This window comes from Pseudomonas sp. ML96, from assembly GCF_000761545.1.
Classification (GTDB): Bacteria; Pseudomonadota; Gammaproteobacteria; order Pseudomonadales; family Pseudomonadaceae; genus Aquipseudomonas.
In genome coordinates, this window is sequence record NZ_JPMY01000003.1 from 169,833 (window position 1) to 226,285 (window position 56,453).

At 65.5% G+C, this 56,453-nt stretch carries 54 protein-coding genes (2 of these 54 cut by a window edge); 13 read left to right on the forward strand and 41 right to left on the reverse strand.

Annotated features, from left to right (window positions below; translation table 11 throughout):
* Positions 1–502: the 3' portion of a lipase secretion chaperone gene (locus tag IP89_RS02525; RefSeq protein WP_043307396.1), read on the forward strand. It extends 539 nt beyond the left edge of the window; the window shows 502 of its 1,041 coding nt (coding positions 540–1,041); its start codon lies off the left edge, out of view; its stop codon occupies positions 500–502.
* 46 nt (positions 503–548) lie between these two features.
* Here IP89_RS02525 and IP89_RS02530 read toward each other — a convergent pair whose 3' ends face one another.
* Both IP89_RS02530 and IP89_RS02535 read right to left on the reverse strand, forming a co-directional pair.
* Entirely contained in the window at positions 549–983 is a 435-nt protein-coding gene (locus tag IP89_RS02530; RefSeq protein ID WP_043307397.1) for a DoxX family protein, read from the reverse strand.
* Between the two features lie 107 nt (positions 984–1,090).
* Positions 1,091–2,506, reverse strand: a complete 1,416-nt coding sequence (locus tag IP89_RS02535) for a transglycosylase SLT domain-containing protein (RefSeq protein WP_043307399.1) — start codon at positions 2,504–2,506, stop codon at positions 1,091–1,093.
* A gap of 229 nt (positions 2,507–2,735) precedes the next feature.
* Here IP89_RS02535 and IP89_RS02540 point away from each other — a divergent pair, with 229 nt between their 5' ends.
* Complete coding sequence (locus IP89_RS02540; RefSeq protein ID WP_043307400.1) at positions 2,736–3,539, forward strand: TatD family hydrolase; 804 nt, start codon at positions 2,736–2,738, stop codon at positions 3,537–3,539.
* On the opposite strand, the gene IP89_RS02545 is transcribed toward IP89_RS02540, so the two are convergent.
* The 6 genes from IP89_RS02545 to IP89_RS02570 all read right to left on the reverse strand — a co-directional run bounded on the left by IP89_RS02545 (position 3,536) and on the right by IP89_RS02570 (position 9,318).
* Complete coding sequence (locus IP89_RS02545) at positions 3,536–4,333, reverse strand: acyl-CoA thioesterase II (protein ID WP_043307402.1); 798 nt, start codon at positions 4,331–4,333, stop codon at positions 3,536–3,538. The two genes, IP89_RS02540 and IP89_RS02545, sit on opposite strands and share 4 nt — an antisense overlap.
* Positions 4,334–4,466: 133 nt before the next feature.
* The gene (locus IP89_RS02550) at positions 4,467–6,467 is read right to left on the reverse strand and encodes a DUF3488 and transglutaminase-like domain-containing protein (RefSeq protein ID WP_043307403.1); all 2,001 of its coding nucleotides are present in this window, start codon (positions 6,465–6,467) and stop codon (positions 4,467–4,469) included.
* Complete coding sequence (locus tag IP89_RS02555) at positions 6,464–7,423, reverse strand: DUF58 domain-containing protein (protein WP_043307405.1); 960 nt, start codon at positions 7,421–7,423, stop codon at positions 6,464–6,466. The genes IP89_RS02550 and IP89_RS02555 overlap by 4 nt, the downstream gene beginning before the upstream one ends.
* The gene (locus IP89_RS02560) at positions 7,423–8,340 is read right to left on the reverse strand and encodes a MoxR family ATPase (RefSeq protein WP_043307406.1); all 918 of its coding nucleotides are present in this window, start codon (positions 8,338–8,340) and stop codon (positions 7,423–7,425) included. Before IP89_RS02560 ends, IP89_RS02555 begins: the two co-directional genes overlap by 1 nt.
* 92 nt (positions 8,341–8,432) lie before the next feature.
* Entirely contained in the window at positions 8,433–9,038 is a 606-nt protein-coding gene (locus IP89_RS02565; RefSeq protein WP_043307408.1) for a flavin reductase family protein, read from the reverse strand.
* Between the two features lies 1 nt (position 9,039).
* Positions 9,040–9,318 (reverse strand): lipoprotein, encoded by a 279-nt coding sequence (locus IP89_RS02570; protein WP_043307410.1) that lies wholly within the window; start codon positions 9,316–9,318, stop codon positions 9,040–9,042.
* A gap of 130 nt (positions 9,319–9,448) precedes the next feature.
* Between IP89_RS02570 and IP89_RS02575 the strand changes: the two genes are divergently transcribed.
* The gene (locus IP89_RS02575; RefSeq protein WP_043307411.1) at positions 9,449–10,465 is read left to right on the forward strand and encodes a patatin-like phospholipase family protein; all 1,017 of its coding nucleotides are present in this window, start codon (positions 9,449–9,451) and stop codon (positions 10,463–10,465) included.
* Between the two features lie 33 nt (positions 10,466–10,498).
* Here the strand turns inward: IP89_RS02575 and IP89_RS02580 are convergent, their stop codons facing one another.
* Genes IP89_RS02580 through kdpF form a run of 6 tightly spaced genes read right to left on the reverse strand, consistent with a single transcriptional unit; the run spans position 10,499 to position 18,310 of the window.
* Positions 10,499–11,191, reverse strand: coding sequence for a response regulator (locus tag IP89_RS02580; protein WP_043307413.1), 693 nt, complete (start codon positions 11,189–11,191; stop codon positions 10,499–10,501).
* Positions 11,192–11,193: 2 nt separating this feature from the next.
* Positions 11,194–13,845 carry a sensor histidine kinase KdpD gene (locus tag IP89_RS02585; protein WP_043307415.1) on the reverse strand — a complete coding sequence of 884 codons (2,652 nt, stop codon included), beginning with the start codon at positions 13,843–13,845 and terminating at the stop codon, positions 11,194–11,196.
* A complete protein-coding gene (gene kdpC, locus IP89_RS02590) occupies positions 13,842–14,417 on the reverse strand; it encodes a potassium-transporting ATPase subunit KdpC (RefSeq protein WP_043307417.1) in 576 nt (191 codons plus the stop codon). Before kdpC ends, IP89_RS02585 begins: the two co-directional genes overlap by 4 nt.
* Positions 14,418–14,468: 51 nt before the next feature.
* On the reverse strand, positions 14,469–16,511 hold the full coding sequence (gene kdpB / locus IP89_RS02595) for a potassium-transporting ATPase subunit KdpB (RefSeq protein ID WP_043307419.1): 2,043 nt from the start codon (positions 16,509–16,511) through the stop codon (positions 14,469–14,471).
* Positions 16,512–16,523: 12 nt separating this feature from the next.
* On the reverse strand, positions 16,524–18,212 hold the full coding sequence (gene kdpA, locus IP89_RS02600) for a potassium-transporting ATPase subunit KdpA (protein WP_043307421.1): 1,689 nt from the start codon (positions 18,210–18,212) through the stop codon (positions 16,524–16,526).
* Between the two features lie 8 nt (positions 18,213–18,220).
* The gene (gene kdpF / locus IP89_RS22875; RefSeq protein WP_081963146.1) at positions 18,221–18,310 is read right to left on the reverse strand and encodes a K(+)-transporting ATPase subunit F; all 90 of its coding nucleotides are present in this window, start codon (positions 18,308–18,310) and stop codon (positions 18,221–18,223) included.
* Positions 18,311–18,581: 271 nt separating this feature from the next.
* Between kdpF and IP89_RS02605 the strand changes: the two genes are divergently transcribed.
* The 3 genes from IP89_RS02605 (at position 18,582) to xopAW (ending at position 21,235) form a co-directional block, all read left to right on the forward strand.
* Positions 18,582–19,316 carry a response regulator gene (locus IP89_RS02605; RefSeq protein ID WP_052080923.1) on the forward strand — a complete coding sequence of 245 codons (735 nt, stop codon included), beginning with the start codon at positions 18,582–18,584 and terminating at the stop codon, positions 19,314–19,316.
* On the forward strand, positions 19,313–20,356 hold the full coding sequence (locus tag IP89_RS02610; protein WP_156114975.1) for an ATP-binding protein: 1,044 nt from the start codon (positions 19,313–19,315) through the stop codon (positions 20,354–20,356). Before IP89_RS02605 ends, IP89_RS02610 begins: the two co-directional genes overlap by 4 nt.
* Positions 20,357–20,464: 108 nt before the next feature.
* Positions 20,465–21,235, forward strand: a complete 771-nt coding sequence (gene xopAW, locus IP89_RS02615; RefSeq protein ID WP_043307426.1) for a XopAW family type III secretion system calcium-binding effector — start codon at positions 20,465–20,467, stop codon at positions 21,233–21,235.
* A 56-nt stretch (positions 21,236–21,291) separates the two neighbouring features.
* Here xopAW and IP89_RS02620 read toward each other — a convergent pair whose 3' ends face one another.
* The 16 genes from IP89_RS02620 to sdhC form a co-directional block, all read right to left on the reverse strand.
* Complete coding sequence (locus tag IP89_RS02620) at positions 21,292–22,869, reverse strand: YdgA family protein (protein ID WP_177326833.1); 1,578 nt, start codon at positions 22,867–22,869, stop codon at positions 21,292–21,294.
* A gap of 192 nt (positions 22,870–23,061) precedes the next feature.
* Positions 23,062–24,135 carry an AI-2E family transporter gene (locus tag IP89_RS02625; protein ID WP_043307428.1) on the reverse strand — a complete coding sequence of 358 codons (1,074 nt, stop codon included), beginning with the start codon at positions 24,133–24,135 and terminating at the stop codon, positions 23,062–23,064.
* Positions 24,136–24,186: 51 nt separating this feature from the next.
* On the reverse strand, positions 24,187–24,990 hold the full coding sequence (locus IP89_RS02630) for a DUF4892 domain-containing protein (RefSeq protein ID WP_043307430.1): 804 nt from the start codon (positions 24,988–24,990) through the stop codon (positions 24,187–24,189).
* Positions 24,991–24,998: 8 nt separating this feature from the next.
* A complete protein-coding gene (locus IP89_RS02635; protein WP_043307432.1) occupies positions 24,999–25,652 on the reverse strand; it encodes a glutathione S-transferase family protein in 654 nt (217 codons plus the stop codon).
* Between the two features lie 49 nt (positions 25,653–25,701).
* Positions 25,702–26,565: an alpha/beta hydrolase gene (locus IP89_RS02640; RefSeq protein ID WP_043307435.1), complete on the reverse strand. Its 864-nt coding sequence runs from the start codon at positions 26,563–26,565 to the stop codon at positions 25,702–25,704.
* The gene (locus IP89_RS02645) at positions 26,562–27,368 is read right to left on the reverse strand and encodes an alpha/beta fold hydrolase (RefSeq protein ID WP_043307438.1); all 807 of its coding nucleotides are present in this window, start codon (positions 27,366–27,368) and stop codon (positions 26,562–26,564) included. Before IP89_RS02645 ends, IP89_RS02640 begins: the two co-directional genes overlap by 4 nt.
* 158 nt (positions 27,369–27,526) lie before the next feature.
* Positions 27,527–28,840 (reverse strand): branched-chain amino acid transport system II carrier protein, encoded by a 1,314-nt coding sequence (gene brnQ, locus IP89_RS02650; protein WP_043307441.1) that lies wholly within the window; start codon positions 28,838–28,840, stop codon positions 27,527–27,529.
* A gap of 288 nt (positions 28,841–29,128) precedes the next feature.
* Positions 29,129–30,016 (reverse strand): succinate--CoA ligase subunit alpha, encoded by an 888-nt coding sequence (sucD, locus tag IP89_RS02655; RefSeq protein ID WP_021699802.1) that lies wholly within the window; start codon positions 30,014–30,016, stop codon positions 29,129–29,131.
* Positions 30,016–31,182 carry an ADP-forming succinate--CoA ligase subunit beta gene (gene sucC / locus IP89_RS02660; protein ID WP_043307443.1) on the reverse strand — a complete coding sequence of 389 codons (1,167 nt, stop codon included), beginning with the start codon at positions 31,180–31,182 and terminating at the stop codon, positions 30,016–30,018. The genes sucD and sucC overlap by 1 nt, the downstream gene beginning before the upstream one ends.
* Positions 31,183–31,364: 182 nt before the next feature.
* On the reverse strand, positions 31,365–32,801 hold the full coding sequence (gene lpdA / locus IP89_RS02665) for a dihydrolipoyl dehydrogenase (RefSeq protein ID WP_043307445.1): 1,437 nt from the start codon (positions 32,799–32,801) through the stop codon (positions 31,365–31,367).
* 69 nt (positions 32,802–32,870) lie between these two features.
* On the reverse strand, positions 32,871–34,091 hold the full coding sequence (gene odhB, locus IP89_RS02670) for a 2-oxoglutarate dehydrogenase complex dihydrolipoyllysine-residue succinyltransferase (protein ID WP_043307447.1): 1,221 nt from the start codon (positions 34,089–34,091) through the stop codon (positions 32,871–32,873).
* 73 nt (positions 34,092–34,164) lie between these two features.
* Positions 34,165–36,996: a 2-oxoglutarate dehydrogenase E1 component gene (locus tag IP89_RS02675; RefSeq protein WP_043307450.1), complete on the reverse strand. Its 2,832-nt coding sequence runs from the start codon at positions 36,994–36,996 to the stop codon at positions 34,165–34,167.
* 244 nt (positions 36,997–37,240) lie between these two features.
* Entirely contained in the window at positions 37,241–37,960 is a 720-nt protein-coding gene (locus tag IP89_RS02680) for a succinate dehydrogenase iron-sulfur subunit (protein WP_043307453.1), read from the reverse strand.
* 11 nt (positions 37,961–37,971) lie between these two features.
* The gene (sdhA, locus tag IP89_RS02685) at positions 37,972–39,747 is read right to left on the reverse strand and encodes a succinate dehydrogenase flavoprotein subunit (protein WP_043307456.1); all 1,776 of its coding nucleotides are present in this window, start codon (positions 39,745–39,747) and stop codon (positions 37,972–37,974) included.
* 3 nt (positions 39,748–39,750) lie between these two features.
* Positions 39,751–40,119, reverse strand: a complete 369-nt coding sequence (gene sdhD, locus IP89_RS02690; RefSeq protein ID WP_043307459.1) for a succinate dehydrogenase, hydrophobic membrane anchor protein — start codon at positions 40,117–40,119, stop codon at positions 39,751–39,753.
* Positions 40,113–40,499, reverse strand: coding sequence for a succinate dehydrogenase, cytochrome b556 subunit (sdhC, locus tag IP89_RS02695; RefSeq protein ID WP_177326834.1), 387 nt, complete (start codon positions 40,497–40,499; stop codon positions 40,113–40,115). The genes sdhD and sdhC overlap by 7 nt, the downstream gene beginning before the upstream one ends.
* 348 nt (positions 40,500–40,847) lie before the next feature.
* Between sdhC and gltA the strand changes: the two genes are divergently transcribed.
* Complete coding sequence (gene gltA / locus IP89_RS02700) at positions 40,848–42,137, forward strand: citrate synthase (protein WP_043307465.1); 1,290 nt, start codon at positions 40,848–40,850, stop codon at positions 42,135–42,137.
* A 90-nt stretch (positions 42,138–42,227) separates the two neighbouring features.
* Here the strand turns inward: gltA and IP89_RS02705 are convergent, their stop codons facing one another.
* From IP89_RS02705 to IP89_RS02715, 3 genes are read right to left on the reverse strand one after another with little or no spacing between them, the layout of a single operon-like run.
* A complete protein-coding gene (locus IP89_RS02705; protein ID WP_043307468.1) occupies positions 42,228–42,836 on the reverse strand; it encodes an START domain-containing protein in 609 nt (202 codons plus the stop codon).
* A gap of 58 nt (positions 42,837–42,894) precedes the next feature.
* Positions 42,895–43,146 carry a YkgJ family cysteine cluster protein gene (locus IP89_RS02710; protein WP_043307472.1) on the reverse strand — a complete coding sequence of 84 codons (252 nt, stop codon included), beginning with the start codon at positions 43,144–43,146 and terminating at the stop codon, positions 42,895–42,897.
* Between the two features lie 58 nt (positions 43,147–43,204).
* Positions 43,205–45,424 (reverse strand): alpha-glucosidase, encoded by a 2,220-nt coding sequence (locus IP89_RS02715; RefSeq protein WP_156114972.1) that lies wholly within the window; start codon positions 45,422–45,424, stop codon positions 43,205–43,207.
* Between the two features lie 95 nt (positions 45,425–45,519).
* Between IP89_RS02715 and IP89_RS02720 the strand changes: the two genes are divergently transcribed.
* Positions 45,520–45,861: a DMT family protein gene (locus tag IP89_RS02720; RefSeq protein WP_043307475.1), complete on the forward strand. Its 342-nt coding sequence runs from the start codon at positions 45,520–45,522 to the stop codon at positions 45,859–45,861.
* Positions 45,862–45,942: 81 nt separating this feature from the next.
* On the opposite strand, the gene IP89_RS02725 is transcribed toward IP89_RS02720, so the two are convergent.
* A complete protein-coding gene (locus IP89_RS02725; RefSeq protein WP_043307477.1) occupies positions 45,943–46,815 on the reverse strand; it encodes an NAD(P)-dependent oxidoreductase in 873 nt (290 codons plus the stop codon).
* 132 nt (positions 46,816–46,947) lie between these two features.
* Between IP89_RS02725 and IP89_RS02730 the strand changes: the two genes are divergently transcribed.
* The 3 genes from IP89_RS02730 (at position 46,948) to rhtA (ending at position 48,777) form a co-directional block, all read left to right on the forward strand.
* Positions 46,948–47,490, forward strand: a complete 543-nt coding sequence (locus IP89_RS02730) for an exonuclease domain-containing protein (protein WP_043307479.1) — start codon at positions 46,948–46,950, stop codon at positions 47,488–47,490.
* Between the two features lie 67 nt (positions 47,491–47,557).
* Positions 47,558–47,839 carry a pyrimidine/purine nucleoside phosphorylase gene (locus IP89_RS02735; protein ID WP_043307481.1) on the forward strand — a complete coding sequence of 94 codons (282 nt, stop codon included), beginning with the start codon at positions 47,558–47,560 and terminating at the stop codon, positions 47,837–47,839.
* An 80-nt stretch (positions 47,840–47,919) separates the two neighbouring features.
* Positions 47,920–48,777, forward strand: coding sequence for a threonine/homoserine exporter RhtA (gene rhtA / locus IP89_RS02740; protein ID WP_043307483.1), 858 nt, complete (start codon positions 47,920–47,922; stop codon positions 48,775–48,777).
* A gap of 7 nt (positions 48,778–48,784) precedes the next feature.
* Here rhtA and IP89_RS23615 read toward each other — a convergent pair whose 3' ends face one another.
* Genes IP89_RS23615 through IP89_RS02765 form a run of 6 tightly spaced genes read right to left on the reverse strand, consistent with a single transcriptional unit; the run spans position 48,785 to position 53,884 of the window.
* Complete coding sequence (locus IP89_RS23615) at positions 48,785–49,255, reverse strand: hypothetical protein (RefSeq protein ID WP_256203090.1); 471 nt, start codon at positions 49,253–49,255, stop codon at positions 48,785–48,787.
* 45 nt (positions 49,256–49,300) lie between these two features.
* Positions 49,301–49,891: a saccharopine dehydrogenase family protein gene (locus tag IP89_RS23620; RefSeq protein ID WP_256203091.1), complete on the reverse strand. Its 591-nt coding sequence runs from the start codon at positions 49,889–49,891 to the stop codon at positions 49,301–49,303.
* A gap of 9 nt (positions 49,892–49,900) precedes the next feature.
* Complete coding sequence (locus tag IP89_RS02750; RefSeq protein ID WP_043307484.1) at positions 49,901–51,679, reverse strand: ABC transporter transmembrane domain-containing protein; 1,779 nt, start codon at positions 51,677–51,679, stop codon at positions 49,901–49,903.
* Complete coding sequence (locus tag IP89_RS02755; RefSeq protein WP_043307486.1) at positions 51,676–52,116, reverse strand: thiol-disulfide oxidoreductase DCC family protein; 441 nt, start codon at positions 52,114–52,116, stop codon at positions 51,676–51,678. Before IP89_RS02755 ends, IP89_RS02750 begins: the two co-directional genes overlap by 4 nt.
* 54 nt (positions 52,117–52,170) lie before the next feature.
* A complete protein-coding gene (locus IP89_RS02760) occupies positions 52,171–52,752 on the reverse strand; it encodes a DUF1287 domain-containing protein (RefSeq protein ID WP_043307487.1) in 582 nt (193 codons plus the stop codon).
* Between the two features lie 19 nt (positions 52,753–52,771).
* Positions 52,772–53,884: an ATP-NAD kinase family protein gene (locus tag IP89_RS02765; protein ID WP_043307488.1), complete on the reverse strand. Its 1,113-nt coding sequence runs from the start codon at positions 53,882–53,884 to the stop codon at positions 52,772–52,774.
* Between the two features lie 87 nt (positions 53,885–53,971).
* Here IP89_RS02765 and IP89_RS23490 point away from each other — a divergent pair, with 87 nt between their 5' ends.
* Positions 53,972–54,175 carry a PA1571 family protein gene (locus IP89_RS23490; RefSeq protein WP_371261930.1) on the forward strand — a complete coding sequence of 68 codons (204 nt, stop codon included), beginning with the start codon at positions 53,972–53,974 and terminating at the stop codon, positions 54,173–54,175.
* Positions 54,176–54,185: 10 nt separating this feature from the next.
* Here IP89_RS23490 and pdxB read toward each other — a convergent pair whose 3' ends face one another.
* A complete protein-coding gene (gene pdxB, locus IP89_RS02770; RefSeq protein ID WP_043307489.1) occupies positions 54,186–55,316 on the reverse strand; it encodes a 4-phosphoerythronate dehydrogenase PdxB in 1,131 nt (376 codons plus the stop codon).
* A 128-nt stretch (positions 55,317–55,444) separates the two neighbouring features.
* Here pdxB and IP89_RS02775 point away from each other — a divergent pair, with 128 nt between their 5' ends.
* On the forward strand, positions 55,445–56,453 hold the 5' portion of the coding sequence (locus tag IP89_RS02775) for an MATE family efflux transporter (protein WP_043307490.1). It continues 365 nt past the right edge of the window; only the first 1,009 of its 1,374 coding nucleotides appear in the window; it begins with the start codon at positions 55,445–55,447; the stop codon falls past the right edge of the window.

Sequence of the window (56,453 nt, forward strand, 5' to 3'; positions counted from 1 at the left end):
CGCCGAGGCGCATCAGGCCTTCTTCGCTCAGGAAGAGGCCTACAACCTGTTCACCCTGCAGCGCTTGGCGATCCGCCACGATCAGACCCTGAACGACCAGCAGAAAGCCGAGGCCATGGACCATCTGCGTGCCAGCCTGCCGGAAGACATGCAGGAGATGGTGGTGCCGCAACTGCAGGCCGAGCTGCGCCAGCAGACCGCTGCCCTGCAGGCTCAGGGCGCCAGCGCCGCGCAGATCCAGCAACTACGCCTGCAGCTGGTCGGCGCCGAAGCTACGGCACGCCTGGAGGCACTGGATCAGAAGCGCCAGCAGTGGCAGACGCGCCTGGACGACTACCGCCGCGAGAAGGCGCGCATCGTCGCCAACAGCGGGCTCAGCGACGAGGACCGGCAAGCTGCCATCGCCAGCCTGGCCGAGGAGCGCTTCGACGAACGCGAGCGCCTGCGCCTGGACGCCGCGGAGCAGCTGGCACAGAGCCGGGAGAAGGAGAAAAAGCTGTAAATGCAAAAGGCCCGCTATTGCGGGCCTTTTGCTGGCGAGGTGTAGATCAGCGAGCGATGGCGCGATCCACAGACAGCTTGCCGGCGCCTTCGATGAGCAACACTGCGCTGATCAGGCCGAGGATCATGGCGTACTCGAAGCCGTTATTGGTGATGAAGAAACCGTTGGCCCAGTGCACGGTCGCCGCGGCGATCACCATGGCGAACAACAGGGAGGCTGCAGCCGGGCGAACCAGCAGGCCGACCACCAGAGCCAGGCCACCGAAGAACTCGGCGCTGCCGGCCAGCGCGGCCATCAGGTAGCCAGGCGTGATGCCGATGCTTTCCATCCACTGGCCGACGCCTTCCAGGCCGTAGCCACCGAACCAGCCGAACAGTTTCTGGGCGCCGTGGGCGGCGAAGGTCAGACCGGTAACGACGCGCAGCAGGGTGATGCCGTAGCCAGCGTTGGAGGACATCAGTTTGGTGATCAGGTTGTTCATGTGCCAGTTCCTTGTGGAGGAGTTGTTTGGGTTGGTGAGGCACATATTATTCGAATTTTACGATCTTAAAAGCGCAATTATGCGCTTATTTAAATCGATAAATTCGATTACTTGTTGGCGCTTAGTTTCTGCTTCTGCGGCTCCAGCAGGAAGCGCTCCCGGTCATAGGCAAGGTAGTACTTGTTCACCGCATTGACGTAGCTGACCACGCCCATGCCCAGCTGCTCCATGGCCACCCGCTCCACCTGGAAGAACCACTGGTTGGGGTTCAGGCCGCGGCGGCGTGCCTCGGCGCGCAAGCTCTGCACCCGTTGCGGGCCCATGTTGTAGGCGGCCAGCACGAATGCCATGCGCTCGCTCTCGGCGATCTGCCGGCTGGAGAAGAACTCACGGCGGATGCGCGCCATGTAGCGGGTCGCGGCCAGCACATTGTTATCCAGCGCCTGGATGTTGCCGACACCGACACTGCGAGCCGCGGCTGGAGTGATCTGCATCAGTCCGGTAGCGCCCGATGCGCCACGCGCTGCGGGGTTGAGGGTGGATTCCTTGTAGGCCACGGCGGCCAGTTGCAGCCAGTCCAGATCCTGCTTCTCACCATGTTTCTGCAGCACGCTGCGCACCTTCTCCAGGCGCTGGCGCTCGACCTGCGCCATGGGGTTACGCACCTTGTAAGAGCGCCGATAGATGCGCTGGAACGTGGAGTCCTGGTCGCTCGGCAGTTTGTAGCCGGCCAGGAAGCGGTCGATGCTGGCCCGCAGCATCGGAGAATCGCGGCGTACGAACCAGCTCATGTCGCCTTTCTCTCCCACAACCAAGTGGCGCTCGATGCGCAGCTTGGGCATGACCTTCTGCCAACGCTCGGCAATCGGCAGCTCCACGGCGGTCCAGGGATAGATGCCGGCCTGCACCATCTCCAGCACGTCCTCCACGGCCAAGCTGGGATCGGCCCACTCCACCACGATCGGCGGTTTCTTCTGCTGTATCAGGCGCTGATTGACCTCGCGCAGCGCATCGGCAACGGCGCTGCCCACCGGCAGGGTCAGGCTGCGTCCGGACATGTCTTCCAGGCGACGGTAATGGCGGTTGCCACGATTGCCCACCACCACCAGCGGCACGTCGCTGCGGATCGCCGCGCTGGCGCTGACGCCCAGGCCGGGATGGGCATCGAGCAACTCACCGGGCGCGACCAGATCACCCTCGCCTTTCTGCAAGGCGGCAACCAGCTGGTCCTTGGGACGAGGGATGATTTTCAGGCGCAGCTCACGGCCGTCGCGAGCATTACGATTGAGGTACTGGCCAAAGGCGCGCAGGCGCTGGTACTCGATGCCAATGGCCTGCCCCTTGATCTCACCGGAGCTGTTGCGGCTCTGGTTGACCAACACACGCAGCTCGCCACTCTTGCGGATTTCTGCCAGGTCGCGCTGACTCCCCGCATGCGGCAGGTTACCGCCCAGCGCGCTCAGGCGCGCCTGGGCCGGCATGACCGCCAGCAGGCAGAGCAGGAACAGCAGCGCTCGCGTCATCGGGCCTCCGGGCGGGACCGGGTCACGGATTGGCCCGGTCATCTGAGAGCACCCCGCCGACGGATGGTCCCACCGCGAGGGGCGCGGAGGTTGGCACAGCGGCCTTCAATCTGCCAGCCCGAGCTGGTAATAAACATTAACAAGCATACATAACCACCTGTAATTACTTGCTTTATTACGAAAAGCCAGGCTCTGTTATGCTGCCCCGCTCGGCTTGTGAGGTAGCACCATGCAACTCATCGACATCGGCGTCAATCTGACCCACCCCAGCCTCGCTCGGGAGCGTGACGCGGTACTCGCCCGCGCTCGGCAGGCCGGGGTCTGCCAGATGGTGCTGACCGGCACCAGCCTCGAAGAAAGCGAGCAGGCCCTGACTTTCTGCCGCGAGCTGGATGAGAGCGGGCAGCAGCTGTTCAGCACGGCGGGTGTGCATCCGCATTACGCCAGCCAGTGGAGCGCCGACAGTGCTCGCCAGTTGCGCGCTCTGCTTCAGGAAGCCCCCGTGCGCGCTGTCGGCGAATGCGGACTGGACTTCAACCGTGACTTTTCGCCACGCCCACAACAGGAAAAGGCACTGGAAGAACAGCTGGCGCTGGCCGTCGAGTTGCAACTGCCGGTATTTCTCCATGAGCGCGAAGCCGGCGAGCGGCTCATCGCCATCCTCCGCCAGTTCCGCGACCAGCTGCCAGCTGCCGTGGTGCATTGCTTCACCGGCGAGAAGGCCACGCTATACAGCTACCTGGATCTCGACCTGCACGTCGGTATCACCGGCTGGATCTGCGACGAGCGCCGCGGCACGCACCTGCACCCGCTGATGCACGACATTCCTAAGGGCCGCCTGATGCTGGAGAGTGATGCGCCCTACCTGCTGCCGCGCAGCCTGCGCCCGAAGCCGAAGAGCGGGCATAACGAGCCGGCCTTCCTCACTGAGGTGCTGCGTGAGGTAGCGCTGCACCGTGGCGAGAGTCAGGAAGCGCTGGCAGCCCACACCACCGCCACGGCCCGCACCTTCTTCGACCTGCCGCAGCTTTAGTCGAATACCGTAGTGGTCTGCCGGCTCAGAGCCAGCAGCTGGCCATCCGGAGTCCACAGGCGCGCGGCGATGTGGCCATAGCCATCGAGGGCGTGTTCGATCTCCGCGCGGTACAGGCACCAGTCGTGGGTGGTCAGGTCGGGGATCGGGTGGACGAACTCGATGGTCCAGGTCAGCGAACTGCCGGGCGCCGGCTTGCTCAGGTGCGCCAGTACAGCCGGCGGCCAGGCATCGACCAGGGCCAGCAGGTGGGCCTCGGTCACCTTGTCGTGACTGACATCGCTGCGCAGGCGCACCCAACCCCCCATATGCCGCGAGGGGTTGTTGGAGAACGGCATGCCTCCCTCGCCCCAGCGCATGGCCAGGAAGCGGGTGAACTCCGGCGTGACGCCAGCGACATAGGGCAGCTCCTGGCACTCCTCCACGGCTTTCATCGCCGGGGCGGGTTCGGCGGCGACGCGGATCGACGACTCGCGGGAGGCACCGAAGCTGCCCTGAACCATGGCCACCACCGCGCCGTTCTGCACCGCACGACCGACCACCTGCACCACCGACTTGCCTTCGCGCAGCACCTCAACCTCGAACGCCACCGCCTCGCCCATCAGCATGGGGCCGACAAAGGTGATGGACAGCGAGCGTACCGGGCGCCCCGCCGGAACCTTGAGACGCATGGCCTCGTAGATCATGGCCGCCACCAGGCCGCCAAAGGTGGCCCGCCCCTGGCCCCATAGGCCGGGAACGACAACATGCTGCGGATGGGTGTGCACCGCGTGGATCAGTTCAGCGAAGGTCATGCGCAATCTCCTTTCATGCAGACTGAAGCTTAGAGAAAAGCATGCGCGGGCGGGAGAGACTGAGCTGCCAATTCAGCGGCGATATTGCCGATCATTCGGCTCTACGACGGGCCTGTCGCAGAGCCTATGATTCTTAGCGACGCGTGCTGCGCCACGGTAGCTCACGTCGCAGCTGGCGCAGCAACTGGCGCAAATGCTGCGGTGAGCTGGCCTGCCCGGCATAGCGCTGGGCCTCGAAGGCCTGGGCAAAGGCCGCAATCGCCTGCGCCTGCAACGGCATCAGCGCCGCCGCACGCTCGGCGAAGGCACGCACGCCCTCGCCTCTGTCTCGGCGCAAACCGTGGCGCAGCAACAGTGACTCGTAGCGACGCAACAGCCGCTGCTGCGGGTCACGCTCACGCTGCCAGGGCTTGAACAACCATAGCGCCAGCAGGCCCAGCAGCAGACCACCGCCACCAACTATCGCCAGGGCCAGGCGAGTCCAGTCGAGGGTGCCGAACCAGCGCTGCAGCAAGCCCAATTGCTGCTCACTGCGATAACCCAATACCCAGCGCTGCCAGTTGTAGTTGATGTTATCCCAGGCCAGACGGAGCTCGTTGATCCAACCTACATTGCGATAGCGCAGCGGTGAGAAAGGTGAGTCCTCGAGAAAACTCTCGTCGGCGGCAAACGCATCCTGAGCCCCCATATCGATACGCTCGGGCGCGACCTGGAAGGTTGGATCGACACTGATCCAGCCCTTGCCCTCTTGCCAGTACTCAACCCAAGCGTGTGCGTCCAGCTGCCGAACCGACAGGTAATTTCCCGCGGCATTCAGCTCTCCGCCCTGGTAGCCGGCGACGACCCGTGAGGGAATCCCGGCGGCACGCAGCACGAAGACCATCGCCCCAGCGTAGTGGGCACAGAAGCCCTGGCGGGTCTGGAAGAGGAAATCGTCGATGCTGTCGGCCCCTAGCTGTGGCGGCTTCAAGGTGTAGCCATAGGGCTCGCGGTTGAAGTGCTGCAGCAGCGCACCAACCAGCTCGGCGGGATTGGCGTGCTCGCGCTTGAGCTGCTGCGCCCATTCCCTGCTGCGCGGGTCACCCAACTCCGGCAGTTGCAACGTGCGCTGGCGAATCGCTTCGGGCAGCTCCGGCTCTCGCATCGCCTGGGGCCACGATTGCGCGCGATACATCAGGCTCTGCGTTACCGGTCGACGCGACTCCTGGCGAAAATCATTGCGTTGCACGATGTTGGGTTCGTTGATCAGCCCCACATCCAAGGTAAACAGCCACGGCCTGCCACTGGGCTGCATGACAATGCTGTAGCTCAGCGACTCGCCACGGCCCGACCATACTGGCTTGCCCCACTGCTGAGCACCTCGGGACTGTGACCAGCGCCGGCCATCGAAGTACTCCAGCGTCAGGGCCCGCCAGTACAGCTCGCTGCGTTCGGGCACTTCGCCATCGAAACTGGCGCGGAAGGCCAGCGCAGGAGAACGGCTCAGTTCCGCGATATCTGCAGGCGCCATGCTGTCGGAAATGCCAGTCGTACCCTGTTGTGGATTGGGCAGGCTCCAGAGCGGCCCCAGGCGCGGGAAGAACAGGAACATCAGGAGCATCAACGGCACTGCCTGCAGCATCATCGAAGCCGCCAGCTTCACCGTCGCAGCCGGGCGTTCACCCATGCTGCTCTGCTGCATACCGATCAGCGCGGCAAGCAGCGCGGTAACCGGGAGCAGACTATACAACGCCGACAACAGGCCATCGTCGAAGAGATAACCGGTTACCACCACGAAGAAGCCCAGGAAGATCAACAGCAATGCATCACGCCGGCTACGCAATTCCACCAGTTTGAGGATGAAGGTCGCCACCAGTAGCAGAACCCCACCATCCAGACCGATCAGGCTACCAATCGAGAGAAATGCCGCAGCCCCGGTGACGACCAACAACCCGATACGCTCAAGCCTTGTCGGGAATCGTGCGCGCATACGGAACACCTGCACCCGCCACCCTGCGCAGAGCAGCCACAGGCCTGCGATCCAGAACGGCAGGTGCAGCAGATGCGGCAGGATCACCAGCACCTGAGCCACCAGCAGCCAGGTCAAAGCGATGCGCGGGATAGGCTGGCCTACGGCCGGCTGCGCTGCGCTCATGGCCGCTCCCCGTACAGCGCTAGGGCGCGCAGGCAGGCCTCGCGGTGTCCCTGGCCGAAGTCCGGAGCCAACTCCACCCCCGGCAAGCGCAAGCCGTAGGGCTGCTGGCGGTCATCCAGTTGCAGCACCCAGTAGCACAGGCGCGACAGGCGCTCCTCGACATTGCCGCCGAGCACCTGGAAGTCCAGCCACAGATCGCGGCCGGCCAGCGCGGCGAAATCCTTGACCAGCAGCCCCTGGCCCCGCGAGAACGCCTTCCAGTGCAGACGCCGCTTGGAGTCGCCGGGCTGGTAGCTACGCAGCCCCTGATAATCATCAGCCCCCTGCCCCGTAGCGCGGCGGCCTTCGTCTTCCTCGTCGGCGGCACCATCGGCCGCCAAGGGCAGATCACCCTGCAGTGGTCGCGGATAGACCAGCACCGACTGGTCCAGATCGACCCAGCTCCAGGCCACCAGAATACCTAGCGGGAAGTGGCTCTCCACGCGCATGCGCTCAGGGCGCAGCCAGCCACGCCGCGTGGCAGACAGGCTCAGCTCGCACTCACGCAGGCCATCCGCCGGCACATCCGCAACCTGCAATGCCTGGGGCGGCCAGCCGAGGCCGATGGCCATGTGCTCGCGCCCCGCACTTTCCAGGCGCACGCGAAAACGGGCCTGCTCGCCGACGAATACCGCACCACTGGCCCCGGCCTTGAGAATGAGTCCGGCGAAATTACGGTAGGTATGCAGGATCGCGACTACGAATACCGCCGCCAGCAGGAAGGTCAGGCCGTAGGCCAGGCTGTTCTCGTAGTTGATGCCGGCCAGCAGCATCAGCACCAACACCACCGTGAAGGCCGCGCCAACCCAGTCGGGCATGATGAAGATGCGCTTCTGGTCGAGCTGTACCTGGGCGGCAGCGGGAATGCGCCGCACCACCCAGCGCCGCCAGCGCGCCTTGAGCGAAGTGGGCAACATCACACCGCCGCGACTTCGCGCAGCAACCACTGCACCAGTGAGCCGCCACCGTGGCCGGTCGGATCGGCGCGCTCGCGCAGACGATGGCCGACCACCGATGGCAGCACCGCCTGCACGTCCTCGGGGATCACGTAGTCGCGATTGGCCAGGAAGGCCCAGGCGCGAGCCGCCGCCAGCAGAGCCAGGCTGGCGCGTGGCGACAGGCCCCAGGCGAACTGTGGCTCGCTACGGGTCGCCTCGACCAGGCGCAGCACATAGTCGACCAGCGCATCGCTGGTGCGCACCTGCGGAATCAGCGCCTGGATAGCCGCCAGCTCGGCATGGTCGAGAATCGGCTCCAGACGCGGCAGGATTTCCCGGCGCGCCTCGCCCAGCAGCAGCGCGCGCTCGGCAGCACGTGCTGGATAACCAAGGGATAGCCGCATAAGGAAGCGGTCCAGCTGCGATTCCGGCAAGGCGAAGGTGCCGCCAGAGCTGACCGGATTCTGCGTGGCGATGACGAAGAACGGCTCGGGCAGCGGCCGGGTCGCGCCTTCGATGGTCACCTGGCCCTCCTCCATGGCCTCCAGCAGAGCGCTCTGGCTCTTCGGCGTAGCGCGGTTGATCTCATCCGCCAGTACCAGCTCGGCGAAGATCGGCCCTGGATGGAAAACGAACTGCCCGCTGTCCTTGTCGAACACCGAAGTGCCGAGGATGTCACCAGGCAGCAGGTCGGAGGTGAACTGGATACGCTGGAAGCTCAACCCCAGCACCCGCGCCAAGGCGTGACTGAGGGTGGTCTTGCCCATGCCGGGCAGATCCTCGATCAGCAAGTGCCCGCGCGCCAGCAAGCAGGTCAGCGCCAGGCGTACCTGTGGCTCCTTGCCCAGCAGTACCTGATTGACCTCGTGCAGTACCGCATCCAGTTTCGTCCGCATCGCTCGCTCCTGTTCCAATTCAGCGATGCTACTGGCCGCCGCCGCGCGGGCAAAGCATCAAGAAACAGTTGCTCACGAAACTGTGCGGCGAGTCAGGGGCGCTGCATGCGGAACACATCGCGGGTACGGGTATAGGCCGAGCCACCGAGGCGGCCAATCAGGTCCAGTTGCAGCGGATCGATGCGACCGTCGGCATCGAGCACCGCATCGTCGATATGTGCCAGCAGCACCTCGGCGAAGATCAGGTGGCAATTCGGCGCCTGTCGCGGGTACGGCTGAATCTCCGCGACCCTGCACTCAAAGGCGATCGGCGCCCCCGCCACCCGCAGCGGCGCGACACGCTGCGAGGGTTGGCTGGCGATGCTGCAGTGGGCGAACTCACTCTGGCCATAGGCCAGGTTGGCGGCCGAGGCGTTCATCGCTTCCGCCTGGGCCATGCCAACCAGCTGGATCACCAGCTCGCCCGTGTCCCCGGCATTGCGCAGGGTGTCCTTGAGACTGCCGTCGCCACGGGTGCCGACGTTGACCATCAGGGTCGGCGGCTCGTCGCTGATCACCTGGAAGAAGCTGAATGGCGCCAGATTGTCGATGCCGTCGCGCGAGCGGGTCGAGACCCAGGCGATGGGCCTGGGCGTAACGCTGGAGGCCAGCCAGCGATAGGCCTCCAGGGGTGCCAGCGTGGTGAAGTCCAATTGCATATCAGCGACCGGCTCGCGACTCGCGAATGTAGAAGCGCGCCTTCTCGGCATTCTTGGTGCAGCTCTCGTAGCCCTCGAACTGCTGCGAGGTCTTGGCTCCGGTCAGCAGGGTCACCGCCTTCGAATAGCTGACAGTACCGGCGAAGCCTTCGGCCTTGGCCAGGTCCAGCTCGTGCCAGGCGCTGTCCAGTTGGTTGGCACAGCTGTCACGGTAGGCTGTCTTGGCGGCGCAACCGGTCAGGACCAGCAATGCAGAGGCAAAAAGGACGACTTTTTTCATGATTATTCTCCAGGGTACTGAGTTCGCTTGGACGCCAACGCAGCGGCAAAGTGCCGGTGGATTCTAGCAAAGCCCGCTTGGCTCGGCCGCTCTGGGCGGGTATGTTCGGGGCATTCTCGGGGAGATCGGTATGAGCAAGAAAGTGGCCCTGGTATTGGGCTCGGGTGGTGCGCGCGGCTATGCGCACATCGGTGTGATCGAAGAGCTGGAGGCGCGAGGTTACGAGATCGGCTGCATCGCCGGTTGTTCGATGGGCGCGGTGATCGGTGGCATCTACGCCGCCGGCAAGTTGCGCGAGTACCGCGAGTGGACGGAGAGCCTGGACTACCTGGACGTGCTGCGCCTGCTCGACGTCAGCTTCCGCCTCGGCGCCATCCGCGGCGAGAAGGTGTTCGGCAAGATCCACGAGATCGTCGGCGAGATCGACATCGAGCAACTGGCGATCCCCTACACCGCCGTCGCCACTGACCTCACCAACCAGCAGGAAATCTGGTTCCAGGAAGGCTGCCTGCACAAGGCCATGCGCGCCTCGGCGGCCATCCCCAGTCTATTCACCCCGGTCATGCAGGGCTCGCGCATGCTGGTCGATGGCGGCCTGCTCAATCCGCTGCCGATCGTGCCGGTGGTATCCAGCCATTGCGACTTAGTGGTGGCGGTCAACCTCAACTCGCTGAACCAGAAGCACTACCAGCTGCCGGTGATCGAGCGGCCTGCGGCGATCAAGGGCAAGATCGACCAGTTGATGGGCTCGCTAAGCACCAAACTGTCGTTCCTGCGCCGCGAAACGGACGAAGAGGAAGAAGGCGAGCTGCTGGTGGAAAGCGAAGCGCCCAACCCCTGGCTGGACAACAGCCGCGTGGCCAAGGCCGAGGTCGACACCGAGGCCTCGCCCAAGTCGGCCAGCAATTCCCATGTGATCGGCAACGTCGGCCCGGCCTCGCTGCTGGAGTTGGTCAACCAGAGCTTCGAGACCATGCAGACCTCGCTGGCCCAGTACAAGATCGCCGGCTACCCGCCGGACATCCTGATCAACGTGCCCAAGCGCGTGTGCCGCTTCTTCGAGTTCCACAAAGCGCCGGAGCTGATCCAGCTCGGCCGGCAGATCGCCGCCGATACCCTGGACAAGTACGAGGAGGAGCACGCGTAGCCCAGGCTATGCGTTCAGAACCTGTATAGGCTCTCAGAGCTCCAGCAGGCGGTAACCGACACCGGCTTCGGTGACGATGAAACGCGGCGCCGCCGGGTCGTCACCGAGCTTCTGCCGCAGATGGCCGACCACTACGCGCAGGTAGTGGCTGTCCTCGACATGGGTCGGGCCCCAGATGTCCTTGAGCAGCTGTTGCTGGGTCACCACCCGCCCCAGATGCCGCGCGAGCATGGCCAGCACCGCGTACTCCTTGCGCGTCAACGCCACCTCGGCGCCCGCCAGCGTCACCCGTCGATAGGCGAAGTCCACCTGTAGCGAGCCGCTCTGCGCAGCTGCCTCCTGCGGCTCGCCCGCAGCACCCTGGCGCAGCAGCGCACGTACCCGGGCGAGGAACTCCTGAATGCCGAAGGGCTTGGTCACATAGTCGTTGGCACCGCTGTCCAGCGCCTTGACCTTCTCGCCCTCGCTGGCGCGCACCGAGAGCACCAGTACCGGCACCTGCGACCATTCACGCAGCTCGCTGAGCACCTGCTGGCCGTCCTTGTCCGGCAGGCCGAGATCGAGCACCACCAGGTCCGGCCGCTCCAGCGCAGCCTGGGCCAGGCCGTCGCTGCCGCTGCCCGCCTCCAGCACGCGGTAGCCCTGGGCGTTGAGGCTGATGCGCAGGAACTTGCGAATCTGCGCCTCGTCGTCGATCACCAGGATGGTCGTGGCATTGCTGGCCATACCTACTCTTCCTCGAGCTGGGGTTGCGGATGCAGCGGCAAGTGCAGGACCAAGCTTGCACCGCGGCCATCCAGGCCCTCGCCCACCGTGACCCGGCCGCCGTGGGCGCCGAGCATGCCCTGGCAGATCGCCAGGCCCAGGCCGGTGCCCTGGCCGCCGCGATCGCCCCTGGCTGCGGTATAGAACATATCGAAGATCCTCTCCCGCTCCGCCTCCGGAATGCCGGGGCCCTGGTCGCTGACCGAGAAGCGCAGTTCCTCCGCATCACAGTCCACCGCCACCCGCAGGCGCCCATGCGCTGGCGAGAAGCGCGCGGCGTTCTCCAGCACATTGACCAGCGCCTGCTCGATCAACGCCGCATGTACGTAGAGCAGCGGCAACTGCGCCGGTACCTGCAACTCGACCTGCAGCGGCGCCAGTACCGGACGCAGGCGCTGTGCGGCGCTGGAGACGATATCCGCCGGCGCCACCCAGTCGCGCGCCAGCTTGAGGCCGCCGTGGCCGAGGCGAGTCATATCGAGCAGGTTCTGGATGTAACGGTCCAGCCGTTCGGCCTCGTCGCGGGTGCCTTCGAGCAACTCGCGGCGGTCGGCCAGGGGAATCTGCTCGCCCAGGGCCAGCAGGCTGTCGATGGAGCCGCGCATGGCCGTCAGTGGCGTACGCAGGTCGTGGGACACCGAGGCCAGCAGCGCGCTGCGCAGCTCCTCGGTCTGCCCATGCAGGCGCGCTGCCTCCAGGTCCGCCGCCAGCTGGGCGCGCTCCAGGGCCTGGGCCAGCGGCTGGCCGAGGGCGGCAATCAGCCGGCGCTGCTCCGGGGTCAGCGGTCGCTCGTCCTTCGGCGCTATGCCAAGCAGGGCCAGCGGCCCCTCCTCGCCGGCCAGAGGCCACCACCACCAGCGCCCGCCCGGCAGGGTACCGGTGCCGAGCCCGGCGGGCTGGGCGTGCTGCCAAGACCAATCGGCGGCGGCGCGTTCCTGCTCGGTGAGCAGGCGCTGCACGCCAGCCTCGTTCTTCCACACGCCATCGCGGCCGCGCGACTGCAGGCTGATCTCGATCTCCTGCCATTGGCCGAACTGCTGGGTGGCAGCGGAGAACACCGCCTGGCGATCGGTGGCCACGGTCAGCTTGCGCGACAGGTCGAGCAGCGCCGTGGTCTCCGCCTGGGTCTGACGCAGCGCTTGCAACTGACGGCGCTGGCGGCTGGCCAGATTGCCGGTCAAACCGGCCATCAGCAGGAAAAACAGCAGAGTCAGCACGTCCTGCTGGCGGTCGATCTTCAGCGACAACAGCGGCTCGATGAACAGCAGGTTGTAGGCCAGGAACGACAGTCCGGCGCAGAGCAGCGCCGGGCCCAGGGAACTGCGTACCGCCACCACCAGCACGGCGGCGAGGAAGATCAGCGAGATGTTCGGCAACTGCACCAGCTGCGCCAGGCCCAGAGCAGCGCTGCTGGCCACGGCGGTCGCCAGGGGCGCCAGCAAATAGTCACGCCAGGCCAGCGGTGCGCGCGCCCGGGGTCGCGCCGGCGCCAGCTCAGCCTCGGTGTCCAGCACACTGATCTCCAGGCCCTTGCCGGCGGCCAGCAGGCGCTCAGCCAGACCGCGACCGAAGCGCCAGCGCCGACGCAGACGCTGACGGCTGCGGCCGACCAGAATCAGGCTGGCGCGGCGCTCGTGGGCATGCGCGATCAGGGTGCTGGCCACTTCGCCGGCGCGCAGGTTGACCACCTCGCCGCCCAGGCGCTCGGCCAGCTGCTGGGCCGCCTGCAGGTTGCCCAGGCGCTCCTCGTCGCGCGGGCCACCGGTGTCCACGTGCACCACCGACCAGGGCAGATGGCGGCGTTCGGCAACCCGGCTGGCGTGGCGCACCAGGCGCTCGGCCTGGCCGTCACCGTCGATGCCAACCAGCAGGCGGCCGCGCACGCTCGGCGCCTCCTGGCCCTGCTGGCGATAGCGGCGGTTGAGGTCGGCATCCACCCGCGCGGCGGCGGTGTGCATCGCCAGCTCGCGCAATGCGGTGAGGTTGGTCTGCGAGAAGAACGCGTCGATGGCCGCACGCGCCTGCTCCGGCACGTACACCTTGCCCTCGCGCAGGCGTTCGAGCAGCTCGCGCGGCGGCAGGTCGATCAGCAGGATCTCGTCGGCCTCCTGCAGCACCCAGTCGGGCAGAGTCTCGCGCACCTGCACGCCAGTGATGTCGCGGACCTGGTCATTGAGCGCCTCGAGGTGCTGCACATTGACCGTGGTGTACACGTCGATGCCAGCGGTGAGCAGTTCCTGCACGTCCTGCCAACGCTTGGCGTGGCGGCTGCCGGGGGCGTTGCTGTGGGCCAGCTCATCCACCAGCACCAACTGCGGCGGCTTGGCCAGCAGGCCATCGAGGTCCATTTCCTGCAGCGGCCGCTCGCGGTATTCCACGCGCTTGAGCGGCTGTTGCGGCAGGCCGGTGAGCATCGCCTCGGTTTCCGCGCGGCCATGGGTCTCGACCACGCCAACGCGCAGGTCGACGCCCTGGCGCAACTGCGCCTGCGCCGCCTGCAGCATGGCGTAGGTCTTGCCTACGCCAGGTGCCGCGCCGAGGAAGACCTTCAGCCGGCCGCGGCCCTCACGGGGCATCTCGGCCAGCAATGCATCGGCGCGTAGCGCATCACTCATGGGCTGTTCTCGTTCACGGCGAAGGCGCGATTGTCCGCCAGTGCCAGGTTCAGCGCCAGCACGTTGACCACGTCGGGACCGACCAGCGAGCGCTCGATGTGCTGCTCGATCAGCCGCTCAAGACTGGCACTTGGCAAATGCCGGGCAGCGGCGATGCGCGCCACCTGCCAGCGCGCAGCGGCCGGTGACAGATGCGGGTCGAGACCACTGGCCGAGGTGGTGACCAGCTCCAGCGGCACCGGAGCACTGCCCTCGCCCAGTAGACGTTGGGCATCCTTGGCGACGCGCTCGGCCAGGGCCGGGTTGCTCTGCGCCAGGTTGCTGGCGCCGCTGGCCACGGTGGCGAAACCGGCTGCCGAGGGACGCGGCTGGAACCACTGCGCGCCTTCGAAGTTCTGCGCCAGCAGCGCGCTGCCGAGCAGCTTGCCCTGCTCGTCACGCAGCAGGCTGCCGTTGGCCTGCTCGGGGAAGGCCACCTGGGCCACGGTGGTGACCAGCAGCGGATAGGCCACGCCGGTGATCAGGGTCATCAGGCCAAGGATGCCGAGGGCCGGACGGAGTTGCTTGAACATGTCGTTTCTCCAGTAATTCGGGACCGCCCCGGCAGCCGGGGCGGCTCGGGGTCAGACCAGACCGAGGCTGGTCAGCAGCACGTCGATCAGCTTGATGCCCACGAAGGGCGCGAGGATGCCGCCCAGGCCGTAGATCAACAGGTTTCGGCCCAGCAGGCTGGCCGCATCGGCCGCCTCTACACGCACACCGCGCAGGGCCAGGGGGATCAGCGCGATGATGATCAACGCGTTGAACACGATGGCCGAGAGGATGGCGCTCTGCGGGCTGTGCAGCTGCATGAGGTTGAGTGCACCTAGCTGCGGGTAGATACCGGCGAACAGCGCCGGCAGGATGGCGAAGTACTTGGCCACGTCGTTAGCCACCGAGAAGGTGGTCAGCGCGCCACGGGTCACCAGCAGCTCCTTGCCCACCTGCACTACGTCCAGCAGCTTGGTCGGATCTGAGTCCAGGTCCACCAGGTTGGCGGCCTCGCGGGCGGCCTGGGTGCCGTCGTTCATCGCCAGGCCGACGTCGGCCTGGGCCAGTGCCGGGGCGTCGTTGGCGCCGTCGCCACACATGGCCACCAGCTTGCCGTCGGCCTGCTCGCTGCGGATGCGCTGCAGTTTCTTCTCTGGCGTAGCCTCAGCGATCACGTCATCCACACCGGCCTCGGCGGCGATGGCCGCAGCGGTCAGCGGGTTGTCACCGGTGACCATCACGGTGCGGATGCCCAGCTGGCGCAGCTCGGCGAAGCGCTCGCGGATGCCCGGCTTGACCACGTCCTTGAGGTGGATGGCGCCGAGCAGGCGATTGTCACCGGCCACCAGCAACGGCGTGCCGCCGCTCTGGGCGATCTTGTCGACTTCGCGCGCAAGATGCTCGGGCATCTCCTCACGGCCCATACCCAGGTACAGCAGTACGGCGTCCACCGCACCCTTGCGGAAGCTGCGGCCGTTCCAGTCGGCGCCGGACAGGCGCGTCTCGGCGCTGAAGGCGATGCCACGCACCGAGCCACGCTCCGGCGCTTCCACCGGACTGAGGCCGCGCAGGTATTCGACGATGGACTTGCCCTCGGCCGTGTCGTCGGCCAGCGAGGCCAGCAGCGCCGCCTCGGCCAGGTCGCGACCGTTGACGCCCGGCGCCTTGACCAGCGCGCTGCAGCGGCGGTTACCGAAGGTGATAGTGCCGGTCTTGTCCAGCAGCAGGGTGTGCACATCCCCCGCCGCTTCCACCGCACGACCGGACTTGGCGATCACATTGAGACGCACCAGTCGATCCATGCCGGCGATGCCGATGGCCGAAAGCAGGCCGCCGATGGTGGTCGGAATCAGCGTCACCAGCAGCGCCACCAGGTACACCAGCGGCAGGTCGCCGCCGGCATAGCGGGCGAACGGCTGCAGGGTGGCCACCACCAGCAGGAAGATCAGGGTCAGGCCGATCAGCAGGATGTCCAGCGCCACCTCGTTCGGCGTCTTCTGCCGCTTGGCGCCCTCGACCAGGGCGATCATGCGGTCCAGGGTCGATTCGCCCGGGTTGGCGGTGATCTGCACCAGCAGCCAGTCCGACACCACGCGGGTGTTGCCGGTGACCGCCGAGCGGTCGCCGCCGGACTCGCGGATCACTGGCGCGGACTCACCGGTGATCGCCGCCTCGTTGACCGCAGCGATGCCCTCGATCACCTCGCCATCACCGGGGATCAACTCGCCAGCCTCGACACGCACGATATCGCCACGGCGCAGCTGGCTGGCGGCCACTGCCTGGAACTGCGCGCCGACCTTGCGCCGCGCAGTCAGGCCCTGACTGCCGGCCTTGAGGCTGTCGGCGCGGGCCTTGCCGCGGCCCTCGGCCAGGGCCTCGGCGAAGTTGGCGAAGAGCACGGTGAACCACAGCCACAGGGCGATCTGCACGGCCAGGCCGACGCTCACCGCAGGGTTGGGAATGAAGCACAGCACGGTGGTGAGGATGGCGGTCAGCTCGACCACCAGCATCACCGGCGCTCGCTTGAGCTGGCGCGGATCGAGTTTGACGAAGGCCTGCTTCAGCGCCGGTTGCCACAGCGCCTGGAAGCTGGTCTTGGAGGTTTGCGCACTGGGTACGCGAGTGGGGGCATTCATCATGGTTCTCCCTTAGAACGCCAGTTGTTCAGCCAGCGGGCCCAGGGCCAGCGCGGGCAGGAAGGTCAGGCCGCCGACCAGCAGGATGGTCAGGGTCAGCAGGGTGACGAACAGCGGGCCGTGGGTGGGGAAGCTGTTGTCGCCCAGTGGGGCGCGCTTCTTCGCCGCCAGGCTGCCGGCGATGGCGAGGATCGGCAGGATGTAGCCGAAGCGCCCGAGCAGCATGGCCAGGCCGATCAGCAGGTTGTGGAACGCCGTATTGGCACCGAAGCCGCCGAAGGCCGAGCCGTTGTTGGCGGTGCCCGAGGTGTAGGCGTACAGCGCCTGGCTGAAACCGTGCGGGCCGGGGTTGCTGATCGAGGCCGCAGGACCCGGCAGGCTCACAGCCAGGGCGCAGAACACCAGTACGCCAACCGGCATCACCAGCAGGGTCGCCACCAGCAGGCGCACCTCGCGGGCCTCCAGCTTCTTGCCCAGATATTCGGGGGTGCGGCCGATCATCAGGCCGGCGAGGAACACAGCGATCAACACGAACAGCAGCATGCCGTAGAGGCCGGCGCCGACGCCGCCGAAGATCACTTCGCCGAGCATCATGTTGAACATCGGGATCATGCCGCCGATGGCGCTGAAGCTGTCGTGCATGGCGTTGACCGAGCCGTTGGATGCGGCCGTGGTGGTCACCGCCCAAAGCGCCGAGGCGGCGACGCCGAAGCGGCTCTCCTTGCCTTCCAGCGAGCCGGCCTGCTCGATCGGCAACGCCGCCAGCGCCGGGTTCGGCTGGTATTCGGCCCACAGGGTGATACCCAGGCCGATGAGGAACAGGATCAGCATGCTGGCGAGGATCGCGCGACTCTGGCGCAGGTCCTTGACGTAGTGGCCGAAGCTGAACACCAGTGCCACCGGAATCAGGATGATCGCCGCCAGTTCCAGCAGGTTGCTCAGCGCCGTGGGGTTCTCGAACGGGTGCGCCGAGTTCACGCCGAAGAATCCGCCACCGTTGGTGCCGAGCTGCTTGATGGCGATCTGGCTGGCCGCAGGACCGAGCGGGATGGTCTGGTCGGTGCCCATCAGGGTCTTGGCCTGGGCGTAGTCCATGAAGGTCTGCGGCACGCCCTGCCAGACCAGCAGCAGCGCCAGGACCACGCAGAACGGCAGCAGGCCGTAGAGGGTGGCGCGGGTCAGATCGACCCAGAAGTTGCCGATGCCAGCGCTGGACTTGCGCGAGATGCCGCGGGCGAAGGCCACCAGGATGGCCAGGCCCACCGCCGGGCTGACGAAGTTCTGCACGGTCAGGCCGACCATCTGGCTGAAATAGCTCAGCGCTGCTTCACCGCTGTAGGCCTGCCAGTTGGTGTTGGCGACGAAACTCACCGCGGTGTTGAACGCCAGGGTCCACTCCAGGCCCGGCAGCTGCTGCGGATTGAGCGGCAGCAGACCCTGCAGCAGGAGGATGGCGAACAGCAGCACCAGGCTGGCCAGGGTGAAGGCCAGCAGCGCCAGGGTATAGGTCTTCCAGTCCTGATCGGACTTGGCGTCGACGCCGGCGACCTTGTAGCAGAGCCGCTCCACCGGCCCCAACAACGGGGTCAGCAGAGTCCGCTCGCCTTCCATGGCGCGGTACAGGTAACGTCCCAGCCAGGGCGCGGGCGCCAGTACCAGGACGAAAAAGGCCAGGATCAGGCCATAGTCTTGAAGTTGCATGGGGCCTCCTAGCCGCGCTCGGCGCGTAGCAGCGCCACCAGCAGGTAGATGAACAGCCCCAGGGCCAGGCCCAGGGACACCCCGTCGAGAATGCTCATGTGATCGCTCCGTAATGCGGGCTACGCCGCCTTGGGAGGATTCTTCGCCCGATGGGCGTAAAGGAGCGATTCCACAACCGGGCGTGGGTTATAAAGAAGGCGTAAAGAATGCGGCCGGCAGCTTTGTATCGCGGCTGATACATGCCCGACACGCCACCGACACCTGATCCGCCGAACATGGCGCTGGGCGGCGCCAGCCGAGGCCTTCGGCCGGTTAGAATGTGCTGCCCTCCTCCCCGCCCGCAGTTTGGAGCCCGTTACGGTGCATGCAATGACCGCCCGCGAAGCGCGCCCGCGCACGACCCGCGCCCTGATCGTCGATGACAACCTGGAGCTGCGCGAGCTGCTGGGCGGCTATCTGACCCGTTTCAACATCGACAGCGAGGCCGTCGGCGATGGCAGCGCGATGCGCCGTGCGCTGGCCGACAGCCACTTCGACGTGATCATCCTCGACCTCATGCTGCCCGGCGAAGACGGCCTGGCGCTGTGCCGCGAGCTGCGCGCCAGCTCCGACATCCCGATCCTGATGCTGACCGCGCGCTGCGAGCCCACCGACCGCATCATCGGCCTGGAACTGGGCGCCGACGACTACATGGCCAAGCCCTTCGAGCCGCGCGAACTGGTGGCGCGTATCCAGACCATCCTCCGTCGCGTGCGCGACGATCGCAGCGCGCCACGCGAAGAGCCACGCGCCAACCTGCGCTTCGACGGCTGGACCCTGCACTGCGTGCTGCGTCAACTGCAGTCGCCGGACGGCCTGGTCGTACCGCTGTCGAACGCCGAGTTCCGCCTGCTCTGGGTGTTCCTCGAGCGCCCACGCCGGGTGCTCAGCCGCGAGCAGTTGCTGGACGAGGCGCGCGGCCGCTCCATCGAAGCCTTCGACCGCAGCATCGATCTGCTGGTCTCGCGCCTGCGCCAGAAGCTCGGCGACGACCCGCGCAGCCCGGCGCTGATCAAGACCGTGCGCGGCGAGGGCTACCTGTTCGACGCCGCCGAGATTCGCTGATGCGCCGCGCCGACAGCCTGTTCGCCCGCCTGTTCGGTGTGTTCCTCGTCGCCATCGTGCTCGCCCATGTACTGGCCTTTACCTGGTACCACTACTACGGTCACCCGCCGCCACCGCCTCCCCCCCCGCCAGAACATCTCGCCCAGATGGGTCCCCACATGCCGCCACCGGGCCCACCGCCCGGACCGAGAGGCTTCTTCGGCGGCCCGCTGGTGCCGCTGGCATTCCAGATGCTGACCCTGATCGCCGCCGCCTGGTACGGTGCACGCCTGCTCAGCCGGCCGATCCAGCACCTGTCCGACGCGGCGGAGCGCCTCAGCGACGACCTGGACAGCCCGCCACTGCAAGAGAGCGGCCCCAAGGAGGCGCGTCAGGCGGCGCATGCCTTCAACCTGATGCAGCAGCGCATCCGCGAGCAGGTACAGCAGCGCGCGCGCATGCTCGCGGCCGTCTCCCACGACCTGCGTACGCCACTGGCGCGCCTCAAGCTGCGCGTCGAGCAGATCCCCAACGCCCACCTGCGGGCGCGCATGGGCCAGGACCTGGGGGAAATGATCGGCATGCTCGACGCCACCCTCAGCTACCTGCACGAGCAGCGCAGCACCGAGGCCCTGCAATGGCTGGACCTGCAGGCGCTGCTCGAATCCATGGTCGAGGATGCCCAGGACCGCGGCGCCCAGGTCAGCTTCCACGGCCATTGCGCCCCGCTGCGCGCCCAGCCCCTGGCGCTGCGCTCGTGCATCAGCAACCTGCTGGAGAACGCCCTGCGCTACGCCGGGCATGCCTCAGTCGAGCTGCACGACGGCCGCGAGCATATCGAGGTACGGGTGATCGACCAGGGGCCGGGGATCCCCATCGAACAACGCGAGGCAGTGTTCGAGGCCTTCTTCCGTGTCGAGGGCTCGCGCAATCGCAGCTCCGGCGGCGTCGGCCTGGGCCTGACCATTGCCCGCGAGGCCGCCAGGCGCCAGGGCGGCGATATCCAGCTGGCAGAGACCGAAGGCGGCGGCCTGACTGCCATCCTGCACCTGCCACGCTGAACGCCGTTGTAGAGGCACTGATACAAAGTCCACAAACCCGCGACACAGAGCACTCTGATGCTGGCATCACCGGAGAACCCACTCCGGCCAACAACAGGAGTGACTCCCATGATCAGTGGTGTCAGCAGTTACTCGGGCTACAGCAGCTACACCTCCGTCCAGCGCAGCAGTAGCAGCGCCGGCGGAGGTGGTTGCACGGGTGGTCCGGCGCAAGTGCAGGAAAAACTGTTCAGCCTGCTGGACAGCGATGGCAGCGGCAGCGTGGCCAAGGAAGAACTGGAAACCGCCCTGACGGCGGCCAAGGAATCCGACAGCAGCCTGACCATCGATATCGACGAGCTGTTCAGCCAGCTCGATGCCAACGGCGACGGCAGCCTGGACAGCGAGGAGACCGCCGCCCTGGCGCCGCCACCGCCACCCCACGGCGGCCCGGGTGGCCCCGGTGGTCCCAACCCCGAAGAGATGTTCGCCCAGCTGGACGCCAACGGTGATGGCAACATCGACGCCGACGAGTTGGCCGCCCTGCCCGCGCCGGAAGGCCACGACAGCAGCGAGCTGCTGAGCAAGCTGGACAGCGATGGCGACGGCAGCCTGAACCTCGACGAGCTGTCGGCCATGGCCGCCCCGCCGCCTCCACCGCCCGCCCAGGCGCAGAGCGGCAGCAGCGAAGAACTGTTCAGCCTGCTGGATAGCGACAGCAGCGGCAGCATCAGCCAGGACGAGCTGAGCAGCCTGCTCGATGCCATGGGTCAGCAACAGCAGACCAGCAGCAGCGAGGAAGAGAACTACTCAGGCCTGATCGCCAAGCTGCTCAAGCAGTATCAGGACAGCGCCAGCTATCAGTCGAGCCTCGGCAGCCAGCTGAGCATCTCGGCCTGAAACGAAGAGGCCCGCAGCTCTGGCGAGATGCGGGCCTCTTTCTTTATCGGCTGAAGTTATTCGACCAGGGTCTCTTCGCCCTGCTCTTCGAACTCCACGCCTTCCATGGACTGCTCTTCCTCGCCCATGGCACCCATACCGCCCATGCCGGCACCGCTGGCGAAGGCCATGGCGACGAACTCCTCGACGGTCATCTGCTTGCCGTTGAAGTCGACCTTGTCGTCGGCGTAATGCAGGCTGGAGACGATGCTGTCGCCCTCAAGCTTGGCCAGCTCGGTGGACAGTGCCATGCCGCTGGCCATCTCGGTCATCATCGACGCCTGCTGCGCGACGGCTTCCTTGTCGGTCTCGCCACCCAGGCTGGCCTGCAGGCCGATCACGTCGCCGATCATGGCCTTGGAGACCGATACCTTGGCGTCCAGCTGGGCGATCAGTTGCTTGGCCAGTTCCGGCGGCGGCAGCTCGAAGGATTCCGGCTTGTTCAGATCGACCGACAGGCTCAGGCTGCTCTCGCCATTGGCGGTCTTGAACGCCAGCTTCTCCAGGGCGATGCCCGGTTTGGCCGCCAGCAGCTTGTCCAGGCCGGCCATCAGCTGCGCCTGCTGCTCTTCGCTCAGCTGCGGCAGATCGTCCTCGGCCTCCAGGCTGGCCTGTTGCAGCTGGCCGCTGTCCTTGATGATCTGGCTGTAGATCGCGACCAGCGACTGCAGGGCGCTGGCATCGAGGTTCTTCATGCTCCAGACCATCTGCGAGCCGCCGATGTCGTGGCCCTGATAGTTGATCATGCCGATGTCGTAGCTGTAGCGAGCGAACAGCTTGCCGTCGGTCTCGCTGGTCTCGTCGCGCTGGACGAAGCCGTTGAGCTGCACCGGAGCGCCCTCGCCGACCTGGATCTGCACGGTCTGCAACTTGACCTCGTTCTTGCCCAGGTAGAAATCGCTGCTGCCCTTGGCGGTCTGGCTGTCCAGGGTCATGCCCTTGAACTCGATGCTCATGGCCTCGCCGCTTTCCGGCAGCTTGGTGCTGAGCTTGAAGCTGTCCATCAGGCCCTGGGCCTCGATGGCCTTGGCGCCGGCGCTGGTGTCGAAGTCGACGTTCAGGCCGGTGAAGTCCAGCGAGGTGTCTTCATCCAGGGCCGACTGCAGCGGATTGATGCGCAGAGTGCCGCTCACCGACTGGTCGTAGCCCAGGCTGGCCTGGCCTTCCACCGGCGATACGCCCTTGCTGGCGGCGAACCATTTCTCCAGCGCCGGGTTGGACTCCAGCGCGTAGTTGCTGGTGGCCATGACCGGCATCAGCTTCAGTGCCTTGAGGCGCGACAGCGGGAACGGGCCGTGCTCGATACGGTCGGTGATGATCCACTCCAGCTGCTGCGGAGCTTCGCCATCGAGCGAGCCGTTGAACTTGATGCGGTAGCGGGCGTTGCTGCTGAAGAACTGGCGGTCCAGCGACAGCAGCTCGATGGAGGCGTCGAGGCCCAGCGCCGGCAGGGTCTTGGCCATCTCGGCGTTGGCCTGCTTGATCGATGCGTCCAGCACCGCCGGCAGCTGTTGGCCGGTGTACCAGGCTCCGCCCGTGCCGATGGCGGCTACGGCCACGAGAGCGCCTACTGCGATACCTGCAGATTTTTTCATGGGGGCTATGTCCATTCTCTAGTGTTGGTCTTTCTTCCCTGAACCGCGTGTGGCCTCTGCGGGCTCGTTATCGCGACCTGAGGCGGGGCTTGCACCCAGCTCCGGCGGCAAGTGCCGGAAAGCCGGGCAAGGCTACCACCGCGCCATCCCGCCCACCAACAACGGCAGGCGGGATTGTGCGCGGGATGCCAACTACTCCCCGTCCCGGCGTTCGGCCTCTACCGCGGCGACCCGTGGCGTGCTCGACACCCAGTCGCCGAGCAGGCTGTAGGCCACGGCCAGCAGGGTCGGACCGAGGAACAGGCCCATGAAGCCGAAGGCCAGAATGCCGCCGAACACGCCGAGCAGCACCACCACCAGCGGCAGGTTGCCGCCACGGCTGATCAGGTAGGGCTTGAGCACGTTGTCCACGCCGCTGATGACGAAGGTGCCCCAGATGCCGAGGAACACCGCCATGCCGTACTGCTCCTGGCTGACCAGCCAGGCGGTGGCGGGAATCCACACCAGCGGCGGGCCCATGGGGATCAGGCTGAGGATGAAGGTGATGATGCCCAGCACCAGGGCGCCGGGAATGCCGGCAATGTAGAAGCCGATCAACGCCAACAGGGCCTGGGCCGCAGCGGTACCGATCACGCCGTTGACCACGCGCTGTACGGTGCCGGCCACCAGGTCCAGATAGTGATCGGCGCGATCACCGATCAGGCGCTCCAGCAGGCTGTGGGCGAAGGCCGCCATGCGCGGGCCGTCACGGTAGAAGAAGAACACCAGCACCAGGCTCAGGGCCAGCTCCAGCATGCCGCCACCGATCTGCGCGCTACGCGCCAGCAGCCAGTTGCCGACCTGCCCCAGGTAAGGCCGCAGCGTCGCCAGCAGGGCCGCGCCCTCCTCGTCGATCCGCGTCCAGATGTGCACCAGGCGCTCGCCCACCAGCGGCAGGTCGGCGATCCAGGCGGGCGGATCGGGCAGGCCATCGACCTGGAAGTCCTTGAACAGTTCGGTGGCGTCGCGGATATGGTCGGCCAGGTTGAAGCCGAGCCACACCAGCGGCACCGCCACCAGCACCATCCAGCCGGCGGTGAGTATGCCTGCGGCGGTGTTTTCCCGACCGTTCAGGGCGCGGGTCAGCAGGCGCATCAGCGGCCAGCTGGCAAAGGCCAGCACGGCGGCCCAGAACAGCGCCGAGAAGAACGGTGCCAGTACCCAGGCGCAGGCGCCGAGCAGCGCCAGCAGCAGGATCTGCACCAGCAGGCGGTCATTGTTGAGCATGGTTCGACATCCCCAGAACCGGGCAGAAAGCGGCCCGGTGCGCATGATACTTCAGCGTAGTTGCTGCAGGCGCAGGCCTTCGCCCTCGGCAGAGCCCGGCTGCAGGCGCCCGCCGCGCACGCCGCGACGCTCCAACTCGGCCTGCCAGGCTGCGGCGTGGGCGCCATCGAGGCGCAGACGCATGGTGCTGTCCAGGCTCAGGGTGCGGGCCAACAGGTCGCCCCACTGCTCGTCCGGCTCGCCCAAGGTTGGCAGCTTCAGCTCACCACTGCTCCTGAGCTGGCGCAACAGGGTCGCAGGGGTGGGCAGCAGCTGCGCCAGCGGCGTACGGGCATCCAGCTGCTCCACATGCAAATAGGAGCGGCGATTGCCGCGAGTGATGCCATACAGGGCGACCAGGCTGTCCTGCTGTGGCTCGACCAGGCGCAGCAGCAGGTAGCTCTGCCGCTCCTCGGGGCCGTAGAGCTTGGCGTTGCCGAAGATCTGGTTGGCCCACAGGCTGGAGGAACCGCAATCGCGCCCCTCGCACCAGAACAGCAGCTGCGCGCCCTGCTCCAGCAGGTGCTGGCGCGCCGCATCCAGTGCTTCACGTGGCGAATGTTCGTCCGGCAGGCGGTAGGTCAGCGCACGCACGCGGCCCTCGGCCAGCACCTCGGCAGACGCACGCAACTGGCCGCTGATACGGCGCAGGCCATCCTGCGGATAGCGTTTCTCCTCGGCCGCGGCATCGCGGTAGTCGACGATCTCGGCGTGCGGGAAGCGCGGCAGGCTGTCCAGGTCCTGGCTGCCCGGCAGATCGGCGGCCAGCAGCGGCGTACAAAAGAGAGTCAGGCAGAAAATCAGGTGGTGACGCATGCAACTCCTCAGCGTGTCAGCATGCCTTGGGCGGTTTTGACCAGCTTGGCATCGTCCTGCGGACGCACCGGCACCTGCAGGCCACGCTGCACCGCCGGGCGGGCGGCGAGTGTATCCATCCAGCGCTGCAGGTGCTCCAGCCCCTCCACCGACACGCCCGCCCAATCGTGGATACGCACCCACGGATAGGTGGCTATATCGGCAATGCTGTAGTCGCCAGCCAGGTACTCGGCCTCGCCCAGGCGACTGTCGAGCACCTCGTACAGGCGGCGGGTCTCGTGCTGGTAGCGGTCGATGGCGCCCTGCAGCTTCTCCGGGAAATAGCGGAAGAACACGTTGGCCTGCCCCTGCATGGGCCCTACTCCGCCCATCTGAAACATCAGCCACTGGATGGCCAGAGAACGGCCCTTGGCGTCGCTCGGCAGCAGCTTGCCGGTCTTCTCCGCCAGGTAGATGAGGATGGCGCCGGACTCGAACACGGCAAAACCGTCGTCGACGATGGCCGGAATCCGTCCGTTGGGGTTGATGCGCAGGAACTCGGGGGTCTTCTGCTCCTTCTTGTCGAAGGACAACGCATGCACCTGGTAAGGCAGGCCCAGCTCTTCGAGGGCGATGGAAATCTTGTGCCCGTTGGGCGTGGCGGCGGTGTACAGATCGATCATGGCAATCTCCGATACGACCTGCACAGCCTCGGCAGTTGCCGGGGCCGCGTCAAGCGCGGCGGAAGAATGGATTGAAACAGTCTGCAACCTGCTGTGCACCGGCCTCGTCGTTGAGATGCAGGTGATGGCCGCCAGGCAGCACATGAGCCTCGAACGAGGTGCCGGCCACCAGCGCCTGCAGACGCGGCTCTACGTTCATCTGCCCGCCCTCGGCGAGGACCAGGCTGACCGGGCACTGCACGGCGTGGATGAACTGCTCGACATGGGCGAAGGTCAGGCGCATCACCGACGGCAGGGTCAGGCGGATATCGGTGCTCCAGGTGTAGCCACCCGGCACCGGTTCCAGGCCTCGCTGGGCCAGCAGCTCGGCGGCCTCGCGACTGACCGCGACCACGCCGCGCATGCGCGCCTCGACGGCCTTGTCCAGGTTCGGATAGACCGGCTTCTGCTTGTCGCGCACCGCCAGACGCGAACGCAGCGCTTCGCCCAGGCGCTTGGGCGCGCTATCGGCCTCGGCCGTATACGGCACCAGGCCGTCGATCAGCGCCAGGCGCTCGACCCGCTCCGGTAGCGCGGCCGCCAGCAGGGTCGAAATGATCGCGCCCATGGAATGGCCCAGCAGATTGAAACGCTCCCAGCCGAGCTGTTCGGCCACCAGCAGCACGTCTTCCAGGTACTCCCACATGCTGTAGCTGGAGTTGCTGGCGTAGTGCCCGGAGTGACCGTGGCCGGGGAAATCCAGGGCGACGATGCGCAGCCCTTCGAGCTTCGGCGCCAGGCGTGCGAAGGTCATGGCATTGTCCAGCCAGCCATGCAGGGCGATGACCGGAATGCCGTCCTCGGGGCCGAACAGATGCGCGGCCAACTCCACGTGCGGCAAGCTGAAGCGGGTCTCTTCCACCTTGATGCTCATGCGGAGCGCTCCATGCCCTGCCCCTGCCAGCGGCCAAACAGCTCGCGCAGCAGGCGTGCGGTGTCCTGCGGGCGCTCCAGCGGGAACATGTGGCCGCCGGGCAGGCTCAGGTATTCGCCCTGGCGGATGCGGCTGACCTGGCGCGCATGGTGCGGCAGCACCACCTTGCTGTGTCGACCACGCACCACGGCCAACGGTACGGCGAGCTGCTGCGGGCGGCCCGGCACGGTGTGTGGCACGCTGCGGTAGATGTTGATCTCGGTGGCCGGGTCGAAGCGCAGACGCAGGCCCTGGCCCTCCTCGCGCAGGCCGTGACGCACGTAGGCGTCCAGGCAGTCGGGATCGAAACGGCGGAACAGGGTCTTGCCGGCGAAGTAGTCGCGGGCCTCGTTGAAGTTGCCGAAGGCCTCGCGGCGGCCGACGGTACGCCCGGCCGGGGTGATCTTGTCGATGAAGCCGAAGCGCTTAGCTGCGCGAATCACCAGGCGGTCGACGCCGGTCAGCAGCGGCGAATCGAGCATCACCACGCCACGGTACAGCTCAGGTCGGCGCAGCGCGGCGTGGTAGTGCAGCACGCCACCGAGGGAGTGGCCGACGCCCCATACCGGCTCGACGCCCTGCTCCAGGTGCAGGATCAGCTCGTCCACCAGGTTGTTCCAGTTGTCGTCCACTGGGAAGCGCGGGTCGTGGCCATGCTGCTCCAGGTGCTGCACCTGGTAGTCGGGCGACAAGGCGGAGAACAGCTTGCCGTAGGTGGCCGAGGGAAAACCGTTGGCGTGGGCGAAGAAGATGGTTTGCGACATGGCGGACAGACTGCGGAGGAATTCCCGGAGATTGTCCGGCACGCCCGGAGGGACGGCAATCGGCAGAAGATGCCAGATGCGCCAAAAGGCAGGTGCAGCGCGCCAAAAGGCGCATTGCAGAGAGTCCGGAGCCGCATTGCGCGGCCCCGGATCATCGGTCAGGCGGCCTGAGTGGCCGGCTCACCACGCAGGCGATCGAAGATCAGCGCCGCGATCAGGGTCAACACCGACGGCACCAGCCAGCCCAGACCCTGCTCGGTCAGCGGCAGGTGCTTGAGCAGCATCGGCAGATGGGTACCGAAGCCGGCCGCATGCACCGCGTCGACCAGGCCGAACAGCAGCGCTACCAGCATCACCGGTGCCACCACGCGGCCCGGCGAGTTCCACAGGTTCCAGCAGAAGCTCAGCGCCACCAGCACGATGCACGGCGGGTAGATGGCGGTCAGCACCGGCACCGAGACCTGGATCAGGGTCGACAGACCGAGGTTGGACACCAGCAGCGAGAAGCCGGCCAGCATCACCACCAGGGTGCGGTAGGACAGCGGCAGCAAGCGGCTGAAGTACTCGGCACAGGCGCAGGTCAGGCCCACGGCGGTGACCAGGCAGGCCAGCGAGATCAGCGCAGCGAGGAAGGTGCTACCGAGATCGCCAAAGGTGTGTTGCACATAGGCGTGCAGCACCGCAGCGCCATTGGTGGCGTCGCCGGCGATGGCATGGCTGCCGGCGCCCAGGCGGAACAGGCTGATGTAGACCAGCGCCAGGCCCAGGCCGGCGATCAGGCCGGCAATGATCGCGTAGCGGGTGATCAGCCGCGGCGACTCGACACCGCGCGAGCGGATGGCGTTGACGATGACGATGCCGAACACCAGCGCGCCGAGGGTATCCATGGTCAGGTAGCCATTGATGAAGCCCTGGGAGAACGGCGCGGCCTGGTAGGCCGGGGTCGCCTCACCGATTTCACCCAGCGGCAGCATGAACGCGGCGACGCCGAGAATCGCCAGAGCGATGATCTTCAACGGCGCCAGTACGCGGCCGACGCTGTCCAGCAAGCGCCCCGGGTAGAGCGATACGGCCAGCACCACGACGAAGTACACCAGGCTGTAGAGGAACAGCGGCAGCGGCGTATTGCCGGTCAGCGGCGCCAGGCCAACTTCGAAGGACACGGTGGCGGTACGCGGGGTGGCGAACAGCGGGCCCACGGCGAGGTAGCAGACGGCAGCCAGGATGGTGCCCGCGGTCTTGCCGATCGGGCTACTCAGGCTGTCCATGGCACCGCCGACTTTGGCCAGGGCGATCACGGTAACCACCGGCAGGCCGACTGCGGTGATCAGGAAGCCCAGCGCGGCGAGCCACACGCTCGGACCGGCCTGCAGGCCGACGATGGGCGGGAAGATGATGTTGCCGGCCCCGACGAACAGGGCAAATGTCATGAAACCCAGAGCCAACAGGTCCGGGCCTTTCAAGCGAGTCATAGGAGGAAGTACCACTGGCAGTAGAAGGAAAGCAGAGGGTTCCCTTGGGTTAGGAATCGGCTTTCTGCCCGGTCCGGGCCGATCGCCAAAGGCTCCTGCTGCGCGCCCTTGTGAGGTGCGAGCGGGAAAATAGTTGCAAGCCTAACGAATTTTATCGCAGGCCGCGGCTGACAGCGGTCGGGCTGTCGAGCAGCGATAACAATCTGTCGCCTGGCGGCAATTTCCTGGCCGCCCGGACAGCAATGAAAAAGGCCACCCGCAGGTGGCCTCTTTCAGATCAAGTCAGCCTTAGGCTTTCTTGACTTCCCAGCCGGTCAGCTCGGCCAGGGCCTTGCCGATGTCAGCCAGGGAACGCACGGTTTTCACACCAGCGTCCTGCAGGGCAGCGAACTTCTCGTCCGCAGTACCTTTACCACCGGAGATGATGGCGCCAGCGTGGCCCATGCGCTTGCCGGGCGGAGCGGTCACACCAGCGATGTAGGAAACTACAGGCTTGGTGACGTTGGCCTTGATGTAAGCAGCAGCTTCTTCTTCAGCGGAACCGCCGATCTCACCGATCATGACGATCGCTTCGGTCTTCGGATCTTCCTGGAACAGCTTCAGGATATCGATGAAGTTGGAGCCCGGGATCGGGTCACCACCGATGCCCACGCAGGTGGACTGGCCGAAGCCGGCGTCGGTGGTCTGCTTCACGGCTTCATAGGTCAGGGTGCCGGAACGCGACACGATGCCTACTTTGCCCGGCAGGTGGATGTGACCCGGCATGATGCCGATCTTGCACTCGCCGGGAGTGATCACGCCCGGGCAGTTCGGGCCGATCAGGCGTACGCCCAGCTCGTCACACTTGACCTTGGCGTCCAGCATGTCGAGGGTCGGGATGCCTTCGGTGATGCACACGATCAGCTTGATGCCGCCGTTGGCCGCTTCCAGGATCGAGTCCTTGCAGAACGGAGCCGGAACGTAGATCACCGAAGCGTCGGCGCCAGTGGCTTCAACGGCTTCCTTGACGGTGTTGAACACCGGCAGGCCCAGGTGGGTGGTGCCGCCTTTGCCCGGGGTCACGCCACCAACCATCTTGGTGCCGTAGGCGATGGCTTGTTCAGAGTGGAAAGTACCCTGCGAGCCGGTGAAGCCCTGGCAGATGACTTTGGTGTCTTTATTGATCAGGACGCTCATTACTTGCCCTCCGCGGCTTTGACGACCTGCTGGGCAGCGTCGGTGAGGCTGGTAGCCGCGATGATGTTCAGACCGCTGTCGGCCAGGACCTTGGCGCCCAGCTCGGCATTGTTACCTTCCAGACGAACCACGACCGGGATCTTCACGCCGACTTCTTTCACGGCGCCGATGATGCCTTCGGCGATCATGTCGCAGCGCACGATGCCGCCGAAGATGTTCACCAGTACGGCAGCGACGTTGCTGTCGGACAGGATGATCTTGAAGGCCTCGGTCACGCGCTCTTTGGTAGCGCCGCCGCCGACGTCGAGGAAGTTGGCCGGCTTGCCGCCGTGCAGGTTGACGATGTCCATGGTGCCCATGGCCAGGCCAGCACCGTTGACCATGCAACCGATGTTGCCTTCCAGCGCGACGTAGTTCAGTTCCCACTTCTGCGCATGGGCTTCACGAGCGTCGTCCTGGGACGGGTCGTGCATGGCGCGCAGCTTGGGCTGACGGTACATGGCGTTGGCGTCGATGTTGATCTTGGCGTCCAGGCAATGCAGGTTGCCGTCTTTCTTGATCACCAGCGGGTTCACTTCCAGCAGAGCCAGGTCGTAGTCCTGGAACAGCTTGGCCAGGCCAACGAAGATGTGGGTGAACTGCTTGATCTGGTCGCCTTGCAGGCCCAGCTGGAAAGCCAGCTCGCGGCCCTGGTACGGCTGAGCGCCGACCAGCGGGTCGATGGTGGCCTTGAGGATCTTCTCGGGAGTCTCGTGAGCGACTTTCTCGATGTCCACGCCACCTTCGGTGGAGGCCATGAACACGATACGGCGGCTGGAACGGTCGACAACGGCGCCGAGGTAAAGCTCCTTGTCGATGTCGGTGCAGGACTCAACCAGGATCTTGCTGACCGGCTGACCGTTGGCGTCTGTCTGGTAGGTCACCAGACGCTTGCCCAGCCAGTTGGCGGCGAACGCCTTGGCGTCTTCCTTGTTCTTGACCAGCTTGACGCCGCCCGCTTTACCGCGGCCACCGGCGTGCACCTGGGCTTTGACAACCCACTCGCTGCCACCGATCTTTTCGCAGGCCGCAGCCGCTTCTTCCGGGGTGTCAACAGCGTAGCCAGTGGAAACCGGCAGGCCGTATTCAGCGAACAGCTGCTTACCCTGATACTCGTGAAGATTCATGCTTATCTACCGTTCTTCGTTTAGGTATTGCGCATTTCGGCGCTGCGCTCGAGGCGCCGCGCCACCTGTGACTGCACTGGTTAGCAGTCCGACGGGCATTCCTGCGACTGGTCCTTGCGAACCGTCACGGGCCGCCCGCCGTGGTTTTTCTGGTTAGGCGCCCCACGAGGCGCCTGCACGCATCAACGCTTCTTGCGATTGGCGATGTGGATGGCGTGGCCATTCACTGCCAGGGCCGCTTCGTGAAGCGCTTCAGACAGGGTCGGGTGCGAGAACACCATCATGCCCAGGTCTTCGGCACTGGTGCCGAATTCCATGCCGATGGCGCCTTGCTGAACCAGCTCGGCAGCGCTCGGGCCGATCACATGCACACCCAGTACGCGGTCGGTCTTGGCATCGGCGATGACCTTGACCAGACCGGCGGTGTCGTTGGCAGCCATGGCACGGCCGCTGGCGGCGAACGGGAAGGTACCGACGTTGATCTCGACGCCTTCAGCCTTGAGCTGCTGCTCGGTCTTGCCGACCCAAGCGATTTCCGGGTGGGTGTAGATGACCGACGGGATCAGGTCGTAGTTCATCTGGGCCTTGTGGCCCTTGATGCGCTCGGCAACCATCACGCCCTCTTCCGAGGCCTTGTGCGCGAGCATCGCGCCACGTACCACGTCACCGATGGCGTAGACGCCCGGAACGCTGGTTTCGCACTGATCATTGACGAAGATGAAGCCACGCTCGTCCAGGGTCACGCCACTGTCGGCAGCCAGCAGGTCGGTGGTCACCGGGCGACGGCCGACGGCGACGATCAGCTTGTCGAAGGTCAGCTTCTGCTCGCCGGTGGCGTCGGTGAAGGTCACAGTAACCTGCTTCTTCTTCACTTCGCTGCCGGTGACGCGGGCGCCCAGACGGATATCCAGACCCTGCTTGCCGAGGATCTTCAGGGCTTCCTTGGAGATCTGCTCGTCGGCGGCGGCGAGGAACTTGTCCATGGCCTCCAGCACGGTCACTTCAGCGCCCAGACGGGCCCATACCGAGCCCAGCTCCAGGCCGATGACGCCGGCGCCGATCACGCCCAGCTTCTTCGGCACGGCCTGGAATTCCAGGGCGCCGGTGGAGTCGACGATCACGTCCTGATCAACCGGAGCCGGCGGGATGTCGACCGGACGGGAGCCGGAAGCCAGAATCACGTTCTCGGCTTCGACGATCTGGGTCTTACCGTCCAGGCCGGTGACTTCAACCTTCTTGCCGGCCAGCAGCTTGCCGTGGCCTTCCAGCAGGGTGACACCGTTGGACTTGAACAGGCCGGCGACGCCGCCAGTCAGGTTCTTGATGATGGTGTTCTTGCGCGCGACCATTTGCGGTACGTCGATGGTGACGCCCTTGGCCTCGATGCCGTGAACTTTGAAGCCTTCGTGGGCCTCATGGTACTTGTAGGAGCTGTCCAGCAGCGCCTTCGACGGAATGCAGCCGACGTTCAGGCAGGTACCGCCCAGGGCGACCTTGCCTTCCTTGTCCTGGTACTTCTCGATGCAGGCGGTCTTCAGCCCGAGTTGCGCGGCCTTGATGGCGGCCACGTAGCCCCCGGGGCCAGCGCCAATCACTACCACGTCGAATTTCTGGGTCATAACTCATTCCTTCTCGAATAAAACCGGGTGGCTCCTTGTGGGAACCACCGCGTTGCACAGCAGCGGAAATCAGATATCCAGCAGCAGGCGAGCCGGGTCTTCCAGCAGGTTCTTGATGGTCACCAGGAAGCTCACGGCTTCCTTGCCATCGATCAGGCGGTGATCGTAGGACAGCGCCAGGTACATCATCGGGCGGATCACGACCTGGCCATTGATGGCCACCGGACGCTGGATGATGTTGTGCATGCCCAGGATGGCAGCTTGCGGCGGGTTGACGATCGGAGTCGACATCATCGAACCGAAGGTACCACCATTGGTGATGGTGAAGGTGCCGCCGGTCATTTCTTCGATCGACAGCTTGCCGTCACGGGCCTTCTTGCCGAAGGTGGCGATGCCGTTCTCGACTTCGGCCAGGCTCATCAGCTCGGCGTTGCGCAGTACCGGAACCACCAGGCCGCGGTCGCTGGAAACGGCGACGCCGATGTCCTGGTAGCCGTGGTAGACGATGTCGTTGCCATCGATCGAGGCGTTGACGGCCGGGAAGCGCTTCAGCGCCTCGACGGCGGCCTTGACGAAGAAGGACATGAAGCCCAGGCGCACGCCGTTGTGGGTCTTCTCGAACAGGTCCTTGTACTTCGAACGCAGCGCCATGACTTCATGCATGTCGACTTCGTTGAAGGTGGTCAGCATGGCCATGGTGGACTGGGCTTCGACCAGACGCTCGGCAACCTTGGCGCGCAGGCGGGTCATCGGTACGCGCTTCTCGACGCGGTCACCAGCAGCGAACACCGGAGCCTCAGCAGCCGGAGCGGCCGGCTTGGCAGCAGCGGCCGGAGCGGACTTCTTGGCGGCGACGGCAGCGACGGCGTCTTCCTTGGTCACGCGACCACCTTTGCCGGTACCGACGATGGAGTTCGGGTCGATACCGCCCTCTTCGGCGATCTTGCGTGCAGCAGGCGACAGGATGGCGTCGTCATCGCTGGCGGCAGCCGGAGCGGCAGCAGCGGCCGGGGCGGCGGCAGGAGCAGCAGCCGGGGCGGCAACGGCAGCGCCGGCGTCACCCAGTTTGCCCAGCAGCTCGCCGGAGAGGACGGTGTCACCCTCGTTCTTGACGATTTCGGCGAGTACGCCGTCGGCTTCGGCGAGGACTTCCATCACCACCTTGTCGGTTTCGATGTCGACGATCAGCTCATCGCGCTTGACCGCATCGCCCGGCTTCTTGTGCCAGGTGGCCACGGTGCCGTCGGCAACCGATTCCGGGAAGGTTGGGGCTTTGATCTCGATAGCCATTGTGTGTGTTTCCTTAAATTCGGTTTCTTCTTAGAGGCGGCGACCCGTGCCGCCGCCTCCGTGCGCGAAGGCGTTAAACAGTAAAGGCGTCGTTCAGCAGTTTTTCCTGCTGTTCGGCGTGCATCGAGGCGTAACCACAGGCCGGAGCGGCCGAAGCATCACGACCGGCGTACTGAAGGAACAGCTCCTTCTTGTGCGCGGAAGCGACACGACGCATGTGGTGCTGGCTGCAGTACCAGGCGCCCTGGTTCATCGGCTCTTCCTGACACCAGACGATGTGCTTGAGGTTCTTGTACGGAGCCAGAGCCTCGGTCAGATCATCTTCCGGGAACGGATAGAGCTGCTCGATACGCACGATGGCGATGTCCTCGCGACCTTCCGCACGGCGCTTGGCCAGCAGGTCGTAGTACACCTTGCCGCTGCACAGTACGACGCGCTCGACCTTCTTCGGATCGACCGGATCGATCTCGGGAATGACGGTCTGGAACGAGCCTTCGGCCAGCTCTTCCAGAGTCGAGATGGCCAGCGGATGGCGCAGCAGCGACTTCGGCGTCAGCACGACCAGCGGCTTGCGCAGCGGACGGATCACCTGGCGACGCAGCATGTGGTAGACCTGCGCCGGGGTGGTCGGTACGCAGACCTGCATGTTGTGCTCGGCGCACAGCTGCAGGTAACGTTCCAGACGCGCGGAGCTGTGCTCCGGCCCCTGACCTTCATAGCCGTGCGGCAGCAGCATGGTCAGGCCGCAGAGACGGCCCCACTTGTGCTCGCCACTGGAGATGAACTGGTCGAACACCACTTGGGCGCCGTTGGCGAAGTCGCCGAACTGGGCTTCCCAGATCACCAGCGCGTTCGGCATGGTGGTGGAGTAGCCGTATTCGAACGCCAGCACCGCTTCTTCCGAGAGGAAGGAGTCGTACAGCTGGAAGCGCGGCTGACCTTCGTACAGGTTCTGCAGCGGCAGGTAGGTGGTCGCGTCCTTCTGGTTGTGCAGCGCCGCATGGCGGTGCGAGAAGGTGCCGCGGCCAACGTCCTGACCGGTCATGCGCACCGGGTGGCCTTCGAACAGCAGGGTCGCGTACGCCAGGTTCTCGGCGTAGCCCCAGTTGATCGGCATGGCGCCGGCAGTCATCTTGGCGCGGTCTTCCAGTACCTTGGAGACCTGACGCTGGAGCACGAAGCCTTCCGGGATTTCCAGCAGCTTACCGGCCAGATCCTGCAGGGTCTTCAGCTCGAAGCGGGTGTCGTGACGCGCGGTCCAGGCGTGGCCCAGATAGGGTTTCCAGTCGACGAACAGCTCTTTGTTCGGCTCCTTGACCAGGCTCTTGACCACGTGCTGACCGTTGTCCAGCGCGCTGCGGTATTCCTCGATGCGTGCCTTGACCGCGTCTTCGGCAACACGGCCGGACTGCACCAGGCTCTCGGCATACAGCTCACGGGTGGTGCGCTGCTTGGCGATCTGCTGGTACATCAGCGGCTGGGTGCCGCTCGGCTCGTCAGCCTCGTTGTGGCCACGACGGCGGTAGCAGACCAGATCGATGACCACGTCACGCTTGAACTGCATGCGGTAGTCGACGGCCAGCTGGGTGACGAACAGCACCGCTTCCGGATCGTCGCCGTTCACGTGCAGGATCGGCGCCTGGATCATCTTCGCCACGTCGGTAGCGTACTCGGTGGAGCGCGAGTCGTCGGCGCGGCTGGTGGTGAAGCCAACCTGGTTGTTGATCACCAGGTGGATGGTGCCACCGGTCTTGTAGGCGCGGGTCTGCGACATCTGGAAGGTTTCCATGACCACGCCCTGACCGGCGAACGCCGCATCACCGTGGATGGAAATCGGCAGCACCTTGTCGCCGGTCGCGTCTTGACGACGGTCCTGGCGAGCGCGCACCGAACCTTCGACCACCGGAGAGACGATCTCCAGGTGCGAAGGGTTAAAGGCCAGCGCCAGGTGGACTTCGCCGCCCGAGGTCATGACGTTGGAGGAGAAACCCTGGTGGTACTTCACGTCGCCGGAGGACAGGCCTTCGACCTGCTTGCCTTCGAACTCGTCGAACAGATCACGCGGGTTCTTGCCGAAGGTGTTGACCAGTACGTTCAGACGGCCGCGGTGGGCCATGCCGATGACGATTTCCTGGGTGCCGTAGGAGCCGGAGCGCTGGATTATCTCGTCCAGCAGCGGGATCAGGCTCTCGCCGCCTTCCAGGCCGAAACGCTTGGTGCCCGGGTACTTAGTGCCCAGGTACTTTTCCAGGCCTTCGGCCGCGGTCAGGCGCTCGAGCAGGTGGCCCTGCACCTCAGCGGAGTAAGCCGGACGGCCGCGCACGCTTTCCAGACGCTGCTGGAACCACTTGCGTTGCTCGGAATCGACGATGTGGGTGAACTCGGCACCGATGGTGCGACAATATGTCTGCTGCAGCGCCTCGTGGATTTCCCGTAGAGTCGCCTCCTCCTTGCCGATGTAAAGCTCACCGGTACGGAAGGTGGTATCGAGATCGGCGTTGGTCAGGCCATAGTGGTTGACCGCCAGATCGGCCGGTACAACACGCTGCCACAGACCCAGCGGGTCGAGCGTCGAAGCCTGGTGGCCACGCATGCGGTATGCCTGGATCAGGCGCAGAACTTCCACCTGCTTCTTCTCGTGCTCGCTGCTGACGCTCCCGGCGGAAACCGGTTGAGCGCGGCGCTGGTTCTTCGCCAGCAGCACGAAATGATCGCGGACAGTGGAGTGCGAAACGTCGGTCGCGGGATTCCCGTCGGCCGGCAGCTTCTGGAAGTAGGTGCGCCACTCTTCTGGCACAGCGTTGGGATCGTGCAGGTAGAGCTCATAGAGCTCTTCCACGTAGGCCGCGTTACCACCTGATAGGTGGGCGCTATCCCACATGCGCTGCATCACGCTTTCTTGCATGCTTGGTCACCCTCGGTAAGGGGACACCACCGGCGTGGAAGCCGTATCTTGGCCATTCGAAGTCCTGAAGCAGCGACCTGATAAGCCACTACGGATCCCGCAGATAGTCCGGGTACCAGCCCGGATGCCCCTGCTGGTCGTCATTTTCTTTCAAAATAAGAACCCTGGCTTTGTGAGCTGGGGCTCTGGCTTTACTGCACCGGCGAATCACTCCGCCGGTGCAGGTGTAACGTGAAGCTGTGTATCAGGTACCGCTCTGCAGCAGCATGTTACGTACGTGGCCGATTGCCTTGGTCGGGTTCAGACCCTTCGGGCAAACGTTCACGCAGTTCATGATGCCGCGGCAGCGGAACACGCTGAACGGGTCATCCAGGGACGCCAGACGCTCGGTGGTCTTGGTGTCGCGGCTGTCGGCCAGGAAGCGATAGGCCTGCAGCAGCGCAGCGGGACCGAGGAACTTGTCCGGGTTCCACCAGAAGGACGGGCAGCTGGTGGAGCAGCAAGCGCACAGGATGCACTCGTACAGACCGTCCAGCTTCTCGCGCTCTTCCGGGCTCTGCAGACGCTCGATGGCCGGAGCCGGAGTATCGTTCTGCAGGAACGGCTGCACCTTCTCGTATTGCTTGTAGAAGATGCTCATGTCGACGACCAGGTCACGAATGACCGGCAGACCCGGCAGCGGGCGAATGACCAGCTTGTTGCCTTTCACCACGGTAGAGATCGGGGTGATGCAGGCCAGGCCATTCTTGCCGCTGATGTTCATGCCGTCAGAACCGCACACGCCTTCACGGCAGGAACGACGGTAAGAGAAACCTTCGTCCTGCTCTTTGATCAGGGCCAGTACGTCGAGAACCATCAGGTCCTTGCCGTCGATCTGCACGGTGAAGTCCTGCATGAACGGCGCGGCGTCTTTTTCCGGGTTGTAGCGATAAACGCTGACTTGCAAAGTGTTACCAAGAGACATGGTGGCCACCCTTAATAAGTACGTACTTTGGGTTCGAACGCCGGAACGGTCTTCGGCGCGAAGTTGACGGCGCGCTTGGACACGCGCTTCTCACCCGGGAAGTACAGGGAGTGGCACAGCCAGTTCTCGTCGTCGCGATCCTCGAAGTCTTCGCGGGCATGTGCGCCACGGGACTCGGTACGGGTGTCGGCGGCGATGGCAGTGGCTTCGGCCACTTCCAGCAGGTTCTGCAGCTCCAGCGCTTCGATACGCGCGGTGTTGAAGGCCTGGCTCTTGTCGGCAATCTTGACGTTGGCGATGCGCTCGCGCAGATCGGCCAGCTGAGTGATGCCCTTCTTCATGTATTCGCCGGTACGGAATACGCCGAAGTAGTTCTGCATGCACTGTTGCAGCTCTTTACGCAGCGGAGCCACGTCTTCGCCGCTGCTGCGCTCGTTGACGCCGGACAGACGCTTCAGGGAAGCCTCGATGTCGGTTTCGCTGGCGCCACGGACTTCCACGCCTTCTTTCAGCGCTTTTTCCAGGTGCAGACCAGCAGCACGACCGAATACCACCAGGTCGAGCAGCGAGTTGCCGCCCAGACGGTTGGCACCGTGCACCGATACACAAGCCACTTCACCTACGGCGAACAGACCTTCGATGATCTTGTCGTTGCCGTTGGCGTCCTGGGTAATGGCCTGGCCATGAATGTTGGTGGCTACGCCGCCCATCATGTAGTGGCAGGTCGGAATCACCGGAACCGGAGCGAGAACCGGGTCGACGTGAGCGAAGGTCTTGGACAGCTCGCAGATGCCCGGCAGGCGGCTGTGCAGTACTTCTTCGCCGAGGTGGTCGAGCTTCAGCAGCACGTGGTCCTTGTCCGGGCCACAGCCGTTGCCAGCGATCACTTCCTTGACCATGGAGCGCGCAACTACGTCGCGGCCGGCCAGGTCTTTGGCGTTCGGAGCGTAACGCTCCATGAAACGCTCGCCGTGGGCGTTGATCAGGTAACCACCCTCACCGCGGCAGCCTTCGGTAACCAGTACACCGGCGCCGGCGATACCGGTCGGGTGGAACTGCCACATTTCGATGTCCTGCACCGGCACGCCAGCACGCAGGGCCATGCCCACACCGTCACCGGTGTTGATCAGGGCGTTGGTGGTGGAGGCGTAGATACGGCCGGCACCGCCAGTGGCCAGAACCACGGCTTTGGAGCGGATGTAGACGGTTTCGCCAGTCTCGATGCAGATGGCGATGATGCCGACAATGGCGCCGTCCTGGTTCTTCACCAGGTCCACGGCGTACCACTCGTTGAGGAACGAGGTGCCGGCCTTCAGGTTGGCCTGATACAGGGTGTGCAGCAGGGCGTGACCGGTACGGTCAGCCGCGGCGCAGGTACGGGCAGCCTGAACGGACGGATTATCCGGACCCTTGGACTGGCCACCGAACGGGCGCTGATAGATGCGGCCTTGCTCGGTACGGGAGAACGGCAGGCCCATGTGTTCGAGCTCGAACACGGCTTCCGGACCTACGGAACACATGTATTCGATCGCGTCCTGGTCACCGATGTAGTCGGAGCCCTTGACGGTGTCGTACATGTGCCAGCGCCAATCGTCATTCGGGTCGGCCGAAGCGATGGCGCAGGTGATGCCACCCTGGGCGGAAACGGTGTGCGAACGAGTCGGGAAGACCTTGGTCACAACAGCGGTCTTGTGACCACCTTGAGCCAGTTGCAGCGCGGCACGCATGCCGGCACCGCCACCACCAACGATGATGGCGTCATAGGAAAGAGTACGAATGCTAGACATGGATCAGAAACCCCACAGGATCTGCACACCCCAGACGAACACGACGAACTGGAGCACGCCGCAAACCGCCTGGACGAGGAAACGCACACCGGTCGCCCAACGGCCGATGGCCATGGGGGTCAGGTAGTCGGTGGTAATGGTCCACATACCGACCCAGGCGTGCACGATGAGAGCAACCAGAGCCAGCAGGCTGAAGATGCGCATCGCAGTGTGGGAGAACAGGCCATGCCAGTCGGCATAGGTGAGGCCCGGATGGATCACCAGGAAGCCGATCAGGAACAGGAAATAAGCCGCGAGAACGACCGCCGATACACGCTGAGCCATCCAGTCATAGAGGCCAGAGCGCGAGAAATTGGTTACGTTGGTTACCATACCCAGACCCCCGCCAGAACAATGATCACCACCGAGACGGCGAGAACAATCTTCGAGCCCAGCTTGCCGCCTTCCAGCGACTCGCCGACACCCATGTCCATGATCAGGTGGCGTACACCGGCCACCAGGTGATACAGCAGGGCGGACAGCAGACCCCAGATGATCAGCTTGGCCAGCGGACTGGTCAGGCACGCCTTAACTTCTGCAAAGCCTTCCTCGGAGGCCAGGGATTTATCCAGAGCAAACAGCATCAGGATGATTCCCAGGAAGAGGATGACACCGGAAATACGGTGCAGAATGGACGTATAAGCTGTGATCGGGAGTTTTATGGTCCTGAGATCTAGGTTTACAGGTCGTTGGCTATTCACGGCTTTTTTCACACTAGAGGCCCCTAACAAACAGGGCAAGTTGTCGGGAAGTGCACTGGTCAGGTACCCCTCACCAAAGGGAGTGCCAGCCGCCTGATTACAGGCTTTCAGGCTTCGGCGGCCGGGCGCAGAGTATAGACAGTTAGGCAACTAATGACAACGCAGATACCCACCCCGAAAAGCGGATTGCGCGCCCTATATAAATGTCGTATTAGGCCCTTGCGCGCGCCACTGAAAAGTGGCTGAAACCCCTCTGCCGTCTGGGTTTTCGCAAATTGACATTCAAATTTATGTCTCTATAGTGTCCCGGGCCCTGCGTGGGGGGCTTCTGATGATTCCAAGCATAAACAGGAGGCCGACATGGCTGACAAAAAAGCGCAGTTGATCATCGAGGGCAATGCCCCCGTAGAGCTGCCCGTACTGACCGGCACCGTAGGTCCCGATGTTGTCGACGTGAGGGGCCTGACCGCCACGGGTCGCTTCACCTTTGATCCTGGCTTTATGTCGACCGCCTCTTGCGAGTCGAAGATCACCTATATCGACGGCGACGCAGGCGTTCTACTGCACCGCGGCTACCCCATCGAGCAACTGGCCGACAAATCCGACTACCTGGAAACCTGCTACCTGCTGCTGAACGGCGAACTGCCGACTGCAGAGCAGAAGTCCCAGTTCGTCAGCACCATCAAGAACCACACCATGGTTCACGAGCAGCTGAAGAGCTTCTTCAACGGCTTCCGCCGCGATGCCCACCCGATGGCCATCATGTGCGGCGTAGTTGGCGCCCTCTCCGCCTTCTACCACGACTCCCTGGACATCAATAATCCGCATCACCGCGAAGTTTCGGCCATGCGCCTGATCGCCAAGATGCCGACCATTGCTGCCATGACTTACAAGTACTCCATGGGCCAGCCCATGATGTACCCGCGTAACGACCTGAATTACGCGGAAAACTTCCTGCACATGATGTTCAACACCCCGTGCGAGATCAAACCGATCAGCCCGGTACTGGCCAAGGCAATGGACCGCATCTTCGTCCTGCACGCCGACCATGAGCAGAACGCCTCCACCTCCACCGTCCGCCTGGCCGGTTCTTCCGGTGCCAACCCGTTCGCCTGTATCGCCGCCGGCATCGCCGCGCTGTGGGGCCCGGCACACGGCGGCGCCAACGAAGCCGTCCTGAGCATGCTGGACGAGATCGGCAGCGTCGAGAACATCGACAAGTTCATCGCCAAGGCGAAGGACAAGAACGATCCGTTCAAGCTGATGGGCTTCGGTCACCGCGTTTACAAGAACCGCGACCCGCGCGCCACCGTGATGAAGAAGACCTGCGACGAAGTTCTGGCCGAGCTGGGCATCAAGAACGACCCGCAGCTGGAACTGGCCATGCGCCTGGAAGAGATCGCCCTCACCGATCCGTACTTCAAGGAACGCAACCTGTACCCGAACGTGGACTTCTACTCGGGCATCATCCTCAAGGCCATCGGCATCCCGACCAGCATGTTCACCGTGATCTTCGCCCTGTCGCGTACCGTCGGCTGGATCTCGCACTGGAAAGAAATGCTGTCCAGCCCGTACAAGATCGGCCGTCCGCGCCAGCTGTACACCGGTTACGACAAGCGCGACTACGTCGCCCTGGACCAGCGCAAGTAAGCGCCCCAGTAATAAAAAAGGCTGCCATTGGCAGCCTTTTTTATTTCCAGACCGTCTCAGAACCCGCCATAGCGGGCCCCGCGTCAGCGATCAGCGTTTCTCAGCCAGCGCGCGCAGGCCATTCAGGGTATTGAACGGCGCATCCACCACGAAACTGTTGGCCAGCCAGGACGGCACGCTGCCACCCGGCTCGGTGTGCACCTGGTAGGTCACTTCGACCATGCCATCGGCCTTGGGCACGAAGGTCCAGGCACCTTCCAGACTGGCTACGCGCACGAAATCCTTGTCCGCCGGGCGGTACTCGGGCTGGCCATCGAGCTTGCGCACCAGGCTGCCGTCGGCGTTCTCGACGGTCACCACATGCAGCACCGAGTCACGCGCGGTCACCGGCCAGGGCATCTCGAAACGGGTGTAGACCCAGCTCTCGGCACCCTCGTGCTTGAGCAGGCTCTGCTCGGCACAGGCGTGAATCCACTTGCAGGAGCCCTGCACGTCTTCCTGCAGGGCGCGCAGGCTGGCGACATCGCTCTTGATCGTGGTCACGCCGCGGTAGGCCTTGTACTTGGACCCCTGAACCTCGCTCAGGTAGATCTTGATGCCATCCTCGTCCTTGGCCAGCTTCCAGTCCTCGGCATGGGCCAGGCCACTCGCCAGCAGACTCAGGCCACAGACAGCGGCCACTCGACTCAATGCAATCATCGTTGCTCCTTGGGAAAGGGTCCGCCGGCGGCGCCGCCGGACCGAGAATTCGACCCGCTCAGGCAGTCGCTTGTTCCAGCCAGCCGATCAGGCGGATGGCCTCTTCGCGGCTCGAGCCGCAGACCTCAACGTCTGCACTGAATCCCGAACAGACCGGCGGCCGCTCCGGGCGGCCGAAAATCGCGCAGAGAAACTCCGCGGTGAGGTGCAGGCAGCGCTCACCCGCGGCCTTGCCGTTAGGCATACCGGGGATCGGGGTGCTGATGGAAGGCGCGATGCAGCAGGCACCGCAGCCGGCACGACACTTCATGAAGGCTTCTCACGCGCTGGGCGGGCGCGATCTTAACGCCTGTGCGCCACGCCTTCCATCACCTGATGTCGCGTAATTTCGCCAGACTGGCAGCCATCGCGGCGCCTTCTGGATAGAACACCGCCGGCTGGCCGATCGGCGCAGGCACCATCACCGGCTCGCCGGCGCGCACCTGGAATACCTTGCCCGACCACAGGTGCACCCAGTTGCCGGCCGGCAACAGCACCTCCAGCTCGCTGACGCCCGGCTCCAGCACCGGCGCCACCAGCAGCTGGTCGCCGAGCATGAAACTGCGCGGCAGCGCCTGCTGCCCGGCCGGATCGTCCGGATACTGCAGCCACAGCGGGCGCATCAGCGGCATGCCGCTGCGTGCGGCCTCCGCCATCAACTGCTGCCGATAAGGCGCCAGCGCGGCAAAAAGCTTGGCGCTATAGGCGAACTGGGCCAGCAACCGCGGCGAGCTGTAGATCTGCTGGTTGGCATCGGGGCGGTTGCCCTCATGGCTACGCAGCAGGCTGGTGAAGGCGGAGAACTCCATCCAGCGCAGCAGCAGTTCCTCGTCGCGATGATAGTCCTTCAACGGGTGCGTGATGGTGGTGTATCCGCCGGTATCGCTGTGGTTGAGGCTGAACCCGGACAGGCCGCCGGACAGCATGCCCAGCAGCGCACTGTGCAGGCCGTCATCGGCATCCCAGGTGACCAGTTGATCGCCGGCCCACAGGCTGGTGGTCAGACCCGGACTACGACTGAAGGCCGAGCGCATGAAGAAGAACAGCTCGCCCTGCCCGCCCGATTCCTCCAGCAGCTCGCGATTGAGCCGCGCCCATTCCTCGGGATAGCGGTTGTGCGCCAGTGCCGCCGACTCGCCGCTGGCCAGGCGCGCCTCGTAGGGCAGCGCCTCGCCGAAATCGGCCATCCAGCCGGAAAAGCCCTTGGCCAGCATTTCCTCGCGCAGCACCTGCTTGAGCCATTCACGCGCGGCGGGATTGCTCAGGTCGAGCATGCCGGCACTAAAGCTGGTGTTGAGCAACGACAGTGGCTGGCCGGAGGCATCACGCAGCAAATAGCCGTGCTCGCGGGCCTCGGCATACAGGTTGCGCGCCGCACCCGGCTTTTCCGCCATATCCACCAGGAAGGGATTCACATAGGCCAGCGTGCGCACACCACGCGCCTTGAGCTCGCCATTGAGTTCGGCCCACTGCGGATAGTGCTGCTCGTCCAGGCTCCAGTTCCACCACAGCTGCTTGCCGAAACTGGTGGTGCGTTGGCCGACCCAATCCTGCAGCCAGACACCCGCCAGCGGCACGCCAGCCTCGTCGAGCTGATGCAGGATGCCGCGTACTCGCTCGCTACCGCCCTGCAGGCCGACGATGGCGCCGCGCTGGGTCCAGTCCGGCAACGGCGGCATACGCCCGACCACCGCCGTGTGCTGGGCGATCTGCCCTGGCGCATTGGCGGCCGTGTAGATACGCGCAGCCAAACGCCCTTCATGCACCTCCAGCTGCACGCGGTGCTCGTCGCGCAGGTCGAACACCTGGTAGGCAGCGGACTCGCTGAAGAAGCTGCGGCCCTTGCTGCTCAGGTAATGCGGCACGGGGGCATAGCTGGTCCACCAGTCGCCGCCGGCGCGGGCAGTCAGGTTGGCGGCGGTGGTGATTGGCTCCAGGCCACGACCAACGCCCTGCTCCTGCACCAGGATCGGCAGGCGCCGGCCGGCCAGGTCGAAGGCGCTGAACTGCTCGCCAAAGCCGTGGAAATGCTCATCCGGCTCACGCTGCCAGCTCAGATACAGGCGATTGAGGCGTTCGTCATCCAGGGCCACGGCCACGCGTACGCCGCGTTCGCCGTCGTCCTCGAGAATCAGCACATAGCCGGTGGAGCTGCCATCGGCGCAGCCCAGGCTACCGCTGAGAATTACCCGCGCGCCGCGCTGCTCGATGTTCTCCAGGCGCTGCTTGCGGCAGAGCAGTTCGCGCTGCTCGTCGACGAACATGGCGCCGCGATGTTCCTCGACCTCCTCACGGCCAAGCCCGGCCGCCAGGAAACCGCCCTCGCTGGCCCAGAGCACGCGCTGCCCGGCCAGCAACTGCAGGCGCTGGCCACCCCACTGCAGCTGATTGGCACCCAGCTCGAACATTCGCGTCGCCCCGAGTGCCGGCGCCACCTCGAGATCGGCCCAGATGGCCCGTTGCTGCCAGGCCTGCCAGCCACTCCACGCAGCCCCCGCCGCGACCACCGCCACGCCCAGCACCGCTGCACCACGAATCCACTTGCCCACGCCCTTCCCCCACCGCTCGAATGATCGATCTGCTCACCTGGCTGGTTGCACCAGGCTCTTTTAGTCTTGCCCTACTCCACTACGGGAATCTCGCCATGCCGGTCTGGATGCAAACCGCCGCCCTGCTGACCCTGTCCAACGTGTTCATGACCTTCGCCTGGTATGGCCACCTGAAGGCCCTGCACGCCAAGCCATGGTTCATTGCCGCGCTGATCAGCTGGGGCATCGCCTTCTTCGAATACATGATCATGGTGCCGGCCAACCGCATCGGTTACACCGAGCTATCGGTGGGCCAGCTGAAAATCATGCAGGAGGTGATCACCCTGGCGATATTCGTGCCCTTCAGTGTCTACGTGATGCAGCAGCCGCTGAAGCTGGATTACCTGTGGGCAGGGTTGTGCCTGCTCGGCGCGGTGTACTTTATCTTCCGCGCCTAAGGCCGGCGACGTCCGAATGCGTCTGCCAGTGCGGCGAATGGCGCCATCCGGCCCACCCGCGTACGAGTGGGCCGCAAGGGCTCAAGGACGCTGCTTGAGGCGGGCGATCAGGCTGGAAGTATCCCAGCGGCCACCACCCATGGCCTGTACATCGGAGTAGAACTGGTCGACCAGCGCCGTAACCGGCAGCTGCGCGCCATTGCGGCGCGCCTCGTCGAGCAGGATCGACAGATCCTTGCGCATCCAGTCCACGGCAAAACCGAAGTCGTACTTACCGGCCAGCATGCTCTGGTGGCGATTTTCCAGCTGCCAGGACTGCGCCGCGCCCTTGCTGATCACCTCCATCGCCGCATGGCCGTCGAGACCGGCGCACTGGGCGAAATGCAGCGCCTCAGCCAGGCCCTGGACCAGGCCGCCGATGCAGATCTGGTTGACCATCTTGGTCAGCTGGCCACTGCCCACCAGCCCCATCAGCTTGATCATCTTGGCGTAGGCGTCGATCACCGGTTCGGCGCGCTTGTAGAAGGCCTCCTCGCCGCCGACCATCACCGTCAGCATGCCATTCTCCGCGCCGGCCTGGCCGCCGGATACCGGCGCATCGAGGAAGCCCAGCTCACGCTCGGCGGCAATCAGTGCCAGCTCGCGGGCGACGTTGGCCGAAGCGGTGGTGTGGTCGACCAGCACGCTACCCGGCGCCATGCCGGCGAAGGCGCCGTCCGGGCCGAGCAGCACGCTGCGCAGATCGTCGTCATTGCCGACGCAGGTCATCACGAATTCGGCGCCCTGGGCGGCCTCGCGCGGGGTCGCGGCCGACTCGCCGGCAAATTCGTCCTCCCACAGCTGCGTCTTGCCAGGCGTGCGGTTGTAGACGCAGACCTCGTGCCCCTCGCAGGCCAGATGTCCGGCCATGGGGAAACCCATCACTCCCAGGCCGATAAATGCCACCTTTGCCATGCTCCACCTCCTTACTGACTGTGGCCCAAGCATAGCCCGGAACCGAATTCCCCCGGCCAGCACAGCTGAATGGCAAAACTGTGCACGTCGCGCGGGCGCCGCCCATACTGGCAGCGAGCTAAGGAGGGACGCATGCGCCAATGGCTGATCATCGACCTGGAAGCCACCACCGAAGAAGGCGGCTGGCCGGTAGAAGACATGGAAATCATCGAGATCGGCGCCAGCCTGGTGGCGGCCGATGGCCATGAACTGGAGCACTTCCAGCGCTTCGTGCGTCCCTTGCGGCGCCCCTGCCTGACCAGTTTCTGCCGCCAGCTGACCCATACCAGCCAGGCCCAGGTCGACGGTGCACAGACGCTGGACGTGGTCTGGCCGCAGTTCGAGCGCTGGCTGGAATCGCACCTGGCACATCTGGTCGGCTGGGGCAGCTGGGGCGACTACGACCGCCGCCAGCTGCAACTGGAATGGCAGCGCCACGGCCTACGCAGCTGCCTGGACGAAATCCCCCACCACAACCTCAAGCAGCGCTTCGCCGAAAGCCGCCAGCTACAGCGTGCGGTGGGCCTGCACTCGGCGCTGCAACTGACCGGGCTGCAGTTCCAGGGGCAACAGCATCGCGCCCTGGAAGACGCGCGCAACACCGCGCGCCTGTTGCCGCTGATATTTGCCCCCTGAGGGCTGACTGAGACGGGATGGTTGGGCATACTGGCGGGCCTTTTTTGACCCATCCGAGGAGCCCGCCATGTTCAAGGTCAACGAATACTTCGACGGCACCGTCAAATCCATCGGCTTCAGCATGGCTGAAGGTCCGGCCACCATCGGCGTGATGGCCCCGGGCGAATACGAGTTCGGCACCGCCCAACTGGAAGTGATGCACGTGGTTGCCGGCGCCCTGACCGTCAAGCTGCCGGGCAGCGACAACTGGGAAACGTTCGCCGCCGGTAGCCAGTTCACCGTGCCGGGCAACAGCAAGTTCCAGCTGCAGGTTGCGGTCGAAACCGCCTACCTCTGCGAATATCGCTGATAGCAGCTCGCCGAAAAAACCGGCCGAATGGCCGGTTTTTTATTAGCCTTTGAAAACCAACAAGTCATAAAAAACCCGCCATGTCGCGCTCGACCTCCTTATTCCTGCCCATCGCCCTGCTAGTGGTCGCCATGACCTCCATCCAGAGCGGCGCCTCCCTGGCCAAGAGCCTGTTCCCGCTCATCGGCCCCGAGGGCACCACTGCCCTACGCCTGAGCCTGGCCGCGCTGATCCTGTGCATCGTCATGCGCCCCTGGCGCACCCGACCGAACTTCGCCGCGTGGCGCTCGCTGCTGGGCTATGGCCTGTCGCTGGGGGCGATGAACCTGCTGTTCTACATGTCGCTGAAGACCATTCCGCTGGGTATCGCAGTTGCCCTGGAGTTCACCGGCCCGCTGGCCCTGGCCCTGGTCTCCTCGCGGCGCCTGCTGGACTTCGTATGGATCGGCCTGGCCGTGCTCGGCCTCTGGCTGCTGCTGCCGGACACCAGCGCCAGCGACCATCTCGACCCCATGGGCATGGCCCTGGCCCTCGGCGCGGGCGTGTGCTGGGCGCTGTACATCATCTTCGGGCAGAAGGCCGGCACCGAGCACGGCGCGCAGACCGTGGCCTTCGGCACCCTGGTGGCGGCCATGCTGGTGTTCCCGATCGGCCTGGCCAAGGTCGGCGGCGACCTGTTCTCCCACGACCTGCTGCCGGTGGCGCTGGGCGTTGCCGTGCTGTCCTCGGCGCTGCCCTACAGCCTGGAGATGTTCGCCCTGACGCGCATGCCGGCGCGTACCTTCAGCGTGCTGATGAGCATGGAGCCGGCCATCGCCGCCCTCTCCGGCCTGATCTTCCTCAGCGAGATGCTCAGCGCCACCCAGTGGCTGGCGATAGGCGCGATCATCGTCGCCTCGACCGGCGCCGCGGCCACCATCAAGCCGCGCAACCACTGAAAATCGATCAGCGCTCGCGCAGGGCGCTGACGATCGCCAGCCCTTCCAGCTCCGCCAGATACTCCTCGACACTCAGCAGCCCCAGGCAGGGCATGGCGCCACGAGCCTGCAGCGTGCCGGCGGCCAGCTTGCGCGCCAGGGCCACGGCGGCCATGCACGGGATGTTCGGGCCGTCGTTGTTCTGCGCCAGCAGTTCCCAGCACAGCTGCAGCGGCTGGCCATCGGCGCCCTGCCCGTCCAGGCGCACAAACATGCCACTGCGCCCATCGCCGAAGGGCTCCACCGAGACGGCGCGGCGATGCAGAAAATCGGTCAGCGGCACCGCGCTGCGCAGCAAACTCAGGCGCACCAACCAGGACAGCGCCCAGGTACCGAACTGGGTCAGGCGCAGGCCGACGCCGGCCGAGAAGCGCACACTGCGCACACCCGGATAGCGCGCCGGAAACAGCTGCAGATCGGGAATGTCACAGTTGGCCACCCAGCGCGGGCCGAGCGGCGCGGGGAAATCATGACGGGCCAGGTCCTACCAGCCGAACACCTGCTGCCAGGCGCCATCGCGCCATTGTTGGAAGGGCTTTCCGCAATAGCCCAGCACCGCCGCCAGGGTCGAGGCGCCGGGTGTCTTCTCCGAGGAGCTGATGCCGTGCCAGATGCTCTCCAGTCGCGAGAAGCGCGGCAGCAAGCTGTCGATCACCGCAGCGGCCAGGGCCGGCACCGAGCTGGCGCCAGCGCAGACCAGCACGCCAGCCTCACGCGCGGCCTGGTCCAGCTCGCCGATGGAGCAGACGAAGGCCCGCGCATCGGCCAGATCGGCGTAGTGCATGCCGGCGGCGATGGCGGCGTGCGCTACGCGATGATCCTGGCCCTGGAACGGGCCGGCGGTGGAAATAAGCATCTGCGCCCCAGTGGCGCGCAAACGCTCGACCAGGTCTGGAGCGTTCATGTCCAGCTGCAGCGCCTGGGCACCGGTCTGCGCAGCCAGTGCCTCGGCCTTGGCCAGATCGCGCCCGGCCACCCAGATGCGCATGTTTGAAGTCGCGGCCAGGCGCCGCACTATCACCTGGCCGAAGTTGCCGTAGCCACCCAGCACCACAACGCCGAAATCCTTTTCCACACTTTGTCCTCAGTCGCGCTCGCGGCGCTCGGTATTGAACTGCAGCTCGGCCAGGCGGGCGTACAGCGGGTTGCTCAGCACCAGCTCGCCATGGGTACCGATGGCCTGCAAGCGGCCGCGATCAATCACCGCAATGCGATCGGCATGCTTGACCGTGGCCAGGCGGTGGGCGATCACCAGGGTGGTGCGCCCGCGCATCAGCCCCGGCAGCGCCTGCTGGATCAGGTGCTCGCTCTCGGCGTCCAGCGCGCTGGTGGCTTCGTCGAGCAGCAGGATTGGCGCGTCGGTGAGCAACGCACGGGCAATCGCCAAGCGCTGGCGCTGGCCGCCAGACAGGCCCAGGCCGGCCTCGCCCAAGTGGGTCTGATAGCCCTGCGGCAGGCGTTCGATGAACTCGTGGGCATGCGCCGCACGTGCCGCCGCCTCGACCTCCGCATCGCTGGCGTCGGGCCGGCCGTAGCGCAGGTTGTCTGCCACGCTGCCGTAGAACAGCGCCGGATTCTGCGACACCAGGGCGAAGCAGCGGCGCAGGTCGGCCGGATCGAGACGCTGGATCGGCAGGCCCTCGACCAACACCTCGCCCTCCTGCGGGTCGAAGAAGCGCAGCAGCAGGTCGAACAGGGTCGACTTGCCAGCACCGGACGGGCCGACCAGGGCCAAGGTCTCGCCGGCACGTACGGCCAGGTCGATACCATCGATGGCCGGATGTTCCGGGCGGCTCGGGTAGTTGAAGCGCACGCCACGCAGCTCGACGGCACCACTGATGCGCTCGGGCAGGTGCAGTAACTGATCCTGCTGCGGCGCGCCAATCAGGTTGCGCGTACGCAGCAGCTCGGCAATGCGCTCGGCGGCGCCGGCGGCGCTCTGCAGTTCGCCGATCACCTCGCTGATGGAGCCGAAGGCCATGCCGACGATCAGGCTGTAGAACACGAAGGCGGCCAGGTCGCCGCCGCTGATGCGTCCGGCGATCACATCCATGCCGCCGACCCAGAGCATCACGCCAACCGCGCCAAGCACCAGGACGATGACCGTGGTGATCAGCCAGGCGCGCTGGCGAATGCGCTTGCCGGCGGTGGCGAACGCCGCCTCCACGGTGCCGGCGAAGCGTGCCTTGTCCTGGGCCTGGTGGTTGTAGGCCTGCACCGTCTTGATCTGGCCGAGGGTCTCGCCGATATAGCTGCCGACATCGGCCACCCGGTCCTGGCTCTGCCGGGACAGCGCGCGCACACGGCGGCCGAAGAGCAGGATCGGCGCCACCACCAGCGGCAACGAGCAGAGCACGATGGCGCTGAGCTTGGCGTTGGTGACGAACAGCAGCACGATCCCGCCGATCAACATGATGCCGTTGCGCAGGGCCATGGACAGCGAGGAGCCGATCACGGTCTGCAGCAGCGTGGTGTCGGCAGTCAGCCGCGACTGGATCTCCGAGGCGCGGTTGCTCTCGTAGAAGCCCGGATGCAGGCCGATCAGATGGTCAAACACGCGCTGGCGGATATCGGCGACGAAGCGCTCGCCGATCCAGCTAACCAGGTAGAAACGGGTGAAGGTGCCGATGGCCAGTGCTAGCACCAGCACGAAGAACAGCGCGATGGAGTGGTTCAGCGCCGTCTGCGACTGGGTCGCCAGGCCTTGGTCCACCAGCAGGCGAATACCCTGACCCATGGACAGGGTGATGGCGGCGGTGAACATCAGCGCCGCCAGGGCGCCGGCCAGGCGCCAGCGATACGGCGCAACGAAGCGCCAGGCCAGGCGCAATGCCTCGCGCCGGCTGGAAGAAAGCGGATTCATGAACGAGGCTCGGCAGTGTCGAGGAAACGGCGGGAATGATCGGGATCGGGCAACAGGCAGCTGTCGTAGCGGCCGAACAGGCGGTAGCGATTCAGCGCGATACGGTCGTAGCTCCAGTCGCGCAGCGGTCGCGGCAACACACGCAGGCCGGCCAGCAAGCGCCAGGCTCCGGGCAGCTGCGCGACGATGCGCAGCACGGCGTCGCTGCGCACGAACAGCGCCTCGCCTTCTACATAGGCCATGGTGTCGAAATGGTCGGTCGGCAGGCCGAACCAGGCGAGGATGGCCTGGCCCTCGGCGGACTGTACCGAGCAGAGGCGGAAGCGCCGCTCGTGGTCATGGCGGATCAGGAACTTCGCCCAGCCGTTGCACAGCCGGCACACGCCGTCGAACAGCACCACGCGCTCGCCGGCCTGGATATGGGGTGGTAATGCCATCGCAATCTCCGGAAACCCTACGCCGATGCTAACTCATTGAGCACGGCGGTGGCCTCAGTCAACGAAGCGATAGTGGCCGGTGATGCGGTAGGCGAACAGGATGTCCTCCTCCTGCGTGCCACGGCCGATGTTGTGCAGGATCAGCGGCGTGCCGGCCGCATCGGTGCGGTCCGAGACCAGGCCGATGTGGGTCAGGCCACGGCCAAGGTCCCAGGTGACGATGTCGCCGGCGCGGTAATCGACCGGCTTGTCGCTGACCTTGAGGGCCATGCCCTGGCGCTGAAACCAGGTCATCAGGTTGGGCACCCGGCGATGATCGATATTACGATCCGGGCGCTTCAGCCCCCAGTTCTTCGGGTAGCGAGCGAAGTGCGCGCGCATGTCCTCGTGCACGCTCTTCTGCAGGTCCAGGCCCTGTTCACGCAGGGCGCGGATCACCACGTCGGTGCATACGCCGGTACTCAGCGGCACGTCGCCGCCGGGGTAGCCGAGCTGCCGGTAGACCGGGTCGTAGCTCAGGGTCACCCCGACCTGGCTGCGGGCGTCGAGCACCAGACGTTGCGGGTCGATGGCCGCAGCGGCGACCAGGCTGAACAACAGGCCCAGCGACAGGGCCAGGGTTTGCAGGAGCTTCATCCTTGAGTCCTCCTTGGAATCATTTCAGGGGATAGAGCAGTTCTTCCCGGTAGCCCGCCCAGACCCGCACCGCGTCAGGGAAGGCTTCATCCAGCGCCGGGTCGCCGCTGTCCACCAGCAGCGGGCGCCCCTCGAGGGTGCCGAGCTTGCGTTTGGTAGCGATCACCCGCAGATGCTCCAGGCCGATGGCGCGCAGCACCCGCGGGCTGATCTGCTGGTTGCCGCGGCCGATGATGTGGCCCTGGCCGCCGATGGCGGTGACCAGTAGGCGCGCCGGCTGGCCGTCGATCAGCTCGAACAGCTGCGCCTCGGTGACGTCGCGGGCGATCACCGCGCCGTTCTCGATCACGTCGACGCCCAGCAGCGTGGTGTCGAGATTGAGGTTCTGCGCCAGGCCGTGCAGGGTCGAGCCGGGGCCGAACACGTAGCGCACGCCCTCTTCCCAGCTCTCGGCCAGCCAGTCAGCCAGGTCCACCAGCACCAGTTCCTCGGACTCCATGCCGCCCTGTTTGACGTGCTGCATGAACTCGCCTTCCACCGGCACGCACATCTCGCCGTAATGCCGCGAACCGACCTTGCCATCGCGCAGGGCCGCCTCGTCGATGTCGCGCACCTCGCCGCTGGACAGCCGCACCAGGCCGCCCTCGATCAGACGCAGAGCCATCTGCCCGGCAGCGCGCGGGCTGATGGCGTAGACCGCGGAGTGGATCTTCACCCCGGCCGGGATGCCCAGCACTGGCTGCTCCTCACGCACTGCCGCGCACACGTCGCGGGCCGTGCCGTCGCCGCCGGCGAACAGGATCAGCGCGCAACCGGCGTCCTGCAGGGCGCGCACCGCGGCCTGGGTATCGGCGGCAGTGGTCGGCCCCTCTTCCAGGCTGCCGAGCACGCGGTGGGCGTAGCCCAGATCGGCCAGCAAATCTGCACCCATGGCGCCGGGAAAGGTGATGAACTGCAGGCGCTCGGCCACCGGGCGCAGGCATTCCAGGGTGATACGTGTGCGCTCCGCCGCGCGCGGCTCGGCGCCACGGGCCAGGGCTTCGGCGGCCACGCCATCGCTGCCCTTGAGCGCCGCTGGTCCGCCGAGGCCGGCCAGCGGGTTGATGATCAGGCCCAGATGGAAAACACTCATAACCACTCCAATCACGGCGCACCGTTCGGTGCCCCGAATAAACCTCTCGCGCTGGCTGTCACGGCGCCTTCATCTGCCCTGCCTAGACTGTGTTTACAGCCAGGAGATACGGCCATGAAAGCGCAACAGCAGTCCCCGCAAACTCGTTCCAACCCGAGCAACCCGCAGCAACCGGTAGGCGGCTCGATCATCGATGCCCAAGGTCGTGAAGTGCCGATTACCGAGCAGATGATCCAGCAAGCCTGCCAAGCCCTGGACAAGTCCTGGCAGACACCTCACCACTGGCACTGACACGCCCGCCTCAGCGTGGGTGGCAGCCCAGCGCCGCCGACAGCGCCGCCAGGTGCGGCGCATCCCCCTCCAGACGCACCTGCAGGCCATCGATCTCGCGGCGATAGGGATAGTGCTTGCGCAGGGCGTCGAAAGCCGCCTTGCGCTGCGCGGCATCACCAACCAGCGAACGGCGGAAATCGGCATCGTCACGGCGCGGGTCGTATACCGCGCGGCACAGGGTGGCCAGCGCCCAGCCGATATCGGCGTCTTCGTGCAGTAACAGCTCACCAAGCCAGGACGGCGGCAGCAGGTCATCCAGCTGTACCTGCTCGTCCAGGCCCATGGCCTTGCAGTAGGCCTGGTAGATTTGCGCCGTGCCGCGCAGCTTGCCGTCCAGGCTGTAGCCGGCGATGTGCGGAGTGGCCAGGCGGCACAGTGCGGCCAGCTCAGGATCTGCCAGCGGCTCGCCTTCCCAGACATCCAGCGCCACCTGCAGATCGGCGCCACCTTGCAGATGCGCCTTGAGCGCCGCGTTGTCGACTATCGGGCCACGGGCCGCATTGATCAGCCAGGCCCCAGGCTTGAGCTGGCGCAGTTGCTCGGCGCCGAGCAGGTGGCGGGTGCCGGCATCCAGCGGGGTGTGCAGACTGATGGCATCGCACTCGCGCAGGATGGTCGCCAGGTCGACGAAGTCGCCGCCCTCGGCAGCCTGGCGTGGCGGATCGCAGACCAGCAAATTCCAGCCCAGACCGCGCAGGACTTCGACCAGACGGCCACCGACCTGGCCAGCGCCGACCACGCCATAGGTGAGCTCGGGCAGTTTGCGCCCGGTCGTCTCCGCCAGGGCCAGCAGGCAACCGAGCACGTAGTCCACTACGCCGCGGGCATTGCAGCCGGGAGCGCTGGACCAGGCGATGCCGGCCTCGGCGAAGTAGTCCAGGTCGAGATGGTCGGTACCAATGGTGCAGGTGCCGACGAAGCGCACCTTGCTGCCTTCCAGTAGCGCGCGGTCGACGCGGGTCACCGAGCGCACCAGCAGCACCTCGGCATCACCCAGGGCAGCGCGGTCGATGGCGCGCCCGGGGTGGCGGCTGATGGCGCCGAAACTGGCGAAGAACTCGTCGAGCAGTGGGATGTTTTCGTCGGCGACAATCTGCATGTGCGGTGCTCCATTCACGAGCCGACATTCTAGGCGCAGAGCCCTATCCGCGGTAAGCCGCGCTTTCCTGACCGCCGGGGCAGGTATAGACTTGCGCGCCTTCTCGCTCCAGCCCTGCCGGACTATCCATGCTCGCCCTCTCCCGCTCCGCCCGCACCCTGGCCGAAATTCGCGCCCTGTTGACGCTGGCGACCCCCATCATCATCGCCCAGCTGGCCCACACCTCCATGGGCTTCGTCGATGCGGTGATGGCCGGCCGCGTCAGCGCGCGCGACCTGGCCGCCGTGGCCCTGGGCAACTCGCTGTGGATACCGGTGTTCCTGCTGATGAATGGCACCCTGCTGGCCACCACCGCCAAGGTCGCGCAGCGCTATGGTGCCGGCAAGCAGGAGGAGATCGGCCCGCTGGTGCGCCAGGCCCTATGGCTGGCGCTGGCGGTGGGCCTGGCCTGCGCCACCCTGCTGTGGAATGCCGAGCCGCTGCTGCATCTGATGGACGTGGACGCCGAGCTCACCGCCATGTCCATGGGCTATCTGCGCGGCATCGCCTTCGGCTTCCCGGCGGTGGCGCTGTATCACGTGCTGCGTTGCTGCAGCGACGGCCTCGGCCATACCCGGCCGAGCATGATGCTGGGCATCGGCGGCCTGCTGCTGAACATCCCGCTCAACTACATCCTGATCTACGGCCACCTCGGCTTCCCGGCCATGGGTGGTGTGGGTTGCGGCTGGGCCAGTGGCACGGTGATGTGGTGCATGCTGCTGGGCATGCTGTGGTGGGTGAACCATGCGCCCTATTACAAGCCGAGCGAGCTGTTCAAACGCTTCGACTGGCCGCAGTGGCCGGTGATCCGCCGCCTGCTCTCGATCGGCGCGCCGATTGGCATATCGATCTTCGCCGAATCGAGCATCTTCTCGGTGATCGCCCTGCTGATTGGCGGCCTCGGCGCCACGGTGGTGGCCGGGCACCAGATCGCCCTGAACTTCAGCTCGATGATCTTCATGATCCCCTACTCGCTGGCCATGGCAGCCACGGTGCGGGTCGGCCAGTCGCTGGGCCGCGGCACGCCGCGCGATGCGCGCTTCTCTGCGGGTGTAGCGATGGGTACGGCGCTGAGCTACGCCTGCCTGTCGGCGAGCC

Coding starts and splice junctions, on each gene's coding strand:
- IP89_RS02530 (WP_043307397.1), bottom strand. CDS start 983: ATGAACAACCTGATCACCAAACTGATGTCCTCCAACGCTGGCTACGGC.
- IP89_RS02535 (WP_043307399.1), bottom strand. CDS start 2,506: ATGACGCGAGCGCTGCTGTTCCTGCTCTGCCTGCTGGCGGTCATGCCG.
- IP89_RS02540 (WP_043307400.1), top strand. CDS start 2,736: ATGCAACTCATCGACATCGGCGTCAATCTGACCCACCCCAGCCTCGCT.
- IP89_RS02545 (WP_043307402.1), bottom strand. CDS start 4,333: ATGACCTTCGCTGAACTGATCCACGCGGTGCACACCCATCCGCAGCAT.
- IP89_RS02550 (WP_043307403.1), bottom strand. CDS start 6,467: ATGAGCGCAGCGCAGCCGGCCGTAGGCCAGCCTATCCCGCGCATCGCT.
- IP89_RS02555 (WP_043307405.1), bottom strand. CDS start 7,423: ATGTTGCCCACTTCGCTCAAGGCGCGCTGGCGGCGCTGGGTGGTGCGG.
- IP89_RS02560 (WP_043307406.1), bottom strand. CDS start 8,340: ATGCGGACGAAACTGGATGCGGTACTGCACGAGGTCAATCAGGTACTG.
- IP89_RS02565 (WP_043307408.1), bottom strand. CDS start 9,038: ATGCAATTGGACTTCACCACGCTGGCACCCCTGGAGGCCTATCGCTGG.
- IP89_RS02570 (WP_043307410.1), bottom strand. CDS start 9,318: ATGAAAAAAGTCGTCCTTTTTGCCTCTGCATTGCTGGTCCTGACCGGT.
- IP89_RS02575 (WP_043307411.1), top strand. CDS start 9,449: ATGAGCAAGAAAGTGGCCCTGGTATTGGGCTCGGGTGGTGCGCGCGGC.
- IP89_RS02580 (WP_043307413.1), bottom strand. CDS start 11,191: ATGGCCAGCAATGCCACGACCATCCTGGTGATCGACGACGAGGCGCAG.
- IP89_RS02585 (WP_043307415.1), bottom strand. CDS start 13,845: ATGAGTGATGCGCTACGCGCCGATGCATTGCTGGCCGAGATGCCCCGT.
- kdpC (WP_043307417.1), bottom strand. CDS start 14,417: ATGTTCAAGCAACTCCGTCCGGCCCTCGGCATCCTTGGCCTGATGACC.
- kdpB (WP_043307419.1), bottom strand. CDS start 16,511: ATGAATGCCCCCACTCGCGTACCCAGTGCGCAAACCTCCAAGACCAGC.
- kdpA (WP_043307421.1), bottom strand. CDS start 18,212: ATGCAACTTCAAGACTATGGCCTGATCCTGGCCTTTTTCGTCCTGGTA.
- kdpF (WP_081963146.1), bottom strand. CDS start 18,310: ATGAGCATTCTCGACGGGGTGTCCCTGGGCCTGGCCCTGGGGCTGTTC.
- IP89_RS02605 (WP_052080923.1), top strand. CDS start 18,582: ATGACCGCCCGCGAAGCGCGCCCGCGCACGACCCGCGCCCTGATCGTC.
- xopAW (WP_043307426.1), top strand. CDS start 20,465: ATGATCAGTGGTGTCAGCAGTTACTCGGGCTACAGCAGCTACACCTCC.
- IP89_RS02620 (WP_177326833.1), bottom strand. CDS start 22,869: ATGAAAAAATCTGCAGGTATCGCAGTAGGCGCTCTCGTGGCCGTAGCC.
- IP89_RS02625 (WP_043307428.1), bottom strand. CDS start 24,135: ATGCTCAACAATGACCGCCTGCTGGTGCAGATCCTGCTGCTGGCGCTG.
- IP89_RS02630 (WP_043307430.1), bottom strand. CDS start 24,990: ATGCGTCACCACCTGATTTTCTGCCTGACTCTCTTTTGTACGCCGCTG.
- IP89_RS02635 (WP_043307432.1), bottom strand. CDS start 25,652: ATGATCGATCTGTACACCGCCGCCACGCCCAACGGGCACAAGATTTCC.
- IP89_RS02640 (WP_043307435.1), bottom strand. CDS start 26,565: ATGAGCATCAAGGTGGAAGAGACCCGCTTCAGCTTGCCGCACGTGGAG.
- IP89_RS02645 (WP_043307438.1), bottom strand. CDS start 27,368: ATGTCGCAAACCATCTTCTTCGCCCACGCCAACGGTTTTCCCTCGGCC.
- brnQ (WP_043307441.1), bottom strand. CDS start 28,840: ATGACTCGCTTGAAAGGCCCGGACCTGTTGGCTCTGGGTTTCATGACA.
- sucD (WP_021699802.1), bottom strand. CDS start 30,016: ATGAGCGTCCTGATCAATAAAGACACCAAAGTCATCTGCCAGGGCTTC.
- sucC (WP_043307443.1), bottom strand. CDS start 31,182: ATGAATCTTCACGAGTATCAGGGTAAGCAGCTGTTCGCTGAATACGGC.
- lpdA (WP_043307445.1), bottom strand. CDS start 32,801: ATGACCCAGAAATTCGACGTGGTAGTGATTGGCGCTGGCCCCGGGGGC.
- odhB (WP_043307447.1), bottom strand. CDS start 34,091: ATGGCTATCGAGATCAAAGCCCCAACCTTCCCGGAATCGGTTGCCGAC.
- IP89_RS02675 (WP_043307450.1), bottom strand. CDS start 36,996: ATGCAAGAAAGCGTGATGCAGCGCATGTGGGATAGCGCCCACCTATCA.
- IP89_RS02680 (WP_043307453.1), bottom strand. CDS start 37,960: ATGTCTCTTGGTAACACTTTGCAAGTCAGCGTTTATCGCTACAACCCG.
- sdhA (WP_043307456.1), bottom strand. CDS start 39,747: ATGTCTAGCATTCGTACTCTTTCCTATGACGCCATCATCGTTGGTGGT.
- sdhD (WP_043307459.1), bottom strand. CDS start 40,119: ATGGTAACCAACGTAACCAATTTCTCGCGCTCTGGCCTCTATGACTGG.
- gltA (WP_043307465.1), top strand. CDS start 40,848: ATGGCTGACAAAAAAGCGCAGTTGATCATCGAGGGCAATGCCCCCGTA.
- IP89_RS02705 (WP_043307468.1), bottom strand. CDS start 42,836: ATGATTGCATTGAGTCGAGTGGCCGCTGTCTGTGGCCTGAGTCTGCTG.
- IP89_RS02710 (WP_043307472.1), bottom strand. CDS start 43,146: ATGAAGTGTCGTGCCGGCTGCGGTGCCTGCTGCATCGCGCCTTCCATC.
- IP89_RS02720 (WP_043307475.1), top strand. CDS start 45,520: ATGCCGGTCTGGATGCAAACCGCCGCCCTGCTGACCCTGTCCAACGTG.
- IP89_RS02725 (WP_043307477.1), bottom strand. CDS start 46,815: ATGGCAAAGGTGGCATTTATCGGCCTGGGAGTGATGGGTTTCCCCATG.
- IP89_RS02730 (WP_043307479.1), top strand. CDS start 46,948: ATGCGCCAATGGCTGATCATCGACCTGGAAGCCACCACCGAAGAAGGC.
- IP89_RS02735 (WP_043307481.1), top strand. CDS start 47,558: ATGTTCAAGGTCAACGAATACTTCGACGGCACCGTCAAATCCATCGGC.
- rhtA (WP_043307483.1), top strand. CDS start 47,920: ATGTCGCGCTCGACCTCCTTATTCCTGCCCATCGCCCTGCTAGTGGTC.
- IP89_RS02750 (WP_043307484.1), bottom strand. CDS start 51,679: ATGAATCCGCTTTCTTCCAGCCGGCGCGAGGCATTGCGCCTGGCCTGG.
- IP89_RS02755 (WP_043307486.1), bottom strand. CDS start 52,116: ATGGCATTACCACCCCATATCCAGGCCGGCGAGCGCGTGGTGCTGTTC.
- IP89_RS02760 (WP_043307487.1), bottom strand. CDS start 52,752: ATGAAGCTCCTGCAAACCCTGGCCCTGTCGCTGGGCCTGTTGTTCAGC.
- IP89_RS02765 (WP_043307488.1), bottom strand. CDS start 53,884: ATGAGTGTTTTCCATCTGGGCCTGATCATCAACCCGCTGGCCGGCCTC.
- pdxB (WP_043307489.1), bottom strand. CDS start 55,316: ATGCAGATTGTCGCCGACGAAAACATCCCACTGCTCGACGAGTTCTTC.